The sequence below is a fragment of the Arthrobacter sp. W4I7 genome (assembly GCF_030816215.1).
Lineage (GTDB): Bacteria > Actinomycetota > Actinomycetes > Actinomycetales > Micrococcaceae > Arthrobacter > Arthrobacter siccitolerans_A.
The window spans coordinates 3,037,855-3,095,525 of record NZ_JAUSXU010000001.1 but is presented as its reverse complement, the minus strand read 5'-3'; the positions used below and the strand labels follow the sequence as shown (position 1 = coordinate 3,095,525).

The 57,671-nt window shown below is 66.8% G+C and carries 32 protein-coding genes and 2 pseudogenes (2 of these 34 only partly in view); 19 read left to right on the top strand and 15 right to left on the bottom strand.

Annotated elements, in window-relative coordinates; genetic code table 11:
• Together QF047_RS14060 and QF047_RS14055 are read right to left on the bottom strand one after the other, a co-directional pair.
• A protein-coding gene (locus QF047_RS14060; RefSeq protein ID WP_307278146.1) for a phospho-sugar mutase crosses the window boundary here: on the bottom strand, window positions 1-1,735 show its 5' portion. 17 nt of this gene lie to the left of the window's left edge; the window shows 1,735 of its 1,752 coding nt (coding positions 1-1,735); its start codon is at window positions 1,733-1,735; its stop codon lies beyond the left edge, outside the window.
• A gap of 114 nt (window positions 1,736-1,849) precedes the next feature.
• Window positions 1,850-2,668: a purine-nucleoside phosphorylase gene (locus tag QF047_RS14055; protein ID WP_307278143.1), complete on the bottom strand. Its 819-nt coding sequence runs from the start codon at window positions 2,666-2,668 to the stop codon at window positions 1,850-1,852.
• Window positions 2,669-2,775: 107 nt separating this feature from the next.
• Here QF047_RS14055 and QF047_RS14050 point away from each other — a divergent pair, with 107 nt between their 5' ends.
• Window positions 2,776-4,191 carry an NAD(P)H-quinone dehydrogenase gene (locus QF047_RS14050; RefSeq protein ID WP_307278140.1) on the top strand — a complete coding sequence of 472 codons (1,416 nt, stop codon included), beginning with the start codon at window positions 2,776-2,778 and terminating at the stop codon, window positions 4,189-4,191.
• 156 nt (window positions 4,192-4,347) lie between these two features.
• Here QF047_RS14050 and QF047_RS14045 read toward each other — a convergent pair whose 3' ends face one another.
• From QF047_RS14045 to QF047_RS14035, 3 genes are read right to left on the bottom strand one after another with little or no spacing between them, the layout of a single operon-like run.
• The gene (locus QF047_RS14045) at window positions 4,348-5,907 is read right to left on the bottom strand and encodes an FAD-dependent oxidoreductase (protein WP_307278138.1); all 1,560 of its coding nucleotides are present in this window, start codon (window positions 5,905-5,907) and stop codon (window positions 4,348-4,350) included.
• Complete coding sequence (locus QF047_RS14040; protein WP_307278135.1) at window positions 5,904-8,117, bottom strand: molybdopterin oxidoreductase family protein; 2,214 nt, start codon at window positions 8,115-8,117, stop codon at window positions 5,904-5,906. The genes QF047_RS14045 and QF047_RS14040 overlap by 4 nt, the downstream gene beginning before the upstream one ends.
• 1 nt (window position 8,118) lies before the next feature.
• The gene (locus QF047_RS14035) at window positions 8,119-9,582 is read right to left on the bottom strand and encodes an MFS transporter (RefSeq protein WP_307278132.1); all 1,464 of its coding nucleotides are present in this window, start codon (window positions 9,580-9,582) and stop codon (window positions 8,119-8,121) included.
• A gap of 277 nt (window positions 9,583-9,859) precedes the next feature.
• On the opposite strand from QF047_RS14035, the gene QF047_RS14030 reads away from it, so the two are divergent.
• Complete coding sequence (locus tag QF047_RS14030) at window positions 9,860-11,272, top strand: MFS transporter (protein ID WP_306638750.1); 1,413 nt, start codon at window positions 9,860-9,862, stop codon at window positions 11,270-11,272.
• A 139-nt stretch (window positions 11,273-11,411) separates the two neighbouring features.
• Here QF047_RS14030 and QF047_RS14025 read toward each other — a convergent pair whose 3' ends face one another.
• The 6 genes and pseudogenes from QF047_RS14025 to QF047_RS14000 all read right to left on the bottom strand — a co-directional run bounded on the left by QF047_RS14025 (window position 11,412) and on the right by QF047_RS14000 (window position 18,517).
• Window positions 11,412-12,143, bottom strand: a complete 732-nt coding sequence (locus QF047_RS14025) for a glutamine amidotransferase (protein ID WP_307278126.1) — start codon at window positions 12,141-12,143, stop codon at window positions 11,412-11,414.
• Between the two features lie 59 nt (window positions 12,144-12,202).
• A complete protein-coding gene (locus tag QF047_RS14020) occupies window positions 12,203-12,643 on the bottom strand; it encodes a nuclear transport factor 2 family protein (RefSeq protein WP_307278123.1) in 441 nt (146 codons plus the stop codon).
• A 15-nt stretch (window positions 12,644-12,658) separates the two neighbouring features.
• The gene (locus QF047_RS14015; protein WP_307278120.1) at window positions 12,659-14,473 is read right to left on the bottom strand and encodes a biotin carboxylase N-terminal domain-containing protein; all 1,815 of its coding nucleotides are present in this window, start codon (window positions 14,471-14,473) and stop codon (window positions 12,659-12,661) included.
• A gap of 129 nt (window positions 14,474-14,602) precedes the next feature.
• Window positions 14,603-15,244, bottom strand: coding sequence for a nucleoside triphosphate pyrophosphatase (locus QF047_RS14010; protein ID WP_307278117.1), 642 nt, complete (start codon window positions 15,242-15,244; stop codon window positions 14,603-14,605).
• 45 nt (window positions 15,245-15,289) lie between these two features.
• Window positions 15,290-17,813 (bottom strand): annotated as a pseudogene (locus tag QF047_RS14005) (MMPL family transporter).
• Window positions 17,814-17,830: 17 nt separating this feature from the next.
• The gene (locus QF047_RS14000; protein WP_307278116.1) at window positions 17,831-18,517 is read right to left on the bottom strand and encodes a TetR/AcrR family transcriptional regulator; all 687 of its coding nucleotides are present in this window, start codon (window positions 18,515-18,517) and stop codon (window positions 17,831-17,833) included.
• A gap of 175 nt (window positions 18,518-18,692) precedes the next feature.
• Here QF047_RS14000 and QF047_RS13995 point away from each other — a divergent pair, with 175 nt between their 5' ends.
• Window positions 18,693-19,253 (top strand): hypothetical protein, encoded by a 561-nt coding sequence (locus tag QF047_RS13995; RefSeq protein ID WP_307278113.1) that lies wholly within the window; start codon window positions 18,693-18,695, stop codon window positions 19,251-19,253.
• 96 nt (window positions 19,254-19,349) lie between these two features.
• Here QF047_RS13995 and QF047_RS13990 read toward each other — a convergent pair whose 3' ends face one another.
• The 4 genes from QF047_RS13990 to QF047_RS13975 form a co-directional block, all read right to left on the bottom strand.
• Window positions 19,350-20,810 (bottom strand): dicarboxylate/amino acid:cation symporter, encoded by a 1,461-nt coding sequence (locus QF047_RS13990; protein ID WP_307278110.1) that lies wholly within the window; start codon window positions 20,808-20,810, stop codon window positions 19,350-19,352.
• 196 nt (window positions 20,811-21,006) lie between these two features.
• Entirely contained in the window at window positions 21,007-22,692 is a 1,686-nt protein-coding gene (locus QF047_RS13985) for a DUF885 domain-containing protein (protein WP_307278108.1), read from the bottom strand.
• Between the two features lie 161 nt (window positions 22,693-22,853).
• A complete protein-coding gene (locus QF047_RS13980; RefSeq protein ID WP_306638764.1) occupies window positions 22,854-23,099 on the bottom strand; it encodes an acyl-CoA carboxylase subunit epsilon in 246 nt (81 codons plus the stop codon).
• On the bottom strand, window positions 23,096-24,679 hold the full coding sequence (locus tag QF047_RS13975; protein WP_306638766.1) for an acyl-CoA carboxylase subunit beta: 1,584 nt from the start codon (window positions 24,677-24,679) through the stop codon (window positions 23,096-23,098). Before QF047_RS13975 ends, QF047_RS13980 begins: the two co-directional genes overlap by 4 nt.
• Window positions 24,680-24,901: 222 nt before the next feature.
• Between QF047_RS13975 and QF047_RS13970 the strand changes: the two genes are divergently transcribed.
• The 16 genes and pseudogenes from QF047_RS13970 to QF047_RS13895 form a co-directional block, all read left to right on the top strand.
• Window positions 24,902-25,789: an NAD(P)-dependent oxidoreductase gene (locus QF047_RS13970; RefSeq protein ID WP_307278099.1), complete on the top strand. Its 888-nt coding sequence runs from the start codon at window positions 24,902-24,904 to the stop codon at window positions 25,787-25,789.
• Between the two features lie 74 nt (window positions 25,790-25,863).
• Window positions 25,864-26,772, top strand: a complete 909-nt coding sequence (locus QF047_RS13965) for a biotin--[acetyl-CoA-carboxylase] ligase (RefSeq protein ID WP_306638769.1) — start codon at window positions 25,864-25,866, stop codon at window positions 26,770-26,772.
• The gene (locus tag QF047_RS13960) at window positions 26,765-27,364 is read left to right on the top strand and encodes a PH domain-containing protein (RefSeq protein WP_307278094.1); all 600 of its coding nucleotides are present in this window, start codon (window positions 26,765-26,767) and stop codon (window positions 27,362-27,364) included. Before QF047_RS13965 ends, QF047_RS13960 begins: the two co-directional genes overlap by 8 nt.
• A complete protein-coding gene (locus QF047_RS13955) occupies window positions 27,354-28,478 on the top strand; it encodes an adenylate/guanylate cyclase domain-containing protein (RefSeq protein ID WP_306638773.1) in 1,125 nt (374 codons plus the stop codon). Before QF047_RS13960 ends, QF047_RS13955 begins: the two co-directional genes overlap by 11 nt.
• A 281-nt stretch (window positions 28,479-28,759) precedes the next feature.
• The gene (locus tag QF047_RS13950; RefSeq protein WP_307278089.1) at window positions 28,760-34,762 is read left to right on the top strand and encodes an Ig-like domain-containing protein; all 6,003 of its coding nucleotides are present in this window, start codon (window positions 28,760-28,762) and stop codon (window positions 34,760-34,762) included.
• 157 nt (window positions 34,763-34,919) lie between these two features.
• A pseudogene (locus QF047_RS13945) lies at window positions 34,920-41,043 on the top strand (Ig-like domain-containing protein).
• Window positions 41,044-41,107: 64 nt separating this feature from the next.
• Window positions 41,108-42,079: a MoxR family ATPase gene (locus QF047_RS13940; protein WP_307278086.1), complete on the top strand. Its 972-nt coding sequence runs from the start codon at window positions 41,108-41,110 to the stop codon at window positions 42,077-42,079.
• A 53-nt stretch (window positions 42,080-42,132) separates the two neighbouring features.
• The gene (locus tag QF047_RS13935) at window positions 42,133-43,464 is read left to right on the top strand and encodes a DUF58 domain-containing protein (protein ID WP_307278083.1); all 1,332 of its coding nucleotides are present in this window, start codon (window positions 42,133-42,135) and stop codon (window positions 43,462-43,464) included.
• Complete coding sequence (locus QF047_RS13930) at window positions 43,461-46,028, top strand: transglutaminase family protein (protein WP_307278082.1); 2,568 nt, start codon at window positions 43,461-43,463, stop codon at window positions 46,026-46,028. Before QF047_RS13935 ends, QF047_RS13930 begins: the two co-directional genes overlap by 4 nt.
• Entirely contained in the window at window positions 46,025-47,548 is a 1,524-nt protein-coding gene (locus QF047_RS13925; protein ID WP_373427768.1) for an RDD family protein, read from the top strand. The genes QF047_RS13930 and QF047_RS13925 overlap by 4 nt, the downstream gene beginning before the upstream one ends.
• A complete protein-coding gene (locus QF047_RS13920) occupies window positions 47,545-48,477 on the top strand; it encodes a PP2C family serine/threonine-protein phosphatase (RefSeq protein ID WP_307278077.1) in 933 nt (310 codons plus the stop codon). The genes QF047_RS13925 and QF047_RS13920 overlap by 4 nt, the downstream gene beginning before the upstream one ends.
• Entirely contained in the window at window positions 48,464-50,431 is a 1,968-nt protein-coding gene (locus tag QF047_RS13915) for an FHA domain-containing protein (protein ID WP_307278074.1), read from the top strand. Before QF047_RS13920 ends, QF047_RS13915 begins: the two co-directional genes overlap by 14 nt.
• On the top strand, window positions 50,428-52,149 hold the full coding sequence (locus QF047_RS13910; protein WP_307278069.1) for a serine/threonine-protein kinase: 1,722 nt from the start codon (window positions 50,428-50,430) through the stop codon (window positions 52,147-52,149). The genes QF047_RS13915 and QF047_RS13910 overlap by 4 nt, the downstream gene beginning before the upstream one ends.
• Before the next feature lie 70 nt (window positions 52,150-52,219).
• Window positions 52,220-52,924, top strand: a complete 705-nt coding sequence (locus tag QF047_RS13905) for a hypothetical protein (RefSeq protein WP_307278066.1) — start codon at window positions 52,220-52,222, stop codon at window positions 52,922-52,924.
• The gene (locus QF047_RS13900) at window positions 52,921-57,366 is read left to right on the top strand and encodes an FtsK/SpoIIIE domain-containing protein (RefSeq protein WP_307278062.1); all 4,446 of its coding nucleotides are present in this window, start codon (window positions 52,921-52,923) and stop codon (window positions 57,364-57,366) included. Before QF047_RS13905 ends, QF047_RS13900 begins: the two co-directional genes overlap by 4 nt.
• Before the next feature lie 120 nt (window positions 57,367-57,486).
• Window positions 57,487-57,671, top strand: partial view of a hypothetical protein gene (locus tag QF047_RS13895; protein ID WP_307278059.1) — the 5' end (the start) only. Its footprint extends 433 nt past the window's final position; only the first 185 of its 618 coding nucleotides appear in the window; its start codon is at window positions 57,487-57,489; its stop codon lies beyond the right edge, outside the window.

Below are 57,671 nucleotides of genomic sequence, written 5' to 3'. Positions count from 1 at the left end.
CTTTGACGTCCAGGAGCACTTCGTCCAGTGCCGCCCGCACCGCCTGCCTGGCCTCCGGCAGCTCGGCCGCGGACCCCACGTGGTGGATCACCTCGAGGTAGCACTTGAGCTTGGGCTCCGTGCCGCTGGGCCGGATGATCACCCGGGTGAGGTCGCGGGTGAGATACAGGAGCCCGTCCGTCGGCGGAAGCTGCCCGGTGCCCTCGGCCAGGTCCGTGAAAACCTCCACTGCTGATGAGCCGAAGGATTCCGGCGGACTGACCCGGAGCCGGTTCATCATTGCATCCAGCAGTCCCAGGTCCGCCACCCTGATGCTGAGTTGATCGCTGGCGTGCAGGCCATGCTGCAGGTACAGGTCGTCCAGGGTGTCAAAGACGGTCTTTCCGTCGGCTTTCGCGGCGGCAGCGAGTTCCGCAATCAGCACCGCTGCCGAGATGCCGTCTTTGTCCTTCACCAGCTCCGGCGCGACGCAGTAGCCCAGCGCCTCCTCGTAGCCGTACAGCAGCCCGGGCACGCGGGAAATCCACTTGAACCCGGTCAGCGTTTCCTCGTGCGCACAGCCCGCAGCCGCGGCGATCCGGGCCAGGAGCCGGGAGGAAACGATCGAGTTCGCGAACACGCCATGGCTGTCCCCGCCGCCGGCGCTTCCGTCGGCCGCGGCCAGCCGCGCCGCTATGTGGGCGCCCAGCAGCGCCCCCACTTCGTCCCCCCGGAGCATGCGCCAGGCACCCGTGTCCGGGTCCTTCGCCGCAACAGCCGCCCGGTCGGCGTCGGGATCATTGGCAATAACAATGTCCGCGTCCAGCCGCCCAGCCGTTTCCAGGGCCAGGTCCAGGGCCCCTGGCTCCTCGGGGTTCGGGAAGTTGACGGTAGGAAATGCGGGATCGGGTTGAGCCTGTTCGGCCACGAGCGTGACATCGGTGAAACCGGCGGCATTCAGCACAGCAAGCGCCGTTTCGCCGCCGACGCCATGCATCGGGGTGAGGACGATCCGCAAATTCCGCGCAGGAAAATATTCGGGGAGGGCGAGCGCCGCAGTTGCCTGCTGGTAGGCGGCGGCCACGGACCCGTCGAGCACTGTCCAGCCGTCGGGGGCGAGGGCAATGGTTTCGAGCGGGCCGGCGGCGTTGATCCTCGCCGCGATTTCGGCGTCGTAAGGTGCCACGATCTGGGCGCCATTGCCGCTGTCCGTCACGGCATGGCGGCCCAGGTAGACCTTGTAGCCGTTGTCCTGGGGCGGGTTGTGGCTGGCTGTGACCATCACACCGCCGTCGCATTCCAGTGCGCGCACGGCATACGCCAGCAGGGGGGTGGGAAGCGCGGACGGCAGCAGGAACGTCTCGATGCCGGCCGCCGTGAAGATCGCCGCGGTTTCGGCCGCGAAGATGTCCGAGTTGTAGCGTGCGTCATAGCCGACGACGGCGCGTGGCCGGGTTCCCGGTGACGCCTCGCCCACCGCGCGGAGCAGGAAGTCCGCCAAGCCGGCAGCGGCGCGCCTCACCACCACACGGTTCATCCGGTTCGGCCCGGGCCCCAGCGCGGCGCGGAGTCCTGCGGTACCGAACTGCAGCGTGCCGCGGAAGCTGTCTTCGAGTTCCTGGCGGGCCACCGGGGAGCCGTCTTCCACCAGCCGGACCAGCTCAAGGAGGGATGCCGCTGTTTCGGGATCCGGGTCTTGGGCAGCCCAGTCACGGGCCTCATTGAGCAGGCGGAAATCGGCATCGGAGGAGGTCATGGGCACAACGCTATCGTCATTGGCCCTGCACTTCCTGCACCACGGTGTCTTTTCCGGCCCACGAAGCACCTGCCGCTGGGCCGGAAGCCGCTCCCGCCCGCGGGCGTGCCGACCCTAGAGCCGGGCGATGATTCCGGCGAGCAGCTTGGAAATCCGGGGACCTGCTGTCTGCCCCGACTCGAGGACTTCCTCGTGGCTGAGCGGCTGCGGGCTGATGCCTGCGGCGAGGTTGGTGACCAGCGAGATGCCGAACACTTCCATGCCTGCGTGCCGTCCGGCAATGGCCTCCAGGGCGGTGGACATTCCCACCAGGTCGGCGCCGATGCGCTTGGCGTACTGCACCTCGGCGGGGGTCTCGTAGTGCGGGCCGGGGAACTGCACGTAGATGCCTTCGTCCAGGGTGGCGTCCACTTCCCGGGCGATTCCGCGGATCCGGGGGGAGTAAAGATCTGTCAGGTCAACGAAGGTGGCGCCCTCCAGCGGTGAGGCCGCGGTGAGGTTTATGTGATCACTGATCAGCACCGGAGTGCCCGGCGCCCAGTTTTCATTCAGCCCGCCGCAGCCATTGGTGAGGACAAGAGTCCTGCAGCCTGCGGCCGCCGCCGTCCTGATGCCGTGGACCACGGCGCGCACGCCCTTGCCCTCGTAGTAGTGGGTGCGGGCGCCCAGGACCAGGGCCCGCTTGCCCTCCCTGGTCAGCACGGAGCGGATGGTGCCCACATGCCCTACCACCGCCGGGGCATGGAAACCGGGCACTTCCTCGGCGGACAGGGTAGCGGTGGTTTCACCGATGAGATCGGCGGCTTCTGCCCAGCCGGAGCCAAGCACCAGGGCCACATCGTGGCTGTCAACCCCGGTTTCCTCGGCGATGTAGTCGGCGGCGGCACGTGCGGCAGCGAAAGGATCCGTGTTCAGGAAGTCTGTTGTACTCACTGGTACAAGGTATCCCGCCGCTTTCTGTTGGGCCCACCCTTTCAGGCTTTTCGCCCAGAGAGCGGTTTCTTTGGTGGTCCGGGGAGGATGCGGAAGAATGGGCTTTTGTGACTACGCATCCAGATTTCAGTTCACCCCGGATCGCAATCCTGGGAGGTGGTCCGGGTGGATATGAGGCCGCCATGGTGGCCGCCTCGCTCGGAGCGCAGGTCACCATCATCGAGCGGGCCGGGCTCGGCGGATCCGCCGTGCTGACGGACGTCGTCCCGTCCAAGACCCTGATCGCCACCGCGGACCTGATGACCCGCGTCGCTGAAGCGGGGGAACTGGGAGTTAAGTTCGACGTCGACGGCGGCGACTTTGTGCCGGTGATGCGCGCGGACCTCAAGCACATCAACGACCGCCTCCTTAACCTCGCCCGCAGCCAGTCAAAGGACATCCACGACGGCCTGGCCGGCCAGGGCGTGCGGATCCTGACCGGTTCGGGCCGGCTAACGGACAACCACACCATCGAGGTGCTGACGGCGGAGGGCACCGAGACCGTGGAAGCGGACACGATTCTGCTGGCCGTGGGCGCCCACCCGCGTGAGCTGCCTACCGCACGCCCTGACGGCGAGCGGATCCTGAACTGGACCCAGATCTACAACCTGGACGAACTTCCCGAGGACCTGATCGTGGTGGGCTCCGGCGTGACCGGAGCCGAATTCGCCTCCGCCTACAACGGCCTTGGCTCCAAGGTCACCCTGATCTCCAGCCGTGACCGGGTGCTTCCGGGCTCTGACGTGGACGCGGCTGTGGTCCTCGAGGAAGTGTTCGAGCGCCGTGGCGTCCGCGTCCTGTCCCGTTCACGCGCCGAGACTGTGGAGCGGACGGACGACGGCGTGGTGGTGACCCTCAGCGACGGGTCCAAGGTCACCGGAAGCCACTGCCTGCTCTGCCTGGGCTCCATCCCCAACACCGCGGGCATTGGACTCGAAGAAGCGGGTGTGGCGGTCAGCGAGAGCGGACACATTAAGGTCGACGGCGTCTCCCGCACCACAGCCCCCAACATCTACGCCGCCGGCGACTGTACGGGAGTGCTGCCGCTGGCTTCCGTGGCGGCCATGCAGGGCCGCATCGCGGTTGCCCACTTCATGGGCGACATGGTCACCCCGCTCAAGCTGCACCAGGTGGCGTCCAACATCTTCACCTCGCCCGAAATCGCCAATGTCGGGGTGTCGGAGGCCGACATCGACTCCGGCAAGTACCAGGGCGACGTGGTCAAGCTCTCGCTGCGCAGCAACGCCCGTGCCAAGATGCGCAATGCCAAGGACGGGTTCGTGAAGATCTTTGCGCGGAAGGGTTCGGGAACGGTCATCGGCGGCGTAGTGGTGGGTCCCAACGCGTCCGAGTTGATCTTCCCCATTTCAATCGCGGTCAAGCAGAAGCTGCACGTGGACGATGTCGCCAGCACCTTCACGGTGTACCCGTCACTGACCGGTTCCATCTCGGAGGCGGCGCGGCGCCTGCACGTGCACCTGTAGTTCTGCCCCGGCGGGACTCTGGACCCCGGTGGTTGAGCTTGTCGAAAGCCGGCGAAAGGGTTTCGACAGGCTCAACCACCGGCCCTGGCCCGAGGCTCAACCACCAGGCTCAACCACCGGGCGCAACCACCGGCCTTCATCAGCCGGCGGTCCTGTTCAGGCGGCGGAAACCGCCTGGAAGTGTTTTTCGATGAGCCCCTTGATGTCCTCGTGGCAGCCGCCGCAGCCGGTTCCTGCCCGGGTGGCCGTGGAAACTTCGGGAACGGTGGAGCAGCCTTCTTCCACGGCGCCCTGGATGGTTGCCCCGCTGACGCCGGCGCAGCGGCACACGGTGCCCTGCGGATCGGCCGCGGCGCCGGGCAGCTGGTCCGGCCCGTCCAGCCTTAGGAGCAGCGACCTGTCCGCAGGCAGCTCGGCGCCGCGCTCAAAAAGGCCCACCAGTTCGGCGGCGGTGCGCGGCATGCCCACGGCTACCAGGCCCTCCAGGACCCCGCCGCGGGTGGTCATCTTGACGTAGCGGCCATGTTCCGGGTCTGCCCATTGGGCGATCTGCAGGCGGGGGCGGCCATTGACGGCACCGGCGGTGAGGATCTCCTCGTCCCATGGCTCGGCAGCGTTGACTCCGGCCACGGCCATGTTCATGCCCCGGGCCTTGAGCACAATAACGCCGGCCTGCTCGGCGGGCAGTTCCGGCAGCAGTTCAGCCTCGTCCGATGAACCGGCGGCCAGGAGGGTCAGATATTCGGCCAGCCATTCCGCCTGCCGCCAGCCTGGCCCTACCAGCCCCGACGGGCCCTTCGCGTTCCGGCACCGGGCGCAGTCCGGCTCGGGGCAGCGCACCTCGGCGCAGTCGCCGATGGCGAAGATGTGCGGTTCATGGTGTGCGCGGAGCCGGTGGTCCACCAGGATCCCGCTGGAGGTGGAGAGCCCGCAGCCTTCGGCCAGTTCGGTGCGGGGGCGGACCCCGCACGAGATAACCAGGAGGTCGCCGTCGATCGCTGAACCATCGTCAAGCAGCAATGCTGAAAACCCGCCGTCGGGCGAGTTGTGCTCAACGCCCGTGGAGCGGGCATTGCCAGCCATGCGGACGCCGCAGCGGCGCAGGCTGGCGGCGAGGACCGCGCCGCCGCCGCGGTCGATGTTGCGGCCCAGGGGGTGCGGCCCGTTGTGGACCACGGTGACGGTTGCGCCCTCTTCCGCTGCGGCGAGGGCTGTCTCCAGGCCCAGGACGCCGCCGCCCAGGACCACCACGCGCTTGCGGCCCTTCACGGCCTTGCGCAGCACGTCCGCGTCGCGCAGGTCCCGAAGGGCTGTGACGCCGGCAGGCAGGACGGGCGACGTGGGGTCCGGGTTGATGCCGGTCAGGTTGGGAATCACGGGCCGGGAGCCGGTGGCGAACACCAGCCGGTCGTAGTGGGCCACGGAACCGTCGGTCAGGAGGACCTGCTGCCGGGCCCGGTCCACGCGGCGGACGCGGATGCCCAGGCGCACGTCCACGCCGTCGGCAGACAGGGCATCAGCGTCGGAAAGCGCCAGGGCCTCTGCCGTGGTCCGTCCTACGCCCAAGTCGGCGACGAGCACCCGGTTGTAAGCCGCCTCCGCTTCCGCGCCTACCACTGTGAGGTTCACCTGGCCGTCCCGGACGGCGGGCAGGAGCTCGTCAACCAGCCGGGCGGCCACCGGGCCGAATCCCACAATGACAATCTGCTCGCTCATGAGGCCTCCGTCGTTTGAAGCACGTGGGTTGAGAGGGGTGTGGCGGCCGGCCGCACCCACACCTTGTTGAACTTGAATTCGGGCATTCCGGACGTGGGGTCCGTGGCCGCCTCGGTGAGGCGGTTGGCGCTTTCGAGTTCAGGAAAGTGGAAGGGCAGGAATACAGTTTCGGGGCGGATCGCCGTGCTGAGTTCGGCCCGGCACAGCACCTCCCCGCGCTCGTTCGCCACAGAGACGAGTGTCCCTTCGGCGATTCCCATCGATGCCGCCGCAGCGGGATGGATTTGCAGCTTCGCCTCCGGCCGGGTTTCGAGCAGCTCAGCCACCCGGCGGGTCTGCGCGCCGGACTGGTAGTGCTCGAGGAGGCGGCCGGTGATGAGCGTCATGGTTGCGGCAGCGGGGTCAGGATTTGCCGCGGGTGTACGACGGCGGCGCGGTGCCACCGGGACCATCACGGCTTTGCCATCCGCGTGCGCGAAGGAGTCGCGGAACAGGCGCGGGGTTCCGCTGCTGCCTTGGGGGTAGGGCCAGTGGGCGGCTTCGCCGCGGTCCAGCATGGCGTAGTCGATGCCGGAGTAGTCGGCCAGTCCGCCGGCGGAGGCCAGCCGGAGTTCCTCGAACACCGTTTCGGGGTCTTCGCTGTAGGTGGACGGGGCATCGAGGGCTTCGGCGAGCCGGGCCATGATCCACAGTTCGCTGCGGGCTCCGGCGGGCGGCGTCAGGGCGCGCCGGCGGCGCAGGACACGGCCTTCGAGGTTAGTGAGTGTGCCTTCCTCCTCGGCCCACTGGAGCACGGGAAGGATGAGGTCGGCCTCGGCGGCGGTCTCGGACATGAAGAAATCGCAGACCACCAGGAAGTCCAGGCTGCGCAGGCCCTTGATCACGGCGTTGGCGTCGGGGGAGGCCACCGCAATGTTGGAGGCGTGGACGAAAAGGCAGCGGACGCCGTCGGGCTGTCCCAGCGACTTGAGCAGCTGGACGGCCGGCAGCCCCGGCCCGGGAATAAGCTCTTCCGGAACCCCCCAGACGCCGGCCACGTGCTCACGGGCGGCGGGATCGGTGATTTTGCGGTAGCCGGGCAGCTGGTCGGCCTTCTGGCCGTGCTCGCGGCCGCCCTGGCCGTTGCCCTGCCCGGTAAGCGTGCCGTAGCCGCTGCGGGCAGAACCCGGCAGGCCCAGCAGGAGGCTGAGGTTGATGGCCGCGGTGGCGGTATCGGTGCCGTCCACATGCTGTTCCACGCCGCGCCCGGTGAGGATGTAGCTGCCGCCCTGGCGGGCACCCGCGGCGAGCCGGCGGGCGGTCTCGCGGATGAGGTCGGCGGGCACGCCGGTGATGGACTGGACGCGTTCGGGCCAGAAGGAGTTGACGCTGCGGACTACGGCGCTGTAGCCGGACGTGCGTTCCTGGATGTAGGCGGTGTCCGCCAGGTTTTCGTGGATGACCACGTGGGAGATGCCCAGGAGGAGGGCGAGGTCGGTGCCCGGCAGGGGCTGGAGGTGGAGGCCGCCGCCGTCGGCCGTAAAAGCAGCCGTGGCTGAACGGCGCGGGTCCACCACAATCAGCCCGCCGGCGTCGCGCGTTCCCTTCAGGTGCTGGACGAAGGGCGGCATGGTTTCTGCAACATTGGAGCCCAGCACCAGGATGGTGCTGGCGGTGTCCAGGGCTTCGAGCGGGAACGGCAGGCCGCGGTCCAGCCCGAAGGCGCGCATTCCGGCCGCCGCGGCGGAGGACATGCAGAAGCGGCCGTTGTAGTCGATGCGGGAGGTCCCCAGGGCGAGCCGGGCGAATTTGCCCAGCATGTAGGCCTTTTCGTTGGTGAGCCCGCCGCCGCCGAAGACGCCCACTGAATCGCGTCCGTAGCGGGTGCGGGCGTCTTTCACTGCGCCTGCGGCGAGGTCCAGCGCCTGGTCCCATCCGATGGGGCGGTGGACGCCGTCGGGGCCCTTCAGCAGGGGCTCGGTGATCCTGCCGGGGTGGTTCAACAGCGTGGCCGAGGTCCAGCCTTTGCGGCACAGGCCGCCGCGGTTGGTGGGGAAGTCGCGTCCGCTGACCTCGAGGGGTGCCGTGGGGGCGGGCCGTTCCCCGCCGGCCGGTGCGGACACGGGGACTGACCCCGGCTGGGCAGCCGGGGTCAGTTCCGCTGGAGACGTGAGCGTCATGGCGCACTGCAAGGCGCAGTAAGGGCAGTGCGTGTCGGCGCTTTTGGTCATGTTAGACGTGTCCCATCGCATTTCGGTTGGCGTTGCGGATGTAGCAGAACCAGCAGACGGCCAGCATCAGGACGTATGCTCCGACGAAGCCGTAGAAGGCGGGTGTGTAGGAGCCGCTGGCGGTGTTGGAGGCGTTCAGTACCTGCGGGATGACGAACCCGCCGTAGGCGCCGATGGCGGAGATCAGCCCGAGTGCCGAGGAAGCCAGGCGCTGGGTGGCCACTGAGTCTGCCCCGTTGCGTGCGGCGCGGCTGGAGGTGGCGAAGATGACCGGGATCATGCGGTACGTGGCGCCGTTTCCGAAGCCGCTGGCGGTGAAGAGCATCAGGAAGAGGACCAGGAAGAGCCAGAAGTTCTTCAGCGGCAGGGTCCAGATCATGGTGAGGGTGATGACGGCCATGGAAGCGAAGGCGGTCACGGTCATCCGGGCTCCGCCCATCCGGTCCGCCATGCGTCCGCCGTAGGGCCGGGCCAGGGAGCCGACCAGCGGGCCGAGGAAGGCCAGGGACAGTGCCACGGTGCCGACTCCGATGGAGGAGAAGGCGGGGAAGTAGTCCTTGATCAGCTTGGGAAACACACCGGCGAAGCCGATGAAGGAGCCGAAGGTGCCGATGTAGAGCAGGGCCATGATCCACAGGTGCGGTTCCTTCAGCGCTGCAACTGAACCGGCGATGTCACCCTTGGCACTGGTGAGGTTGTCCATGTACTTGAAAGCGCCAAAGGCTGCCAGCAGGATGAACGGCACCCACATCCAGCCGGCCATCGGCAGGTTGACGGTGCCGGCGGCGAGGAGGGTGATGACGATCGGCACGGCGAGCTGCGCGACGGCGGCGCCCATGTTTCCGCCGGCGGCGTTCAGGCCCAGGGCCCAGCCCTTTTCACGGGCAGGGTAGAAGAACGTGATGTTGGCCATGGAGCTGGCGAAGTTGCCGCCGCCGAAGCCTGCGAGGGCGGCGACGAGCAGCATCACGCCGAACGGTGTTTCCGGGTTGGAGACGCAGAGCGCCAGGCCGGTGGTGGGGATCAGCAGCAGCAGGGCGGAGACGATGGTCCAGTTGCGGCCGCCGAAGCGGGGGACCATGAAGGTATAGGGGATGCGCAGGGTGGCACCCACCAGGCTGGGCATGGAGATCAGCCAGAAGATTTCCGAGGTGGAGAAGGTGAAGCCTGCAGCGGGCAGCTGGACCACAACGATGGACCAGAGCTGCCAGACGACGAAACCGAGGAATTCGGCGAAGATTGACCAGTTGAGGTTGCGGCGGGCGATGGAGCGGCCGGCGGATTCCCACTGTTCCTTGTTCTCGGCATCCCAGTTGGCGATCCAGCGGCCGGGGCGGAAGTCAAGGGCGGGGGCAACGGTAGTGCGGGTAGAGCCGGGCTGTGCGCTGGCGGTTCCGGGCCTTGCGGTCTCATCAAGATCAAGGGAATTGCCGGGGCCGGCATCAGCGGTGCGGTCAACAGTCACGGGGTACCTCCTTCGGGGGGATGTTGTTCCTCCAAGGTAGGTAAGGCGCGTTTCACAGACCGACCCCCTGTGTTAACGGGCTGTGACATTTGCCTATCGGAGCCTCTTGGGGGCCGTTAGGCTTGGGTGGAGGCGTCAAAAATGAGACGCACGGCACAGGTCCGGATAGTGGACCTGTCGTCCATTGGCTGGACCGCGGGAACTAAGATTGAACTCTAACTATTTCGAGCCGGACCCCTGTGCGTGGTCCGCCAGGTTCTCATGAAAGCGTTTACCTATGTCTTCCACCGATACCTCCACGGTGCCCGGATCCCCGCGGCCGGTGAACTCGCGCGGCCGCGTGATTGTTGCCAGCCTGATCGGCACCACGGTTGAGTTCTACGACTTCTACGTTTATGCCACCGCTGCGGTGCTGGTGTTCCCGCAGCTGTTCTTCCCCAGCGCCAACGAAACCACGCAGCTCCTGAGCTCCTTCGCCGTCTTCGGCGTAGCGTTTATCGCCCGCCCGCTGGGGTCCATCGTCTTCGGACACTTTGGCGACAAGTTCGGCCGCAAGGGCACCCTGGTGGCTTCGCTGCTGACCATGGGTATCGCCACCTTCCTCATCGGCTGCCTGCCCACCGCCCTGGTGCCCGGCTGGGGGTTCTGGGCTCCGGCCCTGCTCGTGGTCATGCGCTTTGCGCAGGGCCTGGCACTGGGCGGTGAGTGGAGCGGTGCCGCGCTGCTGGCCACCGAGAACGCACCGGCCAACAAGCGCGCCATCTATGGCACGTTCCCGCAGCTGGGCGCACCCATCGGCTTCATCATCGCCAACGTGATCTTCCTGGTGGCCAACTACACCCTGTCCCCGGCTGACTTCCAGGCCTGGGGCTGGCGCGTGCCGTTCCTGCTCAGTGCAGTCATGGTGATCATCGGCCTGTACGTCCGCCTCAAGCTGATTGAGACCCCCGCGTTCACCAAGGTGCTCGAGTCCAATGAAGTGGCCAAGCTGCCCCTGGGCCGGGTGTTCAAGACCAGCTGGCGCCAGCTCATCCTGGGCACGTTCATCATGCTCGCCACCTACGTGCTCTTCTACCTGATGACCACGTTCACCCTGACCTACGGCACCCGGGCCTCCAGCCTCGACGCTGCGAAGGCCGCCGCCGAAAAGGCCGGAAAGCCGATGTCTGAGGCCGCCGCCGCTGCCTTCGTCCCCGGTCTGGGCTACACCCGCAACGACTTCCTCTGGATGCTGATAGCCGGCGTCGTCTTCTTCGGCATCTTCACGCTGGTCTCCGGACCGCTGGCCGAGAAGTACGGCCGGCGCAAGATGCTCATCGCCGTCACCGCCGGCATCTTCGTCTTCGGCCTGCTGTTCGTCCCGCTGTTCGGCGGGGGATTCGTCGGCACCATGGCCGTGCTGATCATCGGTTTCTCCCTCATGGGCCTGACGTTCGGGCCCATGGGAGCGCTGCTGCCTGAACTGTTCCCCACCAACGTCCGGTACACCGGATCAGCCATCAGCTACAACTTCTCCAGCATCCTGGGTGCCGCGGTGGCACCGTTCATCGCCGTGGCGCTCTGGGAGCAGGCAGACGGCAGCCCGGTGCTGGTGGGTGTGTACTTGACCGCCATGGCCGTGCTGACCCTCATCGCGCTGTTCGTCAGCAAGGAAACCCGCGACCTGGACTATGAAAACAACGTGGCCTGACGCTCCACAGTGTGCGTTCCAGCCCGCTTTGTGGCTGAGATGCCCGGCATCAACCTGCAACCGCAGGAAGGTGCCGGGCATTTTTTCTGCGCGTGCGGGAGTAACCGGGCGGGAACGTACGACGGCGGGCTGCCGCGGCTCAGGTGGCGTAGCGGGCCACAAAGTTCTTGAGGATGTTCATCGGTTCGGTGACCGTGAACCGGCGGGCGTTGTCCATCAGATCTTCGGCGGACTCCGGCGGGAAGTAGCCCGCGTGCCGGTAGATGTCGATGCGGGTGCAGAGGCCTTCGGCGTCGAGCTCGGGGTGGAACTGGGTGGCGTACAGGTTTTGCCGGATGCGGAACATCTGCACCGGGCAGGCCGCGGACCGTGCCAGCAGCACCGCCTGCGGTGGCAAGACCCTGCAGGCTTCCTTGTGGCCGGTGAAGGCGGTGAACCGCCGCGGCATCCCGCCGAGTACGGGATCCTCCAGGCCGGCGTCCGTCAGCTCGATCTCCGCGGCGCCCAGCGGCTCGCCGTAGGTCCTGTCGATGACGGCGCCCTGGTGCGTGCCCAGCGTCCCCACCCCGTAGCAGGCGCCCAGGAACGGGAAGTCCCGGACCACCAGCTCGTCCAGGAGCCCGGCCAGCTCCCGTTCCACGCGGTGCTGCGCAGGACTCTTGTGCTCTGGCGGGTCGCTGGCCGTGAACGGGCTGCCGCCCACGATGATCCCCGAATAGGCGGACAAATCGAGTTCGGGCAGGGGAGCGGCTTCCAGCCTGACGCGCTGCAGCCCGGAGGGTTCGAGGCCGCCGTACCTCAGGTAAGCGGCATATTCGTCCTCGGCTGCGGCGTCTTCGGCCCGTGACGCCAGGAGCAGGAAAGGCTTCATGGGCTAAGTGTGCCTTTTCCGCCTCTGCCTGTCAGCCTCCCGGTGAGCCTGCCGGCCGGTCAGCTGCCGGCGGGCTGGCTCAGGGACCGGCGGGACTGGGGACGGGCAGCAGGATCTGCGTGCCGGTGCACCAGTTTCCAGTACCCTTCCTCGCGGCGGAAGATGCTGGTGACCCGGAGCGCAAATTCCTCGACGACGGCGGCACCGTCCAGCCGCGCGCTGAAATGTTCCGTTTCCACCAGGTAGGCGGTGTCCCTGGCCGTGTAGGACGTGATGGTGTCAAACCCCAGCATCTGGCCGTCCTGGAACTGCCGTGCCGCCTGGTCCAGCCGGGCTTCCACCTGCGCCCAGCCGCGGGCGATGCCGCCGAACGGGTTGGCGAGGGTCACGTCGTCGAGCCGCGAATACAGCTCCTTGACGGGCTCCGGGTTGCCCCGGGTGATTTCGGGGACGGCGAGGTGGTAGCGGTCCACTTCTTCTTCAAAGCTGGGTGCGAGCATGAGGAGCCTCCGGCGCTAGTCTTCGATGGTGGCGATGACGGCGCCCGCTGCCACCGTTTCGCCGGCGGCTGCGGTGAGGCCGGTGATGGTTCCGGAGCGGTGCGCGGTCAGCGGCTGCTCCATTTTCATCGCTTCGAGGACCACTACGAGGTCGCCTTCGGCCACCACGTCGCCGTTGGCAACGGCAACTTTGACGATGGTGCCCTGCATGGGTGAGGTCAGGGCGTTGCCGGTGGCCGCGGACGTGCCGGCCGAGCGGGAGCGCTTCTTCGACTTGCCCGGCTTGGCCGAAGCGCCGGCGCCTCCGGTTCCCCCGGAACCGAGTGATGCGGGGAGGACCACTTCGAGCCGTTTTCCGCCCACCTCAACCACCACGCGCTGCCGGTCCCCGGCAGAGCTGTCGGCGCCGTCAGCACCATCGGGGGTCCAGGCCGGAAGGTTGTTGACGAACTCGGTCTCGATCCAGCGGGTGTGGACCCGGAACGGGCCCTCGGGCGGCGCGAAGGCGGGATCCGAAACCACGGCAAGGTCGAACGGGATCACCGTGGGGATGCCCTCGACCACCATTTCCTCCAGGGCGCGGCGGGCCCGCTGCAGGGCCTGCGGGCGGCTGGCTCCGGTAACGATGAGCTTGGAGAGCATGGAATCGAAGTTTCCGCTGATGACGTCACCCTGCTCCACGCCCGAGTCGATGCGGACGCCGGGGCCGGTGGGGTTTTTCAGGACCCGGAGGGTGCCGGGGGCGGGCAGGAAGTTCCGGCCCGGGTCTTCGCCGGTGATGCGGAACTCGAAGGAGTGCCCGCGGACTTCGGGGTCGTCGTAGCCGAGCTCCTCGCCGCGGGCCAGCCGGAACTGTTCGCGGACAAGGTCGATGCCGGTGACTTCCTCGGAAACGCAGTGCTCCACCTGCAGGCGGGTGTTGACCTCGAGGAAGGAGATGGTGCCGTCCTGGCCGACGAGGAATTCGCACGTGCCGGCGCCGAGGTAGCCGGCCTCTTTCAGGATGGCCTTGGAGGATTCGTAAAGGCGGCGGTTCTGGTCTTCGGTGAGGAAGGGGGCGGGGGCTTCTTCCACCAGTTTCTGGTTGCGGCGCTGCAGCGAGCAGTCGCGGGTGGAGACCACCACAACGTTGCCGTGGGCGTCCGCCAGGCACTGCGTCTCCACGTGGCGGGGCGCATCCAGGAACCGCTCGATGAAGCATTCGCCGCGGCCAAAGGCAGCGGTGGCTTCACGGACGGCGGATTCGAACAGCTCGGGAATTTCATCGCGGGTGCGGGCCACCTTGATGCCGCGGCCGCCGCCGCCAAAAGCGGCCTTGATGGCCACGGGCAGCCCGTGGCGGTCCACGAAGTCGAGGATTTCCTCGGCGGATTCCACCGGATCGGCGGTGCCGGGAACGAGCGGTGCGCCTACTTTTTCTGCGATGTGCCGGGCCTGGACCTTGTCGCCAAGGGCCGAGATGGCCTCGGGCGAGGGGCCGATCCAGGTAATGCCGGCTTCAATCACGCGGGCCGCGAACTGGGCGTTCTCGGCGAGGAAGCCATAGCCGGGGTGGATGGCGTCGGCGCCGGACTGGCGGGCGGCGTCGATGATCTTGTCCATCACGAGGTAGGACTCGGCGGCGGTGTTTCCGCCCAGTGCGTAGGCCTCGTCAGCAAGGCGGACGTGCAGGGCATCCCGGTCCGCGTCAGCGTAGACAGCAACCGAGGCGATGCCTTCGTCACGGGCGGCGCGGATGATACGCACCGCGATTTCACCGCGGTTGGCGATCAGCACCTTTGTGAGGGTCGACTGCGTGGGGTGTGCGGACTGCTCCAAAATTGCTGACAAGGCGTCTCCTTCTTTCCTTCAGGGAGCCTAGCGCGGTTTTGAGGGTTCCGCCGATATTACTTGCGGATTCCGCGTGTAAAGCGCCAAGGCTTTGTAGGGAAGCTACAAGACCCGCCGAAATCGCGTCCTTTAGGACGCCGTCCAGAGTTCGGTGATCCGGACCTGCGCCTGGGCCAGCAGACCCCGCAGCGTGGACACGGAAAGTCCGACGACGGTGTGCGGGTCGCCGTCGACTTTCCGGATGAAGGCGCCGCCGAGTCCGTCGATCGTGAAGGAGCCGGCGCAGTGCAGCGGTTCACCGGTGGCGATGTACGCATCGATCTCCGCCGCGTCCATGTCCAGGAAGGACACCTCGGCCGAAGCTACCGTCCCCAGGGTGGCGCCCGTGCCCGGAGCATCGCCGTCGGGGTCGGTATCGCGGCAGTCCACCAGCCAGTGGCCGGTGTGCAGCACACCGGTGTTGCCGCTCATCCGCAGCATGCGTTCCCGGGCGACGGCGGCGGTGTACGGTTTCCCGTGCGCCTCGCCGTCGAACTCAAAAACGGAGTCGCACCCGAGCACCAGCGCACCCTCGGCTTCCGGCAAAGCCGCGACAGCCTCGGCCTTGGCGCGTGCCAGCAGCAGGGCGGTGTCATGCGGGTCGGTGACGCCGTACCGGGCCTGGACGGCGTCCTCATCAACGTCCGAGACAAGGACCGTATGCCGGATGCCGGCCTCGGTGAGGAGCTTGGTGCGGGCGGGGGACTGGGAGGCAAGAATCAGGCGGAGCACGGCTCCAGCCTAATTGACCCGCTCCAGCCTCCTTAACCCTCCGGCTTAGTGGACCAGCGCTTCCGACGCCGGTGCAGCCTCGGGCCGGTTCAGCTGGGCGCCTTCCACATCGACGTCCGGCAGGATCCGGTCGAGCCAGCGCGGCAGCCACCAGGACTTCCCGCCCAGCAGGTACATCACGGCCGGAACGATGGTCATGCGGACCACGAAGGCATCAAGCAGCACACCGAACGCCATGGCGAAGCCCAGCGGCCGCACCATGGTGAGGTGGCTGAAGATGAAGCCGGCGAAGACGCTGACCATGATGATCGCGGCCGCAGTCACGACGGCGCCGGCGTGCCGGAAGCCCACCCGGACCGCCTGCTTCGCGGTGGAGCCGTGCATGTACGCCTCGCGCATGCCGGAGGCGATGAACACCTGGTAGTCCATGGCCAGCCCGAAGAGCACACCGATGAGGATGATCGGAAGGAAGCTCAGGACGGCGCCGGGGTTTGCGACGTCGAACACGCCGCCCAGCCAGCCCCACTGGTACACGGCCACCACGGCGCCGAACGCGGCGGCAAGGGAGAGCAGGAAGCCGCCGGTGGCGAGCAGCGGCACCACGATGGAGCGGAAGACCAGCAGCAGCAGGACCAGGGAAAGCCCGACGACGATGGCCAGGTAGGGCGGCAGGGCGTCGCCCAGCTTAGTGGAGACGTCCACGTTGCCGGCGGTCTGCCCCGTGAGGCCCATGGCCACGCCGTATTCGGACTGGATATCGTCGTTCAGGCCGCGGAGTTCGGCGACCACCTGGACGGTGCTGGCGCTGGCGGGGCCCTCCTTGGGGATGACCTGGAACACGGCGGTGCGGCGGTCCTCGCTGAGGGCGACAGGTACGGCGGCCACCACGTTGTCTACGGCGCGGAGTCTGTCAGCGACGTTGTACTGCAGGGTCTGCGCCTGGGCCGCGTCGAGGTTTGCCGGGAACTCGCCGACGGCCACAATCGGGCCGGTGACGCCTTCGCCGAAGCTCCGGGCGGTGAGGTCGTACGCCTGGTAGGCCTCTGACTCCACGGGCTCGGATCCGCCGTCGGGCAGTGCCAGCTGAAGCTGGGTGGCAGGGAGCGCGAGGGAGCCCAGCAGGAGTACGCCGGCCAGGAGTGCCAGCACCGGATGGCGGGTGACCAGGCCGCCCCAGCCACGGGTGCTCCGTTCCCGGTCCTGGGCTTCGTCGCCTGCTTCATGGCCGGGTTCGGCGTTGTGTACCTCGGCCTTGGCCCAGGCGCGCTTCGAGATGATCGGGCGGCCGATCAGGGACAGCATGGCCGGGGTGAGGGTGATGGCCACCAGCACGGCGTACCGCCACGGTGCCGGCGGCGGCCAGGCCCATCACGGCGAGGAAGGGCAGGCCCGGCACTACCAGGGCGGCGAGGGCGATGATGACGGTGAGGCCTGCGAACACCACGGCATTGCCGGAGGTGCCCGTTGCCCTGGCCACGGATTCCTCCAGGCCCATTCCGGCCAGCAGCTGCGTCCGGTGCCGGTTGACGATGAACAACGAGTAGTCAATTCCGACGGCGAGCCCCAGCATCAGGGCCAGCATGGGGGAGATGGAGCTCATGTCGAACAGTCCGGAGAGGGCGAAGGTGATCCCCACGCCAACGCCAACACCTATGACTGCCATCAGCAGCGGCAGCCCGGCGGCAATCAGGGTGCCCAGCATGATGATCAGGACCAGGGCCGCCACGGCGATGCCGATCACTTCCGCGGCACCGAAAAGCTCGGAGATGTCCTCGGTGATCTCCTTGCTGGCGTAGGCGGTGACGCCGGCGGCGGACGTTTCATGGGCAATGTCCTGGACCTGCTCGCGCACTGCCGGGCTCAGGCCGTTGATGGAGGTGTTGAACTGCACTTGTGCCACGGCGGCGCGTCCGTCCCCGGAGACAAAACGGATGGCGGAGGAAGCCTCCGCCTGGCGGTTGCCCAGCTCCAGCTTGGCCTTGCCGGCTTCGAGTTCCCGGGTTCCGGCGTCGAGCTTTGCCTGTCCTTCTGCCAGGGCGGCCTTCTGCTGGCCAAGCTGCGCCTCAATGAGGGCCGCCGGCGCTCCGGCCGCTGCAAGCTGCTGCTCTGCCCCTGCCAGCTGGGCCGCGCCCGCATCAAGCTGGGCGCGGGAGGCATCCAGCTGTGCCTGGCCGGCGGCCAGTTGCTGCTCCCCGTCGGTGATGGCCTGTCCGGCCTGGTCCACCTGCGCCTGGGTGGCGAACGGATCCACGGTGCCGCGGACGTTTGGCACGGTCTGGAGCTTTTTCAGCGCATCGGTGACGGCAGCGCGGCTCTCGGCGGTGAAACCGCCGTCGGGCGCTTCAAAAACGATGGTTGCCGTGCCTCCGGATGCCGCGGGAAGTTCTTGCTTCAGCTTGTCCGCGATGCGTTGGGTTTCCGTGCCCGGAATCTGGAAGTTGTTGGACAGCGTGCCGTGGAACGCGGCAGCCGAACCGCCGACGGCAAGCAGGACAGCCAGCCAAAGGGAGATGACCAGCCAGCGCCGGCGGTAGGAGAACTTGCCCAGGCGGTAAAGGAACAGTGCCATGAAGGAAACCGATCTGATCAGGAGGAAACGGATGCGGAAGCGGCGGAACGCGGGGCAGGCCTGCTGCCTGCGGTGAAGCCGGAACCCAGCAGCGCCATGGCGTCGATGAGCAGCTGGCGCAGCTCGGCAAGGGAACCGGCGGAAAGGTCGGCACCGCGGCGGGTGAACCAGACCTCCAGGGCAGCCTTGCCGCAGGAGATCACCGCGCCGGCCAGGGCGCGGACATAGAGCTCGTCCACGTCGTCTGCCACCCGTTCGCGGGCGACGGCGATGATTTGTTCAGTGCAGTGCTCCCAGGCCTCCAGCTCCGAGTGCGACATCAGCGCGCTTTGCTGGGTGAGCGTAAAAAGTTCGGCCAGCGGTGCCACGGTCATGGGGTCCGCCAGCGCCATCAGGGCTGCCTGCGCCGACTGCAGGACCGGTTCGTCGGCCGGCCGCAGCCGGAACTGCTGGATGGCGTTGTCCAGGAAGCCGTGGGTGATGGACGCGAGGGCGGCATCAGTGCTGCTGAAGTAGTTGAAAAAGGTGCGCCGTGAAATCCCGGCGGCGTCCGCGATGTCCTCCACGGTAAAACTTCCCGGGCCGCGGCTGCGCAGCAGGGCCAGGGCGGCGTCCGTGATGGCCTGCCGGGTGGCAGCCTTGTTCAGCTCGCGCCGTGAAGGGCCGGCTGCTCCTGTTGTTGTAGCGCCGCTGGTGATAACCATGATGATTACACTATGTGCAACTTTGCACGATGGGCAAGTTTTTTGTCGTCAGGATTCACAGGAAGATGAAAGGTTCCCAACAGCTGTTCCAGATCCTGCTCTCCGATGCTTGGAATGTCCCGGGAGGGATGAACCATCAGCAGCCGTCACTGACGGCAGATCCAGGAGACATAGAATGTCACGCACAAAGAAATTGACCCTCGGCTTGTCAGCCACGGCGCTGGCCCTTGGTGCCGGAATCGGCGTTGCCGGCATGGCCTCCGCCACCACCGTGCCAACGCCCACTCCCAGCGCGAGCTCCAGCGTCTCGGCCGACGGAAGCACCACCACCGTGCCTGGCGGCATGGGCAAGCACGGCGGCCGGGGTGGCGAGCGGGGCGTAGCCCAGGCATCCGCGCTTGCGGAGAAGCTTGGTGTGGAGGAGGCCAAGGTGACGCAGGCGCTCCAGGCCTTCCGCGAGGCCAACAAGCCCGCCACCCCGCCCGCGGAGGGTGAAAAGCCGGACCAGGCCACCCGCGACGCCGCCTTGGCGAAGTCCCTGGCCGGGTCCCTCGGGATCGAGGAGTCCAAGGTTACCGCGGCGCTGGAGGAGCTTCGCGCCGAGAAGCAGGCGGAGAAGGCTTCGGCACTGAAGACGCGGCTTGACCAGGCCGTGACGGACGGAAAGCTGACGCAGGCCGAAGCCGACGCCGTCACCAAGGCCGTGCAGAACGGTGTCATCGGCGGCGGCCGCTGATTCGGCAGATTAATGCAGAAGAAGTCCCCGGGAAATTTCCCGGGGACTTCTTCTTTTACTGCCAGTTCTTACTGCCAGAGCGTGAGCAGGGACCCGTTAGGCCTTCGCGTCCACCAGTTCACGGGATGTGGTGTCCGTGGAGGTTCCGTCGGACGGGGCGTTATCGGCCGCCTCCGTGCTGTCAACAGAATCATCAACAAAAGGTGTGCCGTTGCGGGGTGCGTTGTACAGCTGCTCGTCCAGGATGCCCTGGCGCTTGGCCACAATGGTGGGGACCAGCGCCTGGCCGGCGACGTTCACCGCGGTGCGGCCCATGTCCAGGATGGGATCGATGGCCAGCAGGAGGCCGACGCCGGCCAGCGGCAGTCCCAGCGTGGAGAGCGTCAGCGTCAGCATAACGACGGCGCCGGTGGTTCCGGCGGTTGCCGCGGAGCCCAGGACGGAGACCAGGGCGATCAGCAGGTACTGGCTGAAGTCCAGCTGGATGCCGAAGAACTGGGCCACGAAGATCGCCGAAATGGCCGGGTAGATGGCCGCGCAGCCGTCCATCTTGGTGGTGGCGCCCAGCGGAACGGCGAAGGAGGCGTAGCCGCGGGGGACACCCAGGCTGCGTTCGGTGACGCGCTGGGTCAGCGGCAGGGTGCCCACCGAGGAGCGGGATACGAAGGCCAGCTGGACGGCCGGCCACACGCCGGAGAAGTACTGCTTGACGGACAGGCCGTGGGTGCGGACCAGGATGGGGTAGACCGCGAAGAGGACCAGGGCCAGGCCCACATAGATGGCGAAGGTGAACTTGCCCAGGGAGCCGATGGTGTCCCAGCCGTAGACTGCCACGGCGTTGCCGATGAGGCCCACGGTGCCCAGCGGTGCGATGCGGATGATCCACCACAGCACCTTCTGGATGACGGCCAGCGCGGAGGCGTTCAGGTTCAGGAACGGCTCGGCAGCATTGCCCACCTTGAGGGCTGCAACCCCGACGGCGATGGCGATCACCAGGATCTGGAGCACGTTGAAGCTGACCGAGGTGCTGACGGTCGTGGCGGCGTTGGCGCTTTCGGTCACGGTGGAGCTGGCGCCCAGGCCAAGGAAGTTCTTGGGGAAGAGGCCGATGAGGAAGGACCACCAGTCACCGGACTTGCCGGAGTACTTGGCTTCCTCGGTGATGCCGGTGTTGGCGCCCGGCTGCAGCAGGACGCCCAGTCCGATGCCGATCAGCACGGCAATCAGCGAGGTGATCGCGAACCACAGCAGAGTGTTCCATGCGAGCTTTGCCGCGTTGGAGACCTGGCGGAGGTTGGAGATGGAGCTGACCACGGCGGTGAAAATCAGGGGAACAACGGCAGTCTGCAGCAGTGACACGTAGCTGGAGCCGATGGTCTGCAGCGTGGCGCCGAGCCCGTTGGGGCTGGTTTTGGTGCTGCCGGTGTACTTGGCCAGCAGGCCGAGGCCGAGCCCGACGATCAGGGCGGCGATAATCTGGAAACCGAACGATCCAGCCCACTTGGGGAGCTGGAAGCCGATCTTAGCGGATTCTGGGGAACGGGTTTGAGTGCTCACCCGAATACGTTAGGTCCGCGCCTCATATCACGTCGAACGCATGTTGAGAAATATTACGCGCGCCAAGTTTCGCCCGATGAAGAAAATCCCCGCGAAATCAACGTTTTCGAGGCGTTATGTTACTTATTCCCAGGCTCTGTGTGCTTAATGTCTCGCCAGTGCACGGCGACATTGCCGCCTTCCACCCGCGTAACGGTCACCCGAGCAGTGCGCGCCTGAGGGTATCGAGTCCGACGGAGCCGATGTTGAGGGCCCGGGTGTGGAACTCCTTCAGGTCGAAACCGGGCCGGGCTTCGAGTTCTGCACGGATCTGTTCCCAGAGGCGCTGGCCCACTTTGTAGGAGGGTGCCTGTCCGGGCCAGCCGAGGTAGCGGGTGAACTCGAAGTTGAGCTGGCCTTCGCTGATGGGCAGGTTCTGTTTCAGGAACCCGTAGCCTTTGTCGGCGGTCCAGTTGCCGGAGCCCCAGCGTTCGGGAACCCGCAGTTCAAGGTGGACGCCGATGTCGAACACCACGCGGGCGGCCCGCATCCGCTGCATGTCCAGCATGCCCATCTGGTCGCCGGGATCGTTGAGGTAGCCGAGTTCCTGCATCAGTTTCTCGGCGTAGAGGGCCCAGCCTTCGCCGTGGCCGGAGGTCCAGCAGACGTTCCGGCGCCATTTGTTCAGCAGTTCGCGGCGGTAGGTTGCGGTGGCCACCTGGAGGTGGTGGCCGGGGACGCCTTCGTGGAAAACGGTGGTGGTTTCCGCCCAGGTGGTGAAGGTGTCCTCGCCGGCGGGCACCGACCACCACATGCGGCCGGGGCGGCTGAAGTCGTCGGACGGGCCCGTGTAGTAGATGCCGCCCTCATCGGTGGGGGCGATGAGGCACTCAAGTTTCTTCATCACGTCAGGAATGTCGAAGTGGACGCCCGCCAGCTCCGCTACGGCCTTGTCCGAGAGTTCCTGCATCCACTCGCGCAAGGCCTCCTTGCCCTTCAGCTGGCGGGCGGGATCGTTGTTGAGGATGTCCTTGGCTTCGTCGATGGTGGCGCCGGCTTTGATGCTGTCCGCCACCTGTTCCTGCTGGGCAATCAGCCGGTCCAGCTCTTCTACGCCCCAGGCGTAGGTCTCCTCCAGGTCCACGGTGGCGCCCAGGAATGAGCGTGAGGCCAGGGCGTAGCGCGCCCGTCCCACGGCGTCCTTTTCCGGCGCGGCGGGCAGCAGTTCCAGGCGGAGGAAGTCAGCCAGGCCGGCGTAAGCGCCGCGGGCGGCGGCAGCACCGGCGTCGAGCTCTTGCTGGATGGCGGCAGGCAGGGGGCCGGCGGCGGTGGACGCTCCTGCCGCAAGCTTCGCGAAGAAGCCGTCCTCCGCAGCGTACTTGGTGACCTGTTCAATAACGATCCGGACCTGCCGCGCGGCGGCCACCCGGCCGGCGTCCCGGGCCTGCCGGAGCGAGTCCATGTAGCCGGCGATGGCTGCCGGAACATTGAGCGCCCGGCCGGCGATGTGCTGCCAGTGCTGCTCCGTCTCTGTCGGCATCAGGTCGAAGATGGCCCGGATGTCCTGGGCGGGGGAGGCGATGTTGTTCAGGTCCGCGTACTCCCAGCCGGACGCGTGGATCAGCAGCTGCAGGCCCAGTCGCTCCCGCATGGCGTCAAGGGTGACCGCGTCCACCTCATCCTCCGGCTCCAGGCCCTCAAGTTCTTCCAGCGTGTGGCGGGCAGCCTCGGCGAATTCCGCGATGCCGGCGGGGGAGAAGTCCTGGTATCCGGTCTCGTGTCCGGGCACGCCAAGGGTGGTGGCGAAGGACGGATTAAGCCTGATCAGCGTGTCCGTGTAGTTGTCCGCGACGGCATCGACGCGGGTTTTCGGGCGGGCGGCAGGAGCGGTGTCTGTAGTCACCTTCCGAGACTAACGCTTCGGATTGTGGAACTGGGCCCACGTCGGCGAGGGACCCAAGCCGTGGGCCCACGTCGGCGAGGGACCCAAGTGGAGCGAAGCGAGATTTGGGAGCCGGCGGGGACGAAGCGAGGTCAGCGAGGCGGTGGGGCGGAGACCGCCTTCTAGCCGCCGCTCCGCCTCCACGCGCCGGGTCCCGGCGTGGGGGCCAGGCGCAGCTGCTGGCGGCGGACCCAGTGCCGGACCGACGGCTTGTCCGCCCCGGCCGGTTCGTCGCCGCCCAGGGAAAGGACGACGGCGGTCAGTGCCGCCAGTTCCTCGGCCGTGGGCTGGCCCTTGACAACGGACAGCAGAGGTTCGGGGCTTTCGGCAGCCTCAACCACCGGCTGTTCGGGCTGGGCGGGGCTCACAGCGGGATGTTCCCATGCTTCTTGGTGGGCAGGCTGGCACGTTTGTCGCGGAGCGCCCGCAGGCCCTTGATGATCTGGGTCCTGGTTTCGGAAGGGGCGATGACGGCGTCAACGTAGCCCAGCTGGGCTGCCTGGTACGGGTTCAGAAGCTCCTCCTCGTACTGGCGGATGACCTCGGCGCGCCGCGCTTCGACGTCTCCGCCGGCCTCGGCAACCCCGGCAAGATCGCGGCGGTAGAGGATGTTCACAGCCCCCTGTGCACCCATGACGCCGATCTGCGCAGTGGGCCAGGCGAGGTTGAGGTCAGCGCCCAGCTTCTTGGAGCCCATCACGATGTAGGCACCGCCATAGGCCTTGCGGGTGATCACGGTGAGCTTGGGAACGGTGGCCTCGGCATAGGCGTACAGGAGCTTGGCGCCGCGGCGGATGATGCCCTGGAATTCCTGGTCCTTGCCCGGCAGGAAGCCGGGAACGTCCACCAGGGTGATGATGGGAATGTTGAAGGCGTCGCAGTGGCGGACAAAGCGTGCGGCCTTTTCCGACGCGGCGATATCGAGCGTCCCCGCGAACTGCAGGGGCTGGTTGGCTACGATGCCCACCGTGTGGCCCTCCACCCGGCCGTAGCCGATCATCACGTTGGGGGCGTACAGGGCCTGCATTTCCAGGAAGTGGCCGTCGTCCACGATCTGTTCAACAACGCTGCGCATGTCGTAGGGCTGGTTGGCCGAATCGGGGATGAGCGTGTCCAGGGCGAGGTCGTCGTCGTCGACCTCCAGTTCCTGCTGGTGCTCCAGCACAGGTGCCTCGGAAAGATTGTTGGAGGGCAGGAAGTCCAGCAGTTCGCGGACGAACTCGATGGCATCGGCTTCGTCCTGGGCCAGGTAGGTGGACGTGCCGGTGGTGGCGTTGTGCTGGCGGGCGCCGCCCAGCGTCTCCATGTCCACGTCCTCGCCCGTGACCGTTTTGATCACGTCCGGGCCGGTGATGAACATGTGCGAGGTCTTGTCCACCATCACCACATAATCGGTGAGCGCGGGGGAGTAGGCCGCGCCGCCGGCAGAGGGGCCCATGATGAGGGAAATCTGCGGCACCACGCCTGAGGCGTGGACATTGTTCCGGAAGATGTCCGCGAACATGGCCAGGGAAGCGACTCCCTCCTGGATGCGCGCGCCGCCGCCGTCCAGGATGCCGACCACCGGGCAGCCGTTCCGGAGTGCGAACTCCTGCACCTTGACGATCTTCTCGCCGTTGACCTGGCTCAGCGAGCCGCCATAGACGGAGAAATCCTGGCTGTAAACCGCCACGGGGCGGCCGTCCACGGTGCCGTAGCCGGAGACCAGGCCGTCACCCAGCGGCTTCTTCTTGTCCATGCCGAAGGCGGTGGAGCGGTGCACTGCCAGGGCATCGAACTCAACAAATGAATCTTCATCCAGCAGGAGGCTGATGCGCTCGCGGGCGGTGTTCTTGCCGCGGGCGTGCTGCTTTTCGATCGCTTCAGGGCCGGAGGGTTGTTCGGCACGGGCCTGGCGGTCGCGGAAATCGGCGATCTTTCCCGCTGTCGTTGTCAGATCGTGGCTCATCAAATATCTCCGGCTCTGTAGCAGATTGGTCCAGTGGCGCTGTTGTTGCTGGCAGGTCTGATGCGGGGAGTTAAGTAGCATCCACACAAAGACCGAACCCTGCTGGCTAGTCTAGTGACGCTTCTGGCGCCGGCAGCTGTAGAAAACCTACAATTTTCTGCCGTGCCGCAGCCCGGGACAGCAAGTTACTCGCCGGTAACATAACTGCGTTAGAGTGGCTGCATGACTTTGAGCAATGATGCTTCGGGAGCTCCGGCAAGCCCCTACCAGGCCATCGGTTCCCTGCGGGGACGTACACTCTTGATCTCCGGCGGAAGCCGCGGAATCGGGCTGGCCATCGCCGTCCGTGCAGCGCAGGACGGCGCCAACATCGTGCTGATGGCCAAGACCGGCGAGCCGCACCCCAAGCTTGCGGGCACGGTCTACACCGCGGCGGAGCAATTGGTGGCCGCCGGCGGGCAGGCACTTCCCCTGGTGGGTGACGTCCGGAACGACGACGACGTGGCGCGCGCTGTTTCAGCTGCCGTGGACCGCTTTGGCAGCATCGACGTCGTCATTAACAATGCCTCCGCGATTGACCTGTCCCGTACCGACGCTGTGGACATGAAAAGGTACGACCTCATGCAGGACATCAATGTCCGGGGCACGTTCCTGCTGTCCAAGCAGGCACTTCCCGCGCTGCGCGCATCCACTGCCGGGCAGGTCCTGACCCTCTCGCCGCCGCTGAACCTTGATCCGCACTGGGCCGGGAAACACCTGGCCTACACCATGGCCAAGTACGGGATGAGCCTCACCACGCTGGGGCTTGCGGAGGAGTTGAAAGCAGACGGGATCCGTGTTAACTCGCTGTGGCCCTGCACCCTGATCGACACGGCAGCCATCCGGAACATGCCGCACGGGGACCAGATGGTCCAGGCGGCGCGCGGGCCCCAGATCATGGCTGATGCCGCCCATGCCGTCCTCACGGGAGCCAACCTTGCGGCCGGCGGTGCGGCGAGCGGCAATTTCTATACGGACGAGGAAGTCCTGGCAGCGGCGGGAGTGACGGATTTCCGTCCCTACAGCCTGGGGGCCCCGGAGGAAGGGCTGGTCCCGGACATCTTCCTCTAGGGCCATCTTCCCCTTAGGCGGCTTCCGCAGGGGACAGTCGCCTGCCGGCAGATTTAGCTCGGTAGGATTTAGCTATGGATGACGCACACACCCCCGGTACGCCCCTGAGCCGGAGGGACCTGGCGGACGAGCGCTTCCTGTCCGCCACCGGCATCCCCCGGCTTGACGTGGTGGACTCCACCGGATCCACCAATGCAGACCTCCTGCGGTCAGTGACAGTGGAGCCCGCCGCCTGGCCGGATCTGTCCGTGCTCACTGCCGAGTACCAGACAGCGGCGCGCGGACGGCTCGACAGGCACTGGGAAGCGCCGGCGCTGAGCTCCCTCTCGGTATCGGTTGTCCTGCGACCTGCCAACGCCGAGGGGCGGCCGCTGCCCACCCAAAGCTACTCCTGGTTGTCACTGATCGGGGCCCTGGCCCTGCGCGAAACCCTCCTCGAAACGGCCGGCATTCCCGCCGAACTGAAGTGGCCCAACGATGTCCTGGTCCGGGGGAAGAAGATCGCCGGCATCCTGGCGCAGCTGGGCCCCATGGTGGACGGCTCGGTGCCGCCGGTCATCCTGGGCACCGGCCTCAACGTCACGCTCACCGCCGGTGAGCTGCCTGTTCCCACTGCCACATCGGTGGTGCTGGAGGGCGCCCGGACCGAGGACCGCACGGTGCTCCTGAAAAGCTACCTTTCAAACTTTTCCGCGCTGTACCGCAGCTTCTGCAACGCCGACGGCGACCCGGCGGCAGGGATGGCGGGCGGGGCTTCCCTGCACAAGCGGGTGGAGGCAGTCATGGTCACCCTGGGCAAGCAGGTGCGGGCCCAGCTTCCGGGAGACCACGAAATCATCGGCCACGCTTCACGGCTCGACGAATACGGTTCGCTGCTGGTGGTGGACCGGGACTCCCGGGAACATGTGGTCACCGCCGGGGACGTGGTGCATCTTCGGCCATGGACTTCCCCGGATGCTGCCGGCCAAGGCGGTTATGCGTAAAAACCTCCTGCCGGGCGAGCAGGTCATTGTGACCACCCGCCCGCAGCCGCGGCAGCTGGCCGGCGCTGCAGCTGCGTTTATCCTCGCCCCGGCGGTTGCTGCCTTTTGTTCCGCCTGGTTGATCCGCGGCGGCGCCGCGAGGGCAGTTCCCGCGCTTTCCGGCCGCTGGACCCCCTGGCTGGTGGGCGGTTGCGTGCTGGCCGCTGCCGCCGTGTGGCTGGGTTTCTGCCTGCCCCGGCTGCTGCGCTGGCAGGGGACGCGGTACACGCTGACCAGCAGGAGGCTGGTGGCCCGGTCCGGGATGTGGAAGCGGCGGGACCAGCAAGTGAACCTGGCGTCGGTCCGCAACCTGACTGTCCATGAATCGGTCCTGCAACGACTCTTCCGCTCGGGGAATATATCCTTGGAAGCCGGATATCAGTCAGTGGTGACGTTCCCGGACGTGCCGGAGGTAGCCAGGTTCCGGGATTTCATCCTCGACGCGATCGAGGACCTGCCGGACGAACAGGATGTCCAGCCCGGCGGGCCAACGGATTACCCTGCCGGAGTTTTGCCGTGGGAAATGAGAGAAGGTGGATTGGATGAACGATGAGGACCAGCAGGAACGCGTCGGATCCATCGCGCCCGCTCCGGCGGCAGACGCCCACCCTCCCACCGGCACCATGTCCGCCGAGCGGCTCGCCATGAAGGCACTGGAGTCCCGGCTGCTGGGCGGGGAACGCAAGCTCCGCCGCCGCGAAGTCGCTGCCGGTGCAGGGTTGTCCCTGCTGTCTGCGCGCAAACTGTGGCGCGCCCTGGGCTTCCCCAACTTCGGGGACGAGGATGTTGCCTTCACCGAACGCGACCAGGCGGCCCTCTCCACCGTGGTGGACCTGGTCCGTTCCGGCAAGCTAACGGAGGAGGCAGCCATCTCCGTCACACGCTCCATCGGGCAGATGACGGACCGCATGGTGGTGTGGCAGATCGAGGCATTGGTGGAGGACATGGTGCACGAGCAGGGCGTCACGGACGCCGTGGCCCGCAAGCGCCTGGTCAACGAGCTTCCCGCCCTGGTGGACGCCTTGGAGGAAATGCTCGTCTACTCCTGGCGGCGCCAGCTCAACGCCGGTGTCCAGCGGCTGGCGGTCCGCGCCGAGGCCGGGCTGCAGGCAAGCGAAGAAGGCCGCGAGGGTGACGAAGATGACGCCCCGCTGCCCTTGGCCCGCGCCGTCGGCTTCGCGGACCTGGTTTCCTACACCAGCCTGTCCCGGCGCATGAACGAGAAAACACTGGCCCGCATGGTGCAGCGCTTCGAGAACAAATGCGCCGAAATCATTTCAGTGGGCGGTGGACGGCTTGTTAAGACCGTGGGCGACGAAGTCCTCTACATTGCAGAAACTCCCGCCGCTGGAGCGGAAATTTCGCTCGCGCTGGCCCAAGCCTTCACCGAGGATGAAATCCTGCCGGAAGCCAGGGTGGCCATGGTGTGGGGCAGGATCCTGTCCCGGCTTGGGGACATCTACGGGCCCACCGTGAACCTGGCGGCGCGGCTGACGTCGCTCGCGGATCCGGGAACCGTGCTGGTGGACTCCATGACGGCATCGGCCCTGGAGCATGATGAGCGTTTTGTGATGGTGCCCCGGCCTGCCGAGAACGTCCGTGGCTTCGGCGAGATTCTGCCCGTCCGCCTCACCCGCGGCCTGGGCAAGGGGCTCGTCCTGGACTGACAGCGGCCCGTAAAAGGTAAGCAAAGAGTTTATCCAATTGATGGTGAATGCCGATATAGTCGGAATACACCCGGCCACAGCATGCCGGAAACCGGCTCTGCCGGAGCCTTACTGGGGGAAACAACATCGTGAAATTTCGCAGACCCGCGCGCTCAAACAGGCCGGCAACGTCTGGCGGACACTTCCGTTCGCGACGGCTCATTGGCGGCACTGCGTTTGGTGCCGCCGTTGCTGTGGTGGTGACGGGTGCTGTGTTATATCCGGGGTTTAAGACCGCTGAGGTGGAATTGAACGATGGCGGTGTGTGGGTGGTGTCGAAGTCCAGGAATGCGGTGGGGCGGTTGAATTATCCTTCGCGTGTTTTGGATGGGGCGGTGACGCCGGCGTCGACGACGTTTGACATCCTGCAGGATGCCGGGGACGTGTTCGTTGATGACGAAACCGGGTCAACCCTGAACCAGGTGTCTCCTGCGAATATGCGGCTGGGCGGGGATAAGCAGTTGCCGGGGGCCGCTGATGTGAGTTTTGGTTCCGGGGTGATTTCGGTGACTGATGCTGCTTCGGGGAAGGTGTGGGCGGTGTCGCCGTCCACGGTTAACGGGTTTGATGAGGAAGCGTCCGAGCCGGTGCTGGTGGGTTCGGAAGGCATTGTTTCAGCGGTTGGCGGGGATGACCGGATCTACTCGGCGGATCCGAAGTCCGGTGTGGTGACGGTGACGGGTGTTGACGCCGATGGTGCGGTGACGTCCTCGGAGTCTGAGACCTGGGCGGAGCTGAAGGGTGGCGGGGATCTGCAGATCACGGTGGTGGGGGATAAGCCGGTGGTTCTGGATGCGGCGGCGGGGAAGCTGTTGTTGCCGGGCGGCAAGCGGCTGCAGTTGGATAATGCCCGCGAGGCCAGGCTGCAGCAGGGCGGTGCGGCCAGTGATTTTGTCGCAATTTCCACGCAGAAGGCGTTGTTGAAGCAGCCCCTTGACGGCGGCACGGCGAAAACGGTGGCGTTCGACGGCGAAGGCGTGCCGGCTGCGCCTGTCCAGTTGGGCGGGTGTGTCCACGCGGCCTGGTCCGGTGCCAACAAGTACGTTCGTGACTGCACGAACGACGTGGATGACAAGAACGTGGACGTGCCCAAGGCGAGTGCGTCGCCGTCGTATGTGTTCCGGGTGAACCGGGACCTGGTGGTCCTGAACGATGTGAATTCGGGCAACGTGTGGCTGGTGAACCAGAACATGCAGCTGGTCAACAACTGGGACGACGTCATCCCGCCCAAGGAAACATCCGACGACGCCGACAAGGACTCCGCCGACGAAGTCCAGCAGACCGTGCTGCCGGACCGCACCAAACCCAACAGCGCCCCCGTGCCCAAACCCGACACCTTCGGGGTACGTGCAGGCAGGACCGTGATACTGCCCGTCCTTGACAACGACACCGACCCCGACGGCGACATCCTCACCGTGCGTGCCCCCGATCCGATCAGGTCCGGTGTCCTTGCCCCGATCTACGGTTCCACCGGCTTCCAGGTCAGCGTCCCTGCGGACAAAACCGGGTCCGAGACCTTCAAATACACGGTGGACGACGGCCGGGGCCTGGGCGCTTCCTCCGACGTCACGCTCAATATCGTGCCGCCGGGGGAGAACTCGGCCCCGCGGCAGAAGCCGAACCGCAACACCACCCTGGTGGTGCAGGCCGGCAAAAGTGTCACCCAGAACATCCTCACCGATTGGATCGATCCCGACGGCGACGATCTGTATGTAGTCGCCGCCACGGGCAGCGATCCTCGGGACCAGGTCAAAGTCCGGCCCGACGGATTGCTCACCTTCCAGGACGCCGGCACTGAGCCCGGCCGCAAGGTGGTCACCATGACGGTTTCCGACGGCGAGTCCACCACGGAAGGCAAGGTGACGGTAGACGTGCGCGGCCCCGGCGGGTTGCCGCCGGTCGCAAATGCGGACCACGTGGTGGCCGTCGCAGGCGTCGACACGGTGATTGCACCACTGAAGAACGACTCGGACCCGCAAGGGGGTGCGCTCCGCCTCGCCCAAGTCACCCCGGACGGCAACTCCACAGCCACCATGGGGGCGGACCAGCAGACCTTCACCTTCAACTCCGCATCCGTGGGCTCCCATTATGTGGCGTACCTGGTGACCAACGGCCCCGCCAGCGCGCAGCAGCTGGTCCGGGTGGACGTGGTTTCCGGGGACGGGGACAGCGCCCCCGTGGCGGTGCGCGACGTAGCACTGCTGCCCAGCGGCGGAACCGTGCTGGTGGACGTCCTCGGCAACGACTCGGACCCCTCCGGCGGGGTGCTGGTGGTGCAGTCCGTCACAGCTGCTGACGGGTTGCCGGTCAGTTTTTCCGTGCTGGACCACTCAGTGATCCGGATTACGGACATCCGCGCTCAGGGCCAACTTAACGTCAAGTACACGATCTCGAACGGCAAGTCGTCGGCAAGCGGCGACATCGCAGTCCTGGTGGTTCCGGCCCCGGCAAAGCTCCAGGCTCCGCAAGCGAAACCGGATGAAGTGTCGGTCCGGGTGGGAGACGTGGTGACCATCCCTGTCCTCGAGAACGACTCCGACCCCAACGGCGGAAACCTCGCGCTTGAGCCGGCGTTGGCACAGAAGCCTGACGAGGCCGACGGACGGACGTTCCAGGCCGGCGACACGCTGCGCTTCATCGCCGGAGACGTGCCGAAGACCGTCTACGCGATTTACAAGGTGACCAATGAATCCGGCCAGTCGGATTCACAACAGGTAACCATCCGCATCCGCGCCCGCGACGACGAGCGGAACACCCGTCCGGAGCCGAAGAACCTCACCGCCCGCGTGGTTTCCGGAATGGTGGTCCGGATCCCGGTGCCGTTGGACGGCATCGATTCGGACGGCGATTCCGTGCAGCTGATCGGGGTGGACAAAGCACCCGCCCTGGGCACGGCCGTGGCCAAGGATGGCTATCTCGAATTCACCGCCACGGGCACGGCGGCCGGGACAGATACCTTCACGTACCGCGTCCGGGACCGGATCGGCGCCGAGAACACCGGCACGGTGATTGTGGGGATCGCACCTCCCGAAGCCAACAACCAGAAACCCATCGCCGTGGACGATTCCGTTGACGTCCGCCCCGGACGCAAGATCGCCGTCGACGCACTCAGCAACGATTCAGACCCCGACGGCGACCCCATCGGGCTCGTCTCCAACGCCCTCGAAGCCCCGGCTGAACTTGGCGTCGAGACTGCTGACGGCAGGGTAGTGCTCACAGCTCCCGGCACCGCCGGCAATGCGAACGTCAGTTACAAGATCCAGGACGACAAAAAAGCCCAGGGCGGTGCAGTGATCCGTGTCGGGGTCAGCCCCGACGCCGCCCTCAAGGCTCCGCTGGCGAAGGACGATGTCATCACTCCAGCTGAGACGCTGGGCAAGTCCGCCGTTGACGTGCCGGTCCTGAAGAACGATTCGGACCCCGACGGCGTGGCCGCGGATCTGAAGATCAGCCTGCCGGACGGCAACCCGAATGCGCGCCTGAGTGGCGACGGCAACGTTGTGGTCAGCCTCGCGCCGGGAGACCAGTTGGTCCCCTACACCGTCACCGACGTTGACGGCCAGAGCGCCACGGCAGTCATCTGGGTGCCCGGCCAAGGTGAACAGCACCCCACCCTGGCCCGCACCGACATCGTGGAAGTGATGGCCGGCAAGGAAATCAACCTCGACCTCAGTGAGTACGTCAAGGTCCGCGAAGGGCGTTCACCCCAGATAACGCAGGCGGACAAGGTCCGCGTCCAGGGCGCTGATACCCGGAACGTCATCGCCGGAAACGGCGACGCCCTGCGCTACGCGGCGCTCAAGGACTACGTGGGCCCGGGCTCCCTGACGTTCGAAGTGACGGACGGGTCCGGCCCGGAAGATCCGCAGGGCCTGAAATCCACCCTGACCATCATCACCCGGGTGATCCCGGACCCGGCAGCAAACCATGAGCCCACATTCAGCGGAACCGACCTTGAGGTGCCGAAGGCCGAAACGGCCAGCCTGGAACTGGGCAACCTGGCCAAGGACGTGGACGCCGGAGACCAGGAGAAGCTCAAATTTGAGTTGGACGGGACTACGCCCGAAGGCTTTGCCGCAACCATTGAGGGGCAGACGCTCAAAGTCAGTGCCGCAGCGGGCTTGTCCGCGGGCCGTAGGGGAAGCATCCCGCTGAAGGTCACGGACGGCCGCTCGGAACCGGTCAAGGCTTCGGTAACGGCCACCGTTGTAGCCTCCAACAGGCCGCTCCCCACAGCCAGTGAAGACGCTGTCGACAAGGCAAACGCCGGCCGGGCGGAGACGATCAACGTCCTTGCCAACGACTTCAATCCCTTCAGCGACACCCCGCTGAAGATCGTTTCGGTCAGTGTCGAAACGGGCTCCGCCGCCGGGCAGCCGGTCAGTAGCGGAGATTCCGTCACGGTGACGCCCGCCGAGGGATTCAAGGGTGTTTTGGTGCTCCGCTACACCGTCTCGGACAAAACCGACGACCCCTCCCGCCAGGCGAACGGCCGCGTCAGGATCACGGTCCGGGACAAGCCGGACGCGCCCTCGGCTCCCACCGCCACAGATGTGCGCAGCCGGACTGCGGTGCTCAAGTGGGCCCCGCCGTCGGATAACGGGGCAACGATCACCGGATACACGGTCCGGTCCAACAACGGCTTCGAGCAAAAGTGCGCCACCACCACCTGCACGCTCAGCGGGCTCACCAACGATGTGAAGTATGTCTTCACGGTGATTGCCACCAACGAGGTGGGCGACTCCCAGCCGTCTGCGCAGTCCAACGAAATCCGCCCCGACGAAAAGCCGTCCCCGCCCGAGGCGCCCACGGTGAAGGCCGGCGACACCAACATGGTCATCAACTGGGCAGCTGCCAGGACCGAGGGTTCGGCCGTCAAGAGCTACAACCTGGAGATCTCGCCGCCGCCTGCCGGCGGCGTCGCCGTGAAGAACGGCGTGACCGGCCTGACCTACACTTGGCCCGGCCTGACAAACGGCGTGCGTTACAAGGTGCGCGCCCAGGCAGTCAACGAACTGGGCCCGTCCGACTGGGGGATTTACTCCTCCGAAGACAACCCGGCCGGGGTGCCGGCTGCACCGGCGGCGCCGACCTCAGCCGTGGCCTCCTCTGTCGGGACCACCAACCAGTTGCGGGTGAACTGGACCGAACCCGATACCAACGGGGACGCAATCAGGAACTACTACGTCACTATGGCCGGTGGCGGCGGGGCACCGCAGACCCAGACCATCGCGGGCACCGTGCGCACGGCCAACTTCACGGCGAACAACTCCGAAGCTGAGTACACGTTCGCGGTCCAGGCCGAGAACAAGGCAGGCAAGGGGGCTGTCAGCCCCAATTCCGCGCCCCGGCGGGCCACCGGCAAGCTGGGCCAGGTCTCAGGGGTGAGTGCCACCCCTGCCGACACTGCAGGGGCCGGGCGCCAGCTGACCATCAACTTCAAGGAACTGACAGCGGCTGAACGCAACGGTTCGGCGTACGGCGAGGTCAGCTACACCTACAACGCCAGCAGCGGCCAGAGCGGTCCCATCCGGCCCGGGCAGACTGTGGGTGGTTTCACGAACGGTACGGCCACCTCCATCACTGTGGTGGCCAACTCAAGCGTGGCGCCAAGTTCAAACTCCAGCGCCCCCGCTAACGCCACGCCTTACGGTTCGCCGGGCACGCCCTCCGCGTCCGGCCAGGACGGCGGACAGAACCAGAAGTCATTGAGCTTCAGCTGGACCTCGCCATCGACGGCGACGAACGACGTCGCCTATACACAGATCAACATTGACGGCCGGGGCTGGGAAAGGGTCGCGGCGTCGGGAAGCCGGACGGTGAACACCGGCGGCTTTGACGAACCTCACTCGATCCAGGTGCAGACCGTGAACTCCATGGGTACCGGCGGAGCCGTTGCCGGGGCGACTGCCAGATCCGGGCCGGCCAAGACTAATTGGGACAACTCGATCGTTGGCTACCGCACGTGCACGGACGCGCCTGCCTCAGGCCAAACCTCATGGAGGTCGCCGGCGGGCGCGGAACATACCTGCGACGGTGTCGTCCGCGACTATCCCTGGATCTACGGCTCAGGTCCGTCTTTCACAGTCAACTGCTACATGTGGCGTACAGTGCCCGACGCCCGCGGTACGTACAAGTGGTACCGCATCAATTCCCATCCCGACGGCCGTTTCGTGGGCCGCACCGTCCAGGTGGGCAACACCACGTTGGGCGAGCCCGAGGGCCACGGGATCCCGCAATGCTGATCACGGACGTGGCCGCACGTGAGGCCGTGGGGGAGCGCTGCCCATCGCGACCCCGGCCACGCTTGGGTAGGCTGGCGCGGGAACAGGGAGCCCGGTACCGGGTCGCTGGACGGTTCGGCCGGGGGGCCGCCACAAACTTCAGGGGAACAGAAAAGCCGTGACAACTCTGCTGGGGAAGCTGGGTCTCAAGAGGCGCCACAAAAAAAATCGTCACCGGCACTGCGTTTGGTGCCGCCGTTGCTGTGGTGGTGACGGGTGCTGTGTTGTATCCGGGGTTTAAGACCGCTGAGGTGGAGTTGAACGATGGCGGTGTGTGGGTGGTGTCGAAGTCCAGGAATGCGGTGGGGCGGTTGAATTATCCTTCGCGTGTTTTGGATGGGGCGGTGACGCCGGCGTCGACGACGTTCGACATCCTGCAGGATGCCGGGGACGTGTTCGTTGATGACGAAACCGGGTCAACCCTGAACCAGGTGTCTCCTGCGAATATGCGGCTGGGCGGGGATAAGCAGTTGCCGGGGGCCGCTGATGTGAGTTTTGGTTCCGGGGTGATTTCGGTGACTGATGCTGTTTCGGGGAAGGTGTGGGCGGTGTCGCCGTCCACGGTTAACGGGTTTGATGAGGAAGCGTCCGAGCCGGTGCTGGTGGGTTCGGAAGGCATTGTTTCGGCGGTTGGCGGGGATGACCGGATCTACTCGGCGGATCCGAAGTCCGGTGTGGTGACGGTGACGGGTGTTGATGCCGATGGTGCGGTGACGTCCTCGGAGTCTGAGACCTGGGCGGAGCTGAAGGGTGGCGGGGATCTGCAGATCACGGTGGTGGGGGATAAGCCGGTGGTTCTGGATGCGGCGGCGGGGAAGCTGTTGTTGCCGGGCGGCAAGCGGCTGCAGTTGGATAATGCCTGGGAGGCGAGGCTGCAGCAGGGTGGTGCGGGCAGTGACTTTGTTGCAATTTCCACGCAGAAGGCGTTGTTGAAGCAGCCCCTCGACGGCGGCATGGCGAAAACGGTGGCGTTCGACGGCGAAGGCGTGCCGGCTGCGCCTGTCCAGTTGGGCGGGTGTGTCCACGCGGCCTGGTCCGGTGCCAACAAGTACGTTCGTGACTGCACGAACGACGTGGACGACAAGAACGTGGACGTTCCCAAGGCGAGTGCGTCGCCGTTGTATGTGTTCCGGGTGAACCGGGACCTGGTGGTCCTGAACGATGTGAATTCGGGCAATGTGTGGCTGGTGAACCAGAACATGCAGCTGGTCAACAACTGGGACGACGTCATCCCGCCCAAGAACGAATCCGACGAACAGGACCAGGAATCCGCGGACAACAACACCATCAACGTCCTGCCGGACCGCACCAAACCCAACCGTCCGCCGGAAACCAAGCCAGACGCCGTCGGCGTGCGCCCCGGACGCACCACCATCCTCAGCGTCCTGGACAACGACTCGGACCCCGACGGCGACGTCCTCACCGCCGCGGTGGGGGCCTCCGGACCCCAGACCGGAAGCCTGGAAAACATCTACGGCGGTACCGCCTTCCAGATTTCCGTCCCGCCTGATGCCAAAGCCGGTACCGAAACGTTCAGCTACAGCGCCTCCGACGGCCGCGGCCTTTCCGCCACCGGGCAAGTGACGCTCAGCGTGATGGCCCCCGATCAGAACAAGCCGCCCCAGTTCAAGCGCGGCGACAACACCACCATGCTTGTGGAGCAGGGCAAGACCGTCAGCCAGGACATCCTCACGGACTGGGTTGACCCCGACGGCGACGACCTTGTCCTCCTGGAGGCAAAAGCCGACAATGACCAGGACCAGGTCAAGGTGCGCCGCGACGGTCTGCTGACCTTCCAGGACTCCGGGGCAACTGCCGGCAAGAAAAACGTGGAAGTCACTGTCTGGGACGGCCGCGATACCGTCACCGGAAAAGTGGTGGTCAACGTCCAGCCCCCGGGAGCCCTGGCACCCGTGGTCAACGCCGACCATGTCACCGCCGTGGTCGGCCAGGACCTGGTGGTTTCACCGCTGAAGAACGACGTCGACCCCAACGGCGGCGCCCTCCGCCTGGCCCAGGTGGAAGCCAACGGCCCCGCTGAGCTCGGTCCTGTCACTGACGGCGGCACCTTCACCTTCCGCAGCACCACCCCCGGGCCCGTCTACCTCACCTATATCGCCAGCAACGGGCCGCAGAGCAGCCAGGGGCTGATCCGCGTAGACGTCGAGTCCGGGGACGATACCGGCGACCCCGTTGCCGTCCATGACGTGGCTTTGATGCCCACTGGGGGCAGCGTGCTGCTGGACCCCCTGGCCAACGACTCCGATCCGTCCGGCGGCGTCCTGGTGCTCCAGTCGGTAAAGATGCCGGACAATTCGACGGCGTCCGTGAGCGTGATCAACCACGGCGTCCTGCGCATCACCGACATCCTCGGAACCAAGGACCCGATCCTCTTCGAATACACCATGTCCAACGGCAGGAAGTCGGCCACCGGCAGCGTCTCGGTGGTGCCTGTGCCGGCCCCCGCCGTCGTGGAAGCACCCCAGCCCAAGCCGGACGAAGTGAACGTCCGGGTCAACGACGTCGTCACCATTCCCGTTTTGGAAAACGACACCCATCCCCAGGGCCAGGAACTGGGCGTAGACCCGGTGCTGCCCCAGGGCGTGGATCCGTTGGACGGGGAGAGCTTCGTTTCCGAGAACACCCTCCGCTTCATCGCCGGCAGCCAGCCCAAGACGGTCCGTGCCATCTACAACGCGGTTGATCCGCAGGGCCAGAAGAGCGCAGCAGCGGTGACCATCCACATCCTGCCGCTCGAGGGCGCCCAGAACTCCCGGCCGCAGCCGCGCAACCTCACCGCCCGCGTTGTCGCTGCCGGCACGGTCCGCATTCCTGTCCCGCTGGACGGCATCGATCCTGACGGCGATTCGGTGCAGCTGACCGGCATCGACAGCACACCCGCGATGGGCATGGCGACCGTCGGCAGCAACTTCATCGACTTCACGGCTGCCGGTAACGGCGCCGGGACGGATACGTTCCGCTACAAGGTGGTGGACCGGCAGGGCGCCGTCAACACCGGCACCGTGACCGTGGGCATCGCTCCGCGCGGCGAGGCCAACCAGAAACCCACCCCCGTGGACGACGAGGTGCGGGTCCGCCCGGGCCGCCAGATCGCCGTCGACGCCACCGGCAACGACACCGACCCCGACGGCGACCTCATCCGCATCCTGACGGACGGCATCGAGGCAGACGCCGCGCTGCAGGCCACCGTGAGCAAAACCAGCGGCCGGATCGTCCTGCTGGCCCCGGGGGAGGCCGGAACCGTCAACGTCCGCTACACCATCGCCGATGACCGTGACGCTTCCGCGCAGGCCGCCATCCGCGTTGTGGTGGACAACGAGGTGCCACTCAGGGCGCCCATCGCCCGCGATGACAGGGTCACCTCCGCCCAGACCATGGGAAAGACCGCCGTGGACGTCCCTGTCCTGAAGAACGACGAGGACCCCGACGGCGTGGGGGAGAACCTCAAGATCAGCACTGATGCCACCACGGCCCGGCCCGGGGCGGACGGCAACGTGATCGTGGACCTGACCGAGCAGCCGCAGCTCATCCCGTACGCGGTGGAGGACGTGGACGGCCAGCAGTCGACGGCGGTCATCTGGGTTCCGGGCCTCGGCCAGCAGGTTCCCACCCTGGCCAAGGATGAAGTTGTTGAGGTCATCGCCGGGCAGTCCGTGGACGTGGACTTGGACGAGTGGGTGAAGGTCCGGGAGGACCGCTCGCCGCGGCTGACCCAGGCCGACCGGATCAAGCTCATCGGTGCCGACGGGAGCGACCCCGTGACCGGTGGCGGCACGGGCCTGAAGTACACGGCCGGTGCAGACTATGTGGGCCCCGGTTCGCTCACCTTCGAGGTGACGGACGGAACCGGCCCGGACGATCCTGCCGGCCTGAAGTCGACCCTCAGCATCCGCACCAGGGTGCTGCCGGACCCCAACAAGAACAACCCGCCGGAGCTCCTGGGCGCCAGCGTGGACGTCCCGAAGGGTGAATCGGCGGACCTGAACCTGGGCAGGTTGACATCCGACCCGGACCGGGACGACGTGGACAACATGAAGTACGAACTGCTGGGTGGCAGCCCGGCCGGCTTTAACGCCCGGATAGATGGGAAGACCCTTAAAACGTCCGTCGACGCGGCAACTGCCACTGGGACCGCCGGCACCGTCCAGGTCAAGGCGCGGGACCCGCGCGGGCTCGAGGCCACCGCAACGTTCCAGCTGGCCGTGACCGCCTCCAACCGGCCCAAGCCGGTGGCGAACGATGACCTCGAGCCCAACGCCGCCGCCGGAAAGCGGGTCACCGTCAACGTGCTGGCCAACGACGCCAACCCATTCCCGGAAACCGCGCTGAAGATCATCTCGGCTGTGACCGAAACCGGACAGGGGAGTGCGGCAGTTTCCGGCGATTCGATAACGGTGACGCCGTCAGCCGGCTTCACCGGCACCCTGGTTGTGGCCTACACCGTGGCCGACAAGACCGGGGACGATTCCCGCAATGCCACGGCCCGTATCCGGCTTACAGTCAAGGACGAGCCGTTGGCGCCCACCACGCCCCAGGCTCAGAGCGTGGGGGACCAGACGGCATTGCTGAACTGGTCCGCTCCGGCAGACCGCGGTTCTTCCATCACTAAGTACACCGTCTACGGCGAAGCCGGTTTCCGGCAGGACTGCCCGGCGAACACGTGCACCCTGACCGGACTCGTCAACAACACCACGTACCACTTCCAGGTGACGGCAACCAACGAATTCGGCGAATCGGACAAGTCCCCGGCCTCCGCGGAGGTGCGGCCGGACGTCAAGCCGGATACCCCTTTGGCGCCCACCCTGAAGTTTGGCGACAAACAGCTGTCCATCAACTGGACTGCACCGGCCAGCAAGGGCTCGCCGGTCAAGTCCTACGACCTGGAAATTTCGCCTGCACCGCCGGGCCAGAACGGGCAGATCCAGAACCTCACGGCCGTCAGCCACGTGTGGAAGGGGCTGCAGAATGGCGTCTCCTACAAGGTCCGGGTCCTGGCACGCAACGATGCCAAAGACCCGTCCGAGTGGAGCCCCTACTCTGCGGCGGAGGTGCCCGCGGGCGTGCCGGCCACCCCGGCAGCGCCCACCGCTGTACAGGACAAATCCCTGGGCGCCACAACCCAGCTGAAGGTCTCCTGGACGGCCCCGAACAATAATGGCGACGCCGTCTCGGCCTACACGCTGACCACCCTCCGGGGTGGCACGGTAGTGTCCACCCAGCAGGTGGCCGGCACCACCCAGAACGTGACAGTGGACAACTCCGAGACCAATTACACCTTCACGGTTTCGGCCACCAACAAAGCGGGCACCAGCGGCACCAGCGCGCAGTCCGCCGCCATCCGGGCGGCCGGCAAGCCGGGCCAGGTGAGCAGCGGGACAGTAGCCGACACCGGAACCAGCGGCCAGCTCAAGGTGACATTTACGCCGCTGACCGAGGCGCAACGCAATGGGTCCACGGCCGGTGAGATCGCCTACTCCTACCGCGCCTCCAGCGGCCAGTCCGGACCCATCAACGCCCCGGGTGGCAACATCAACGGCCTGCCCAACGGAACCGACGTGACCATCACCATCATCGCCACCTCCACCAAGAACAACGTGTCCGGTGATGCCAAGGCCATAGGCACCGGCAACCCGTACGGGCCGCCGAACGCGCCCAACGTGAACGGCATGACGTCCCCCAAGGGCGATGGGCAGGTGCACTGGAGCTGGAACAACCCGAACACCAACGGCCGGCCGCTCAACCGGTATGAGGTCAGCATGGACGGCGGCGGCTGGCAGAGCGTGGGCAAGGCGACCAGCTTCGACGCCGGTGCCGGCGGATGGAGCCAGGTCCATAGGCTGCGCGTCCGGGCCGTGACGGTGGTGGATGGCGCCATTGGGGGACCTGCAACCTCCACGTCCGGTGCCGACCCGACGCCACCTCCGGCCCCCACCAAGGTCCGTGTCGAGGCTTCGACGGTCAACAGTTGCCCGGGGAAGCCGGGCGTTCCAGACAGGTACAGCAACGTCAACGGAGACGCCCGTTGCGGTTCCAGCGATGCGAACTGGGTTTCCTTCTCGGACGGCTGGATTGACAGTACCTGCTGGATGAACATCTACGGTTCGCCGGAATCGGACCCGGGCTACTACAAGTGGTACCGCATGGAAAACGGTCCTTGGCCCGGCTGGTACGTCAAGCGCGCCACGATCGACATCAGCGGTCCGGACGTTCCCCGGTGCTGATCGTCCCAGCAGTCCCTCCGCATCCATTTCACGTATTCCGCACGATTAGTAAAGGACTTACTCCATGACCATGACCACCGAGCAGGCCGCCTGGTTTGCAGACACCTTCGACAAGCTGGTCGCCAACGTGGGGCAGGCTGTCCTGGGCAAGGAGCACGTCATCCGGCTGACCTTCACCGCCATGCTTGCCGAGGGGCACGTCCTGTTTGAAGACGCCCCCGGTACGGGCAAGACCTCCCTGGCCCGGGCACTGGCGGCTACGGTTCAAGGCTTGAACAACCGCATCCAGTTCACCCCGGATCTTCTGCCCTCGGACGTCACCGGCGTCACCATCTACGACCAGAAGACGCAGAAGTTCGAGTTCCACAAGGGCCCCATCTTCAACAACATCGTCCTTGCTGACGAAATCAACCGGGCTTCGCCCAAGACCCAGTCGGCACTGCTGGAGGTCATGGAGGAATCCCGCGTCACGGTTGACGGCGTCACCTACTCCGCCGGGCGCCCCTTTATGGTGATGGCCACCCAGAACCCTATCGAACAGGCCGGCACCTACCGGCTGCCGGAGGCACAGCTGGACCGCTTCCTGATCAAGACGTCCATCGGATACCCGGACCACGCGTCCACCGTCCGGCTCCTGGGCGGCTCGAACCTGAAGGACCGCTCCCAGGAACTCACCGCCGTCATCACCACCCAGGCTGTGGCGGACATGGCTGACCTTGCCGCCACCGCCCATGTGGACACCGCGGTCCTGGAATACATTTCCCGGCTCTGCGAAGAGACCCGCAGCGCACCGGAAACCCGGTTGGGGGTGTCCGTGCGCGGTGCCCTGGCCATGGTGCGGGCGGCGAAGGTCTGGGCCGCCTCCCAGGGCCGGAACTTCGTCCTCCCGGACGATGTCAAGGAACTCGCCCCCGTGGTGTGGACCCATCGTTTCGTGATGGACCCGGAAGCGGAGTTCTCCGGCGCTACCCCTGAAGCCGTCCTGGCCCGCATCCTGGCGGATGTGGCTGCGCCGCAACAGCGCACCAACGCCTGACCGCCGCACCAAGCGGCCACCACTCCACCCATCGCACCCCCGAAGGTTCACATATGTCCACCGGCACCCCGTTGACCCGGATCGCCGAGCGCCTCAGGCAACCTTTCCACCGGAACGGCCAGCCCATGCGCCTGCACCCGTCCGCCGTCTGGGCCGAGGCCAGCAGCACCGCCGGGCTCGCCCTGGCTCCCGCCTGGCGCGCTGCCAGGGCGGCCTGGCTCAAGCACGCCTGGCCCGTCCTCTCAGTGGTCAGCGTTTTAGGCTGGTCCGTTCTGGCCGCCGCCGTCCTGCTCTGGACTGCGGGACAGGCCTACGGCTGGCAGGAGGCAAAGGCCGCCGCGGTGGCGGCCTTTGTGATGTTCGTGATTGCCGTGGGCTTTATCCTCGGCCGCTCCACCTATGGCGTGGTCCTGGACCTTGCCCGGACGCGCGTGGCGGTCGGGGACAGCGCCGTGGGCAGCATCGCCGTCACCAACACCTCCAACCGGCCCCTGCTGCCCGCCGCCGTCGAACTGCCCGTGGGCGGTGTCACCGCGGTCTTCCACCTGCCCCGGATGAAAGCGCAGCAGGTCCACGAGGACCTGTTCACCATCCCCACAGCCCGCCGTGCCGTGATCGTGGTCGGACCGGTGCGCTCGGTCCGCGCCGACCCGCTGCACCTGTTGCGCCGCCAGGTCCTGTGGACGGAGCCCGAAGATCTCTTCGTGCATCCCCGAACGGTGGCCCTGGCCGGATCGGCTGCCGGCTTCATCCGCGACCTTGAGGGCATGCCCACCACCGAGCTGTCCAGCGCAGACGTGTCCTTCCATGCCCTCCGCGACTACGTCCCCGGGGATGACCGGCGGCACATCCACTGGAAAACCACAGCGCGGACCAACAAGCTTATGGTCCGCCAGTTCGAAGAGACCCGCCGCGCCCACCTCGCCGTGTCCCTGTCCATCAACACGGACGAATACGCCTCGGAAGAGGAATTCGAGATGGCGATCTCCGCCGCTGCCTCCATCGGCCGGCAGGCCATCCGCGAGCAGCGTGAGCTGGACGTCCTCACCCAAAAGGGGCCGCTAAGGTGCGAAACGGGCCGCAACATGCTCGATGACATGACCCGCATTGTGGGCGCACCAATGCGCCGTACCGCCGTCGACCTCGCGAGGACACTGGCCGATACGGTCCCCAACGCCTCCGTGGTGTTCTTTGTGGTGGGCAGCAACGTCACCCCCACCCAGCTCAGGTCCGCCGCCGCCTCCGTGCCGCCCGGGGTGCGCAGCCTCGCCGTGCGGGTGGAAGCCGGCGCCGCGTCCAGCAGGGCGAACATCGCCGACCTGACAGTGCTCACCCTGGGCGACCTCGCCGACCTTGGCATCGTTCTCCGAAAGGCGGCAGCATGACCTCCGCACCCGGCCTGCGCCCGAGCACCGCGTCCGCGCGACAGCCGCGAAACACCCAGGGCTCATCGTTCGCGGACGGCCAGCCGCTTTGGCATTTCCTGCTCGACGCCGGTGCCCTGACCGTACTCCTGGGGCTTGGCCTGCTTGGCTTCGGGCTCAGCTTCGGCGGCGACCCGTATTACCTCCTGTCCGGCTTCGGCGGGATCATCCTGGGCCTGGCCATCGGCGTCCTCAATGCGCACCTGCGACTGGGACTGCTGATCACCTCGGCCCTGGCCCTGGGTGCCTACCTCGTGTTCGGGACGCTGCTGGCGGTACCCGACTCGGCTATCGCCGGCATTGTGCCCACCCTGGACTCGCTCCGGATCCTCCTCCTGGGCATCATGTTCGCCTGGAAGGACATGCTGACCGTCGGGGTTCCGGTGGGAACCGCCGGCGGCGTGCTGATCGTCCCGTTCCTGAGCTCCATGATCGCCGCACTGGTAGCGGCGGTCCTCACTTGGCGGGCCAGGACCCCGTACCTGCCCCTGATCCCGGTGCTGGTTCTCTTCGTCACGGGCATCGCCTTCAGCACCAACGCCGCCTTCCTCACCCTCGAACGCGGCATCGGCCTGACGGTGCTGGGCATCGCCTGGGCAACCTTCCGCCGGGACGTCCTGCGCAGAAGCAGCAGCCGGAAGGTCGCTGTCAACAACCCGCAAATCGACTCCGCCACCGCGCAGCGGGCCAAGCTGCGCAGGCTGGGCATGGCAGCCGGAGTTATTGCCGCCAGCGTGGCCGTCACCGCGGTCTCCGCCCCGCTGGTGACCGCAGGAGGAGACCGGAAAGTCCTCCGGAATGTTGTGGTCCCGCCGTTCGACCCCAAGGACTACATCACCCCACTGGCGAGCTTCCGCACGTTCGTCAAGGACAAAAAGGACGACACCCTGTTTGTGGTCCAGGGGCTGCCCCGCGACGGACGCGTCCGGCTCGGTGCCCTGGACGCCTTCAATGGCACCAACTACAACATGGATCCCAACGGCTCCGGCAACTTCAGCAAGGTAGGCGATACCGAGTCCATCAACACCCTGGCCGACACCTCGGGCGTGGTTCCCACCAACGACTACTCCATCGGCATCACCATCGAGGACTACCAGGGCTTCTTCGTTCCCGGCGGCCGCAAGACCACCGGCATCAGCTTCGACCAAGGTGCCTCCGCCGCGGCTTCGGGCCTCTACTTCAACTCAAGCACTGACACCGCCGTCACCACCAACGGGCTGTCCAAGGGGGACTCCTACAGCGTCCAGGTGGCCGATCCCGTCAAACTCGAACACGGGCAGCTGACGCAATACGACTTCGCCAGGATGTCCCTGCCGGACACGGTCGAGGTGCCGCCGGTGGTGGGATCGCAGGCGAACGACCTCTCGGCGGATGCCCCCACAGCCATCGACCGGGTGCGCCAGATCGAGGCCCACTTCCAGAAGACGGGAGCCTTCAGCAACGGCCTGGTCAGCGAAGGGCAGCTGCCCAGCGTCTCCGGCCACGGGTCCGCGCGCATCAGGAACCTGCTCACGGCCAAGCAGATGCTGGGTGATGACGAGCAGTATGCCGTGGCGATGTCCCTGATGCTGCGCCACCTGGGTATCCCGTCCCGCGTGGTGATGGGCTTCTACCCTGAGCCGACGAGCCCGGAAAACGGGGCAGGGGAAGTGAAGATTACCGGCAAGGACGTCCACGCCTGGGTGGAGGTCGCGTTCGAGCGGGTGGGCTGGGTCAGCTTCGACCCCACCCCGCCCAAGGACAACGTCCCCATTCCGCCGGATCCCGAGAACAAGTCCAAGCCCAAGCCCCAGGTCCTGCAGCCGCCGCCCCCGCCGCAGGAACCTGCGGACCTGCCGCCGGACTCTTCCCCGGACGCGCTGGACGCCGACCAGAAAAAGAACAACCCCTGGTTGTTCTGGGGAGCGCTGCTGGGCGCCCTGGGCGTTGCCCTGATCCCGCTGTCCATCCTCGCGCTGCCGCTGCTGCTGATTGCTTTGCTGAAATCACGACGGCGGAAGTCGCGTTTCCGGGACGGTGACCCTGCGCAGCGGGTCGGCGGGGGCTGGAGCGAGGTGGTGAGCCTTGCCACGGATATGGGAGCCGCCGTCGACACCCGGTCCACGCGGCGCGAAAGCGCGGCGGTACTGGCCGATGCGTTCCCCGCCAGCGGCGGCACCACCACCATGCTGGCCAGGCGGGCCGACGCATCGATCTTCGGAGCCGGCCAGCCCAGCGAGGACGAGGTCCGGGAGTACTGGACCATCGTTGACGGCTCGCTGAAGGAGATAACCTCCACCGTGGGGTTCTGGCGCCGGCAGCAGGCGAGGTTCTCGCCCCGTTCGCTGCTGTCGGACGCGCGCAGCCTCCTGGGCCGCCGCGGCGCCAGGCTGGCACTCCCGGCGCTGCCTTCCATCAAGGGGACCGGCCGCCGTCGTCCTGCCGGCCCGGAAGCATCTGAAGAGACGGCCAGGCCGGACACCACCACGACTCCCGATAGCACCATGACTCCCGATGGCACCACGCAAGGACACAGTATCCAGTGACAGACGACGCCGGGCGTTGCCCCCACTGCCGGCAAATGATCCGCCGCGGGGCCGCTTTTTGCACTGCCTGCGGCGCGCCGTTGCCCAACCGGTCAGCGCGCGGCACCCGCGTGCCCTATCCGGTTGCTGATCCCGGTCCGGGTTCCCCCGCCGCGCACCTGTCCGGGATTCCCGGTACTATCCCGGTAGTAGAAAGGCCCCAGGCATTTACTGCCGGGGGCATCAGCGCGCGCACAGGCCGGGGGAGCGCCGGCGGGTCCACCCTGCAGGTGGCTGCGGGTCCAGGGGGAGGAACGGGAATGGCAGTGAATCTTCAGCTTGTTCCGGCTACGGCGGGCAAGCGCCTTGGTGCTGCCGTGATGGACTGGCTCCCGCCCCTGGCGGTACTCGTCATCACCTTTGCCCTCGGTTTCGCGGGCATCACCCGGACCCGCAGCGGCGGCTTCATCATCTACGACACCGCGTCCCTGGTGCTGTTCGGGGGCATCGGACTGGGACTGACCCTCGTGTATCTTTTCGTCGTGATGGCTTGGGAAGCCCGGACGGGCAAGACCCTCGGCAACCTGCTGATGGGGATCCGCACTGCGGACAACGACGGCTATGCGCCGGGAACCGGTCCTGTCTTCCTGCGCGGCCTGATCACGGGGGCAGGCATCCTGCTCACGCTGCTGGTGGCTGTCCTTGTAGTGGTTTTCCAGTGGTTCGGGGCCGCATTCTTCGTCCTCGGCCCGCTCGTGCTGATTGGCGCGGCGTGGGCCGTGCTGGTGGTGGTTTCCAACAGCTGGGACAAGAACGGCGGGCTCCGCGGCTGGCACGACGCTGCTGCGAAAACCCTTGCGTTCGACGTCAAATCGGGCCGCGATCCCCTTACCACCGGCGGCATTCAAGGGCCGTACAGCTTCGCCCCGCTGGACCTGCCCCCGGTGCAGCAGGTGTTGTCCCCGGTGGCCGGCGCCGCTCCCGTCCTGCCCCCACCGGCAGTCACCCAGCGCACTCTGGCGGAGCCGCAGGTCGCCCCGTCCCAGGCGCCAGGTCCGCAGGCCCCTGTAGTCGAGGTCCGTGCAGTCGAAGCCCGGGCATCCGAGGCACCCGCATTCCGTGCCCACGCACCGGCCGTCCAACAACGGCATCCGGACGACGACGTGGACCTCACCCAGGTGCGCCCGGGATCAGCCGCACCCGCGCCCGTCGCGGTCCTGCGCATCAAACTGGACGACGGCCGCGATTTCCAGTTGGACCGCAGCGTCCTGGTTGGCAGGAACCCGGTGGCCAAGGCGGGCGAACAGCAGGCCCAGCTGCTCGCCGTCGATGACGCCGGACGTTCCATTTCCAAAACCCATCTGCATTTGCTGACTGACGGGGCCGGCGTCTGGGTGACGGACCGCAACTCCACCAACGGCAGCGCCGTGACCACCCCCGACGGCCAGCGCACCCCCCTTCAAGCGGGAGTGCCCGCATTTGTTACCCCGGGATCCAGTGTCCATTTTGGAGACCGCACCTTTTACCTAGGACAGGCATGAACCATCAGCCCGCACGTGTTCCCTCCAGCACTAAACCGGGGGCAGGGCTCAGCCTGAGCGTCGGCCACGGAACGGACCGGGGACTCCGCCGGGAGTTGAATGAGGATTCGTACATTGCCTCCGATCCCGTCTTCGCCGTGGCGGACGGCATGGGCGGCCACGAAGCCGGCGAGATCGCCAGCGGTATGTGCGTCCGGGCGCTGGCCACGATACCCCAGCTCACCACGGGGGAGCGGAGCGTCACGGCGGCCGTCCTCCAGCAGTACTTGGTGAAGGCGGACGACTCCATCCGCGAGGCCACCGGTGCGCGGGCCGGCACTACGCTGACGGGCGCCGTCATCGTGGAACAGATGGGCATGCCGTACTGGCTGGTGATGAACATTGGTGACTCCCGGACGTACCGTCTGAGCCAGGGCAGGTTCGAGCAGATCAGCGTGGACCACTCCGAGGTCCAGGAACTGGTTGACGCCGGGGAGATCACGGCGGAGCAGGCCACCATCCATCCGCGCCGGCACGTGGTCACGCGCGCCCTGGGCACGGGAGATGAGACGGAGGCCGACTATTGGCTGCTCCCGGTTGAGGAGGGAGACCGGGTCCTCGTATGCTCCGACGGGCTCACCGGGGAGCTGACGGACGAACACATTTACCGGATCCTCAGCACCGTTGGCCATCCCCAGGATGCAGCGGACGCCCTGATCCAGGCGGCGCTCCGCAGCGGTGGCCGGGATAACGTCACGGTTGTGGTGGTGGACGCCCGGAACGTCCTGAACGACGCCGGTGCAGCCACCACCGCGCCACGCCCGGTCCCGGCCGAAGAGGAAGTAACACTGCCCCGCACAAGCACCGCGGATGAAGGCACCGTGGAAACAGTCGCTCTGGAACCAGACACTCTGGATGAGAGCGAGGAACCGGGCGATGACCGCCGTTAGTTACATCCCCGGGACCTGGCTGGGCATTGTCCGCTCGCACACGGCCGTCCTCCTGGGGCCGGGCACGCAACCGGCCCTTATCGCTGCACTCTGGGACCTGCTGGAAAGCCGGCCGGAAGTGCACGAAGTCCTTCACGCCGTGACCAGCAGTTCCGGGGGATCACTGGCCAACATCCCTTCCTTCGGCATCCTCGACTTCCAGGGACCCCTCCGCGTATTCCTGCGGGGGGACCTCGACGTCACTGTCCAGTCGACAGACGGCCCCGTGGAGCTGAACGGCCGGGACGTGACCACGTGGACCGAGCGGCGGCTCAATAATCCCGGGCTGTGCCGGCTGGCGATCCCGTACGCGGGCAGCGGAGTGCACCGCCAGGCGACACCCGCGCAGGCGGATGCTGACCTGCCATCGCCTGGCCAGCCGGAGGCTGACCTGCCGGAGCTGCCGCTCGCGGAAGGCGTGGTGCTGCTGCAGTCCCTGGTACTCATGCTCGACGCCGGGACGATGGCGGCCATCAGGCACGATCTGGCAGCAGCGGGAACCGCCGTATCCGCGAAACCGGCAGCGGCCACAGCCCCGACGGTCATTGAAACCACTTCACCTGCAGCGGTCGCCCCCGCCGCGCCTGCCCCGGTTCTTGAAGCGCCCGGGCAGGCAGGTGACCTTCCGGAGATCACTGTTGCCCCCGAGCACGGGGCGTCTGCCGAGACTGTTTACGCGGTCATCGATGAGGACTTCGGCGTTGAAGGATCTGCAGTGCCTGACGCTGATCCGGGCACAAACGCTGCCCGGGAAACTGATGCTGATGCAGGGACTGACCCTGCGCCGGAAACAAACGCTGCCCCACGGTTTGAGCCAGAGCCAGAGCCAGTTCGGGAGAACGCTGGATCCGGTTCTGGCGAACAGGCGTCGGCCAGCGAGATGACCAGCTCCTACGATCATCTGTGGGAGCGGACGGTGGTCCGCAGGATCGAAGACGCGGCCATTCGCGAAGATCTGGACGAAGCCGGCCCGGAGTCCGGCAACCAGGAAGCAGCAGACCAGGAAGCCGGCAACCAGGAAACACCAGGGCCGGAGTCGCCAGACAAGCGGGAAGAAGCCGCCTCACCGGCGGAGCCCGGCAGTCCTGAAGCGCTCCCGGCACCGGCGGACGCACAGCCCGTCGTCGTCCTGGACGTACAGCCCGCCGTCGTCCCGGCGGCGCCTTCCACCGGTTCACCAAGCCCGGCACCCGTCGCTCCGACAAGCAGCGGCCTCATCGATTCTGTGCCCTGGCGGACGGGGGGCGCGGGCAGTGGGCCGGCCCCGACCGTTGCAGCGCCCTCGCCCATGCTGTCGGCCGTACCTTCCGCAGGATCCGATAGCCCGGTTACCCCCGCCGCACAAACGAGCGCAGAGTACGACGGCGACCACGACGGCCAGACAGTCATGAAGGGCAGCCTGGCCGGGATGGCTGCCCGCCCGGTCCGCGCGGTGAAAGACGTTTCCGCGGCAGTGGGACCGCTCGTGCTGGCACGGCTCTGCGCCCAGGACCACCCCAACCCGCCGACGAGTGCCGCATGCGCCACCTGCGGTGCCGGCTTGCTGCCCGATGCAGTCCAGGTGGCTCGTCCCCGCCTCGGACGGATGCGGATCTCCACGGGAGAACTCGTAGACCTCGACCAGTCGCTGGTGATCGGAAGGCAACCCTCGGTGTCCCGGGTCCAGGGCGGAGTGATGCCCCGGCTGGTCCAGGTGGCGAGTCCGGGCGGGGATATTTCCCGCTCCCACGTCGAAGTCCGGCTGGAAGGCTGGCACGTGATGCTCTGCGACCTCAAAGCCACCAACGGCACCGTCCTGGTGCGCGAAGGCCAGCCTCCGCGCCGCCTGGCCCAGAACGAGATGGCGATCCTGCTTGACGGCGACATCGCAGAACTGGGCGACAACATCTCATTGCGTTTTGAGGAGATTCTTTGAGTTCCAAACGGCCACCGGCGCCGCCGCCCCACATCCCGGGGTTCACCTATTCCAGCCTGCTCGGGTCCGGCGGCTTCTCCGACGTCTACCTTTATGAACAGGACCGGCCCCGGCGGAAAGTGGCCGTCAAGGTGCTGCTCTCGGACCTGAAAACCGAAGGTGCCCGCCGCCGGTTCGAGTCCGAGGCCAACCTGATGGCCCAACTGTCCTCCCACCCGTACATCGTCACCATCTTCGAGGCGGAAGTCACCGACGACGGGCATTCCTACCTGGCAATGGAGTACTGCTCCCGGCCCAGCCTGGAGGTACGGTACCGCCGGCAGCGGTTCAGTGTTGACGAGGTACTGGCCGTCGGCATCCAGGTGGCATCCGCCGTCGAGACAGCCCACCGCGCGGGCATCGCCCACCGCGACATCAAGCCCGCCAACATCCTGGTGACCGACTACAACCGCCCTGCCCTGACGGACTTCGGCATCTCCGGAACCCTGGCCGGCGACACCGACGAGGAATCGGGCATGTCCATCCCGTGGTCCCCGCCGGAACAGTTCTCCGACGGCAACGTGGACGGCGTGATGGTGGACGTGTGGGCGCTCGGAGCCACGCTCTACACCTTGCTGGCCGGCCGGTCGCCGTTCCTGATGCCCGGAGCTGACAACTCCCAGCGCGAGCTGATCAGCCGGATCAGCAACATGCCGTTGCCGCGGCTCGGCCGCGCCGACGTCCCGGAGTCCCTGGAACTGGCGTTGTCCACGGCGATGGCCAAGTCCCCGCAGTCCCGGTACTCCTCCGCCCACGCCTTCGCCCTCGCCCTGCAGCGCATCCAGGCCGAACTGAACCTCTCCGTGACGCCCTTCGAAGTCCTGGAGGAGCCGCACCCGGAGGACACCCACCCGGATGACGGTGCGGAAGAAACCCGGGTGCGGAGCATCGCCGCCATTGACCCGGAACGGACGGGCAGCGCGCCCACTTTCCCTGCCCGCACCCGGCCGCAGGTGCCCACAACGGTGGCCCCGTCGTCGCGCTTTACCCCGCCGGCAACCTCAACCCCGCCTGCGCACACATCCGAGCCCCAGGACTGGCCCCAGGCCACGGTGCTCCGCGGCAACGCCGGCAGTGCTGCGGTTACCCCCGGCCTGACCCGGCACGGGGGGTTGCCGGAGGGCAGGTCCCGGAACAGCACCTTCCAGGACGGCCAGCTTGCCGACGGCGGTGATGCCGCTGACACCACCCTTCACCGCCCGGCGCGGGTGGACGAACCCGCTGAAGAGGCCCCGTCCGGCCAGGACCACGGGAAGCGCAACCTCTGGCTTGCCATCTCCGGCGGTACCCTGTTGGCCCTCGCCGCGGTGGTGGGCATCGTGATCGCCAATGCGGCACCGGAGGCACCGAAGACCCGGCAGAGCCAGGAAGCCAGCAGGCCGCCTGCCGATGCCCTCGACAACGGCACCGTGCCCGACGTCGAGGGGCTCGCCGGATCCCTGACGCCCGCCGGCGACGTCGCTTTCACCTGGAACAATCCGCAGCCCAAGCCGGGCGACAAATACAAGTGGCGGGTCTATACGATTGGCGGCGGCGGCGAATACCAGTCCATCGACCAGCCGCCCGTCCAGGTGAAGCCGAACCCGTCCGGGCAGACCTGCCTCCAGGTGATGATCGTCCGTACCGACGGCGCCTTCTCTCCGATGGAAGAAGCCTCCATCGGCTGCACCGGCCCATGAGCGGCACCACGTTCCAAGGATTCGCACAACGACGCTATACAGAGCTTTGCCCGATGAGGAGGCACAGAAAATGGGGGATCTAGCAATAGATTTCTGTGGGGAATGGTATGAGCCCTCCGACGAGGACGTCTTCAACATCGGCCGCGAAGGCGACCTCGAAGTGGACGACAATCCGTACCTGCACAGGCAGTTCCTGCAGGTGGCCAACTACGACGGCATCTGGTGGCTCAGCAATGTGGGCAGCATGCTCTCCGCCACCGTGGCAGACGCCTCGGGCGGCATGCAGGCCTGGCTCGCGCCCGGGGCCCGGATCCCGCTGGTGTTCAGCCACACCAACATCATCTTTACGGCAGGACCCACCACTTATGAATTCGCGGTCCACCTGAAGACGCCCTCGTTCCGGCAGGGAGCGCGTGAGGAGGACAGCAACGGGGACACCACCATCGGCCCGGTGGTGTTCACGGACTCGCAGAAGGCACTCATCGTGGCGCTCGCGGAGCCGATGCTGCGGCGCGAAGGGACCGGCTTCAGCGCTATCCCGTCCTCAGCGGCGGCCGCGAAAACGCTGGGCTGGGCACTCACCCGCTTCAACCGGAAACTGGACAACGTGTGCGACAAACTGGACCGGGTGGGCGTTGTGGGCCTGCGCGGGGGCGGCGGCAAACTCGCCACGAACCGCCGCGCCCGGCTGGTGGAGCACGCAGTCACCTCGCACCTTGTCACCACCGATGACCTGTACCTGCTCGAGAAGATGAGGGGCGTGGACGAAGGATGAGGATCCGGCTGACACTCCGCCGGGACCCTGCCGACGCCAGGGACCTTGCCATCACCGTCGACGGCCTCGCCACGGTGGCCGATGTGGCAACAACGCTGTGGTCCGCCGACCCTGCCCGTAAAGGCACGCCCGCCCCGGACAACCTGTCGCTGAAGATCGATGAGGCGTTTGTGGGCGGGGGCATGCGCGGCAACATCCTTGCCCGCGGGGACAACCTCCTCGAATCCGGCCTCCGGCCCGGCTCCGTGGTGTCGCTGGCCCAGGTCAGCACACAGTTCGGTGACGCCGGGGCAAACCGGGGCCCCGCGGCCGCCACCCTCCGCATATTGTCAGGGCCCGACGTCGGCCGCGAATTTTCGCTGCCCTCCGGTACCAGCTACATCGGCCGGGACCGGGACGTGGACATCCGGCTCTCCGATCCGCTGACTTCCAAACGCCATGCCCGGATCACCGTGGGCGAGGGCATCGAAATCGTGGACACCAACTCCGCCAACGGGCTCCTCATGGACGGACTGCCAGTCACCCGGGCCGCCCTGAACTCCTCGGACACCATCACCCTGGGCGACACCACCATCACCGTGGTTCCCTTGGGACACAACCAGGCGGCCGCACCTACCTCGCCCCTGGTGGACTTCAACCGGTCGCCCCGGGTGGTTCCCCGGTTCGAGGAACCGAAGCGCGTCCTGCCTGCCGGGCCCAAACGCCCCGAGGAGCACCCCTTCCCGTACATCATGCTGATGGTCCCGCTGCTGATGGGCATGGTGGTTTTCGCGGTCAGCAACAACCCGCTCTCGGCACTGTTTATCCTGATGATGCCGCTGTTCGTCGTGGGTAACTACGTGGACCAGAAGATGCGGACCAAACGCCAGCAAAAGGAACAGCTCAAGCATTTCCGTGCTTCCATGGCCGCCTTCCGGGAGGACATCACCGAACTCCAGCTCGTGGAGCGGGCCGTCCGGCTGCAGGAGGCACCCTCCGTCAGTGACACCGTTGATGCCATCTACAAACTGGGTCCGCTGCTCTGGACCCACCGCCCCGAGCACGGCGGCTTCCTGGGCCTGCGGTTCGGCCTGGGCACCGTGCCTTCGCGGGTGCTCCTGGAGGAACCGGGAAACAACGACACCGAGGTGGTGTACGCCCGCGAAATCCAGGACTGCATCAAGCAGTTCCGGGACATCGAAGGCGTTCCGGTGGTATCCCAACTCCGGTCAGCCGGCTCGCTGGGCATCGCCGGAGCCCGCGGGCTGGTCGACGACGTGGCCCGCGGCATGGTGCTCCAGCTCGCAGGGCTGCACTCGCCGGCCGAAGTGGTCCTCGCGGCCATCACCTCCGCCCAGTCGCGGGAACGGTGGACCTGGCTTCAGTGGCTGCCGCACGTCGGCTCCGGCCACAGCCCCCTTTCCGGTGACCACCTGGCCGCCGGTTCGGCCGGCGGCGCATCCCTGGTGGCCCGCCTCGAAGACCTCGTGGAGGCGAGGGAAGCGGCTGCCAGGCGTTCCGGCCCGGACCTTCGCCCGCGGCTGGATCCCGCCAAGGACGAGGTGGACGCGCCTGTGGTTCCGGCCGTGCTGGTGATCGTGGAGGACGACGCCCCCGTGGACCGGGGACGCCTCACCCGGCTCGCTGAACGCGGCCCCGACGCCGGCGTCCACGTGCTCTGGGTCGCCACGGACGTCCAGGCGCTGCCTGCTGCCTGCCGGGACTTCATGGCGGTGGACGGCGAGCACGGCACCACCACCGGACAGGTCCGGCTGGGCCGCCACACGTACCCCGTCAGCTGCGAAAGCGTGGACGCCGCGCTCGCTGCCCAGCTGGCCAGGATGCTTACCCCGGTGGTGGACGTTGGCAAACCCGTCACCGACGATTCCGACCTCCCGCGTGCTGTCTCCTATGCCACCCTGATCGGCAAGGACTTCCTGGACAACCCGCAGGCCGTCGCCGAACGCTGGACGGAAAACAACTCCGTACACAGCAGCGCCGTGGCCAACCGCAAGGACAACGGCACCCTGCGCGCGCTGGTGGGCTCCAAAGGCATCGAACCGCTGTACCTGGACCTGAAGAACGAAGGCCCGCACGCCCTGGTGGGCGGGACCACCGGTGCCGGCAAGTCCGAATTCCTGCAATCCTGGGTGATGGGCATGGCCGCAGCGTACAGCCCGGACCGGGTCAGTTTCCTGTTCGTGGATTACAAGGGCGGCGCCGCTTTCGCGGACTGCATCAACCTGCCGCACACGGTAGGACTGGTTACGGACCTTTCGCCGCACCTGGTCCGGCGTGCGCTGACCTCGCTCCGGGCCGAACTGCACTACCGCGAGCAGCTGCTGAACCGCAAAAAGGCCAAGGACCTGTTGGCCCTCCAGCGCGAGGCCGATCCGGAGGCGCCGCCCTACCTGATCATCATCGTGGACGAATTCGCGGCGCTCGCCAGCGAAGTCCCGGAATTCGTGGACGGGGTGGTGGACGTCGCCGCGCGCGGGCGCTCCCTGGGCCTGCACCTCATCCTGGCCACCCAGCGGCCGGCCGGTGTGATCAAGGACAGCCTGCGCGCCAACACCAACCTCAGGGTTGCCTTGCGGATGGCCGACGAGGACGACGCCAGCGACATCCTAGGCGTCCCGGACGCCGCCTACTTCGACCCCTCCATCCCGGGCCGCGGTGCGGCCAAGACCGGGCCCGGCCGGATCCAGGGCTTCCAGACCGGCTACGCCGGCGGCTGGACAACCGACAAACCCCAGCGGCCGCAGATCGACGTGGTGGAAATGGCGTTCGGCTCCGGCCCCAGCTGGGAGGCCCCGGCCCCCGAAAAGCCGGTGCTCGAGGCGCCGGCCGGCCCCAACGACATCGCGAGGATGACGGCGACCATTGTCCGCGCTGCCGGCTCGCTCGCGATCAAGCCCCCGAGGAAACCATGGCTGGATGAACTGGCCAAAACCTACGATTTCTCCAGGCTGCCCAACCCCCGCACCGACGAGCAGTTGCTCCTCGGGGTGGCCGACGACCCGGTCCGGCAGGCCCAGCCCACGGTGTTCTACCGGCCTGACAAAGATGGCAACATGGCCATCTACGGTACGGGCGGTTCCGGAAAATCGGCGGCCTTGCGCGGCATTGCGATCGCTGCCGCAGTGACTCCCCGCGGCGGGCCCGTGCACGTCTACGGGATCGACTGCGGCTCCTCCGGGCTGCGGATGCTGGAAGAGCTTCCGCACGTGGGCGAGATCATCAATGGCGACGACGTGGAACGGGTGGGGCGCCTGCTGCGCCTGCTCCGGGACATCGCGGACCAGCGATCCGCCGCATTCGCCGAGGTGCGTGCTTCCACCATCGTCGAGTACCGGAAGCTCGCCAACCGGCCCGACGAGAAGCGGATCTTCGTCCTTGTAGACGGGATGTCCGCGTTCCGTGAGGCGTACGAACACAGCAGGTTGTCCGGGCTCTGGGACATCTTCCTGCAGTTGGCTACCGACGGCCGCACCCTCGGCATCCACCTGGTGGTCAGCGGGGACCGCCCCAATTCGGTCCCCGCCTCGCTGCTCGCTTCCATCCAGCGGCGCCTGGTGCTCCGGCTCTCCTCCGAGGACGACTACATTTCCATGGACGTTCCGCGGGACGTGCTCGGTGCAGGATCCCCGCCCGGCCGCGGGCTCCTGGACGGGCTCGAGGTCCAGCTCGCAGTGCTGGGCGGGAACTCCAACCTGGCCCTGCAGGCGCGCGAGGTGCACAAGCTCAGCGAAGCAATGCTGCGCCAGGGCCTGGCGGCCGCCCCCGGCATCGAGAGGCTGCCGGAGCAGGTGGACCTGGACGTTCTGCCCGCCGGCGTCGCCAACCTGCCCGTGATCGGCGTCGACGACGAAACGCTCCAGCCGGCCGAGGTCATGGCACGGGGCCCGCTCCTCCTCGCCGGCCCGCCCGGCGCCGGCCGGACCGTGGCGCTTGTGACCCTGGCCTACGCCCTTCGCCGTTCCAACCCCGCCACTGAACTCGTCTACATCGGGGCCCGCCGGTCCGCCGTCGCCTCCCTGCCCATCTGGAACCGCTCGGTGGTGGGTCCGGACGATGTGGCCGAGGTGGTGGAAGACCTGGTGGAGCACTCTTCGGGAAATCCCGGCGCGCTGGCCATCTTCATCGAGGGGCTTACGGAGTTCACCGACACCCTGGCGGAGTCCGGTGTGGGCCAGCTGGTGACGGCGTCCATCAAGGCGGACCAGTGGGTCATCGGTGAATCCGAAACCTCCACCTGGTCCTCGGCCTGGTCCCTCGCGCAGCCCTTCAAGTCGGGACGGCGCGGCCTGCTGCTGAACCCCGGAGACATCGAAGGGGACAGCCTGCTTAACACGTCCCTGGGCCGGATCAGTCCGGACTTCATTCCCGGCCGGGGGTACGTGGTGGGGCGCGGAAAGGCCCGCAAAATCCAGGTTGCCCTGCCGCCCGAAAACAGGGACTGACACGCCAATGACGGCAGGGCCGCGGATCCTGTGGATTTGCGGCCCTGCTGCGCGTTGTAGAAGACTACCGGGGACACCAAGAAAGCCGCAGTGGGGGACTGCGCGCACCGAAAGGTAGCAATGACCCCGTCTTCACCGGTTTTCCGCGTTGCTTCGACGACGGCATCAGCAGCAGTCCTGGCCATCACCCTGGGCCTCTTTTCGGTCGGCCCTGCAGCCGCGGAATCCGCGGAACCCACACCCGCCTCCACAACATCTCCTGACCAATGCCTCCTGGTCTGCTGGTCCGGCCCCACGGAGGACCC

Excerpts from the sequence above, each read along its gene's own strand:
- QF047_RS13970 (WP_307278099.1), top strand. The coding sequence starts at position 24,902 with ATGACTTTGAGCAATGATGCTTCGGGAGCTCCGGCAAGCCCCTACCAG.
- QF047_RS14040 (WP_307278135.1), bottom strand. The coding sequence starts at position 8,117 with ATGACCAAAAGCGCCGACACGCACTGCCCTTACTGCGCCTTGCAGTGC.
- QF047_RS13965 (WP_306638769.1), top strand. The coding sequence starts at position 25,864 with ATGGATGACGCACACACCCCCGGTACGCCCCTGAGCCGGAGGGACCTG.
- QF047_RS14045 (WP_307278138.1), bottom strand. The coding sequence starts at position 5,907 with ATGAGCGAGCAGATTGTCATTGTGGGATTCGGCCCGGTGGCCGCCCGG.
- QF047_RS13960 (WP_307278094.1), top strand. The coding sequence starts at position 26,765 with ATGCGTAAAAACCTCCTGCCGGGCGAGCAGGTCATTGTGACCACCCGC.
- QF047_RS14025 (WP_307278126.1), bottom strand. The coding sequence starts at position 12,143 with ATGAAGCCTTTCCTGCTCCTGGCGTCACGGGCCGAAGACGCCGCAGCC.
- QF047_RS13915 (WP_307278074.1), top strand. The coding sequence starts at position 48,464 with ATGACCGCCGTTAGTTACATCCCCGGGACCTGGCTGGGCATTGTCCGC.
- QF047_RS13905 (WP_307278066.1), top strand. The coding sequence starts at position 52,220 with ATGGGGGATCTAGCAATAGATTTCTGTGGGGAATGGTATGAGCCCTCC.
- QF047_RS13900 (WP_307278062.1), top strand. The coding sequence starts at position 52,921 with ATGAGGATCCGGCTGACACTCCGCCGGGACCCTGCCGACGCCAGGGAC.
- QF047_RS14000 (WP_307278116.1), bottom strand. The coding sequence starts at position 18,517 with ATGGTTATCACCAGCGGCGCTACAACAACAGGAGCAGCCGGCCCTTCA.
- QF047_RS14020 (WP_307278123.1), bottom strand. The coding sequence starts at position 12,643 with ATGCTCGCACCCAGCTTTGAAGAAGAAGTGGACCGCTACCACCTCGCC.
- QF047_RS13940 (WP_307278086.1), top strand. The coding sequence starts at position 41,108 with ATGACCATGACCACCGAGCAGGCCGCCTGGTTTGCAGACACCTTCGAC.
- QF047_RS13995 (WP_307278113.1), top strand. The coding sequence starts at position 18,693 with ATGTCACGCACAAAGAAATTGACCCTCGGCTTGTCAGCCACGGCGCTG.
- QF047_RS13935 (WP_307278083.1), top strand. The coding sequence starts at position 42,133 with ATGTCCACCGGCACCCCGTTGACCCGGATCGCCGAGCGCCTCAGGCAA.
- QF047_RS13930 (WP_307278082.1), top strand. The coding sequence starts at position 43,461 with ATGACCTCCGCACCCGGCCTGCGCCCGAGCACCGCGTCCGCGCGACAG.
- QF047_RS13955 (WP_306638773.1), top strand. The coding sequence starts at position 27,354 with ATGAACGATGAGGACCAGCAGGAACGCGTCGGATCCATCGCGCCCGCT.
- QF047_RS14030 (WP_306638750.1), top strand. The coding sequence starts at position 9,860 with ATGTCTTCCACCGATACCTCCACGGTGCCCGGATCCCCGCGGCCGGTG.
- QF047_RS13920 (WP_307278077.1), top strand. The coding sequence starts at position 47,545 with ATGAACCATCAGCCCGCACGTGTTCCCTCCAGCACTAAACCGGGGGCA.
- QF047_RS13975 (WP_306638766.1), bottom strand. The coding sequence starts at position 24,679 with ATGAGCCACGATCTGACAACGACAGCGGGAAAGATCGCCGATTTCCGC.